Source organism: Serratia sp. PF-27 (assembly GCF_030053255.1).
Classification (GTDB): domain Bacteria; phylum Pseudomonadota; class Gammaproteobacteria; order Enterobacterales; family Enterobacteriaceae; genus Serratia; species Serratia bockelmannii.
This window is the reverse complement of sequence record NZ_JASGBT010000021.1, coordinates 715987-757346: the sequence shown is the minus strand read 5'-3', so window position 1 is coordinate 757346 and position 41360 is coordinate 715987. Positions and strand designations below refer to the sequence as shown.

The 41360-nt window shown below is 54.6% G+C and carries 36 protein-coding genes and 1 tRNA gene (1 of these 37 running past the window's edge); 14 read left to right on the top strand and 23 right to left on the bottom strand.

All coding sequences use genetic code 11. The annotated features are described in order from the left end of the window. Positions 1 to 364: 364 nt before the first annotated feature. On the bottom strand, positions 365 to 529 hold the full coding sequence (locus QMZ29_RS18605) for a hypothetical protein (protein WP_154618035.1): 165 nt from the start codon (positions 527 to 529) through the stop codon (positions 365 to 367). 467 nt (positions 530 to 996) lie between these two features. Here QMZ29_RS18605 and hxsD point away from each other — a divergent pair, with 467 nt between their 5' ends. The 6 genes from hxsD (at position 997) to QMZ29_RS18575 (ending at position 7002) form a co-directional block, all read left to right on the top strand. Continuing rightward, positions 997 to 1269, top strand: coding sequence for a His-Xaa-Ser system protein HxsD (gene hxsD, locus QMZ29_RS18600; protein ID WP_072269841.1), 273 nt, complete (start codon positions 997 to 999; stop codon positions 1267 to 1269). Continuing rightward, a complete protein-coding gene (gene hxsB / locus QMZ29_RS18595; RefSeq protein ID WP_060433661.1) occupies positions 1269 to 2657 on the top strand; it encodes a His-Xaa-Ser system radical SAM maturase HxsB in 1389 nt (462 codons plus the stop codon). The genes hxsD and hxsB overlap by 1 nt, the downstream gene beginning before the upstream one ends. Beyond that, complete coding sequence (gene hxsC, locus QMZ29_RS18590; protein ID WP_072269840.1) at positions 2650 to 3762, top strand: His-Xaa-Ser system radical SAM maturase HxsC; 1113 nt, start codon at positions 2650 to 2652, stop codon at positions 3760 to 3762. The genes hxsB and hxsC overlap by 8 nt, the downstream gene beginning before the upstream one ends. After that, positions 3759 to 4394 (top strand): His-Xaa-Ser repeat protein HxsA, encoded by a 636-nt coding sequence (hxsA, locus tag QMZ29_RS18585; RefSeq protein WP_072269839.1) that lies wholly within the window; start codon positions 3759 to 3761, stop codon positions 4392 to 4394. Before hxsC ends, hxsA begins: the two co-directional genes overlap by 4 nt. Before the next feature lie 54 nt (positions 4395 to 4448). After that, positions 4449 to 4733 carry a hypothetical protein gene (locus tag QMZ29_RS18580; protein WP_283225789.1) on the top strand — a complete coding sequence of 95 codons (285 nt, stop codon included), beginning with the start codon at positions 4449 to 4451 and terminating at the stop codon, positions 4731 to 4733. A gap of 79 nt (positions 4734 to 4812) precedes the next feature. Beyond that, positions 4813 to 7002, top strand: a complete 2190-nt coding sequence (locus QMZ29_RS18575) for an AAA family ATPase (protein ID WP_072269838.1) — start codon at positions 4813 to 4815, stop codon at positions 7000 to 7002. A 281-nt stretch (positions 7003 to 7283) separates the two neighbouring features. Here the strand turns inward: QMZ29_RS18575 and QMZ29_RS18570 are convergent, their stop codons facing one another. From QMZ29_RS18570 to QMZ29_RS18550, 5 genes are all read right to left on the bottom strand, one after another. Beyond that, positions 7284 to 8204: a hypothetical protein gene (locus QMZ29_RS18570; protein WP_282994227.1), complete on the bottom strand. Its 921-nt coding sequence runs from the start codon at positions 8202 to 8204 to the stop codon at positions 7284 to 7286. 245 nt (positions 8205 to 8449) lie between these two features. Continuing rightward, a complete protein-coding gene (locus tag QMZ29_RS18565; protein ID WP_060433653.1) occupies positions 8450 to 9706 on the bottom strand; it encodes an integrase domain-containing protein in 1257 nt (418 codons plus the stop codon). A gap of 206 nt (positions 9707 to 9912) precedes the next feature. After that, positions 9913 to 9989 (bottom strand) — tRNA-Pro (locus QMZ29_RS18560). A gap of 78 nt (positions 9990 to 10067) precedes the next feature. Then, complete coding sequence (gene yejM, locus QMZ29_RS18555) at positions 10068 to 11849, bottom strand: LPS biosynthesis-modulating metalloenzyme YejM (protein WP_060433651.1); 1782 nt, start codon at positions 11847 to 11849, stop codon at positions 10068 to 10070. A 9-nt stretch (positions 11850 to 11858) separates the two neighbouring features. Then, positions 11859 to 12086, bottom strand: coding sequence for a YejL family protein (locus QMZ29_RS18550; RefSeq protein ID WP_004935782.1), 228 nt, complete (start codon positions 12084 to 12086; stop codon positions 11859 to 11861). Positions 12087 to 12296: 210 nt separating this feature from the next. Here QMZ29_RS18550 and yejK point away from each other — a divergent pair, with 210 nt between their 5' ends. Then, positions 12297 to 13304, top strand: coding sequence for a nucleoid-associated protein YejK (yejK, locus tag QMZ29_RS18545; RefSeq protein ID WP_004935779.1), 1008 nt, complete (start codon positions 12297 to 12299; stop codon positions 13302 to 13304). 84 nt (positions 13305 to 13388) lie between these two features. On the opposite strand, the gene rplY is transcribed toward yejK, so the two are convergent. Together rplY and radD are read right to left on the bottom strand one after the other, a co-directional pair. Next, positions 13389 to 13673 carry a 50S ribosomal protein L25 gene (gene rplY / locus QMZ29_RS18540; protein WP_004935776.1) on the bottom strand — a complete coding sequence of 95 codons (285 nt, stop codon included), beginning with the start codon at positions 13671 to 13673 and terminating at the stop codon, positions 13389 to 13391. 162 nt (positions 13674 to 13835) lie between these two features. After that, on the bottom strand, positions 13836 to 15593 hold the full coding sequence (radD, locus tag QMZ29_RS18535; protein ID WP_060433649.1) for a DNA repair helicase RadD: 1758 nt from the start codon (positions 15591 to 15593) through the stop codon (positions 13836 to 13838). A 318-nt stretch (positions 15594 to 15911) separates the two neighbouring features. Between radD and rsuA the strand changes: the two genes are divergently transcribed. From rsuA to QMZ29_RS18520, 3 genes are all read left to right on the top strand, one after another. After that, complete coding sequence (gene rsuA, locus QMZ29_RS18530; RefSeq protein ID WP_025303560.1) at positions 15912 to 16625, top strand: 16S rRNA pseudouridine(516) synthase RsuA; 714 nt, start codon at positions 15912 to 15914, stop codon at positions 16623 to 16625. A gap of 41 nt (positions 16626 to 16666) precedes the next feature. After that, complete coding sequence (locus tag QMZ29_RS18525; RefSeq protein ID WP_025303559.1) at positions 16667 to 17863, top strand: Bcr/CflA family multidrug efflux MFS transporter; 1197 nt, start codon at positions 16667 to 16669, stop codon at positions 17861 to 17863. Positions 17864 to 18457: 594 nt separating this feature from the next. After that, on the top strand, positions 18458 to 18802 hold the full coding sequence (locus QMZ29_RS18520; protein ID WP_004935763.1) for a YejG family protein: 345 nt from the start codon (positions 18458 to 18460) through the stop codon (positions 18800 to 18802). 8 nt (positions 18803 to 18810) lie between these two features. On the opposite strand, the gene yejF is transcribed toward QMZ29_RS18520, so the two are convergent. The 8 genes from yejF to QMZ29_RS18480 all read right to left on the bottom strand — a co-directional run bounded on the left by yejF (position 18811) and on the right by QMZ29_RS18480 (position 29192). Continuing rightward, positions 18811 to 20421, bottom strand: a complete 1611-nt coding sequence (gene yejF, locus QMZ29_RS18515; protein WP_060433647.1) for a microcin C ABC transporter ATP-binding protein YejF — start codon at positions 20419 to 20421, stop codon at positions 18811 to 18813. A gap of 1 nt (position 20422) precedes the next feature. Then, positions 20423 to 21448 carry an ABC transporter permease gene (locus tag QMZ29_RS18510; RefSeq protein ID WP_015378535.1) on the bottom strand — a complete coding sequence of 342 codons (1026 nt, stop codon included), beginning with the start codon at positions 21446 to 21448 and terminating at the stop codon, positions 20423 to 20425. Continuing rightward, positions 21445 to 22536 (bottom strand): microcin C ABC transporter permease YejB, encoded by a 1092-nt coding sequence (locus QMZ29_RS18505; protein WP_025303556.1) that lies wholly within the window; start codon positions 22534 to 22536, stop codon positions 21445 to 21447. The genes QMZ29_RS18510 and QMZ29_RS18505 overlap by 4 nt, the downstream gene beginning before the upstream one ends. Positions 22537 to 22545: 9 nt before the next feature. Then, on the bottom strand, positions 22546 to 24354 hold the full coding sequence (locus tag QMZ29_RS18500; RefSeq protein ID WP_060433646.1) for an extracellular solute-binding protein: 1809 nt from the start codon (positions 24352 to 24354) through the stop codon (positions 22546 to 22548). Between the two features lie 89 nt (positions 24355 to 24443). Continuing rightward, positions 24444 to 26030, bottom strand: a complete 1587-nt coding sequence (gene pdeN / locus QMZ29_RS18495) for a cyclic di-3',5'-guanosine monophosphate phosphodiesterase PdeN (RefSeq protein ID WP_025303554.1) — start codon at positions 26028 to 26030, stop codon at positions 24444 to 24446. A gap of 412 nt (positions 26031 to 26442) precedes the next feature. Then, positions 26443 to 27018 carry a bifunctional murein DD-endopeptidase/murein LD-carboxypeptidase gene (gene mepS / locus QMZ29_RS18490; RefSeq protein ID WP_025303553.1) on the bottom strand — a complete coding sequence of 192 codons (576 nt, stop codon included), beginning with the start codon at positions 27016 to 27018 and terminating at the stop codon, positions 26443 to 26445. 410 nt (positions 27019 to 27428) lie between these two features. Continuing rightward, positions 27429 to 28139: a phosphatase PAP2 family protein gene (locus tag QMZ29_RS18485; RefSeq protein WP_025303552.1), complete on the bottom strand. Its 711-nt coding sequence runs from the start codon at positions 28137 to 28139 to the stop codon at positions 27429 to 27431. Between the two features lie 78 nt (positions 28140 to 28217). Beyond that, positions 28218 to 29192 (bottom strand): CobW family GTP-binding protein, encoded by a 975-nt coding sequence (locus QMZ29_RS18480; protein ID WP_025303551.1) that lies wholly within the window; start codon positions 29190 to 29192, stop codon positions 28218 to 28220. Positions 29193 to 29510: 318 nt separating this feature from the next. On the opposite strand from QMZ29_RS18480, the gene QMZ29_RS18475 reads away from it, so the two are divergent. Continuing rightward, positions 29511 to 29819 carry a YmdA family protein gene (locus QMZ29_RS18475; protein ID WP_004935734.1) on the top strand — a complete coding sequence of 103 codons (309 nt, stop codon included), beginning with the start codon at positions 29511 to 29513 and terminating at the stop codon, positions 29817 to 29819. Between the two features lie 61 nt (positions 29820 to 29880). On the opposite strand, the gene QMZ29_RS18470 is transcribed toward QMZ29_RS18475, so the two are convergent. Continuing rightward, on the bottom strand, positions 29881 to 31353 hold the full coding sequence (locus QMZ29_RS18470) for a mannitol dehydrogenase family protein (RefSeq protein ID WP_049208506.1): 1473 nt from the start codon (positions 31351 to 31353) through the stop codon (positions 29881 to 29883). 293 nt (positions 31354 to 31646) lie between these two features. On the opposite strand from QMZ29_RS18470, the gene uxuA reads away from it, so the two are divergent. Next, a complete protein-coding gene (gene uxuA, locus QMZ29_RS18465) occupies positions 31647 to 32837 on the top strand; it encodes a mannonate dehydratase (RefSeq protein WP_049208508.1) in 1191 nt (396 codons plus the stop codon). A 42-nt stretch (positions 32838 to 32879) separates the two neighbouring features. Here the strand turns inward: uxuA and yeiP are convergent, their stop codons facing one another. Both yeiP and mtr read right to left on the bottom strand, forming a co-directional pair. Further along, entirely contained in the window at positions 32880 to 33452 is a 573-nt protein-coding gene (gene yeiP / locus QMZ29_RS18460; protein ID WP_004935725.1) for an elongation factor P-like protein YeiP, read from the bottom strand. 126 nt (positions 33453 to 33578) lie between these two features. After that, positions 33579 to 34823, bottom strand: coding sequence for a tryptophan permease (mtr, locus tag QMZ29_RS18455; RefSeq protein WP_025303548.1), 1245 nt, complete (start codon positions 34821 to 34823; stop codon positions 33579 to 33581). A gap of 295 nt (positions 34824 to 35118) precedes the next feature. Between mtr and QMZ29_RS18450 the strand changes: the two genes are divergently transcribed. Continuing rightward, positions 35119 to 35373 (top strand): YkgJ family cysteine cluster protein, encoded by a 255-nt coding sequence (locus QMZ29_RS18450; RefSeq protein ID WP_019453627.1) that lies wholly within the window; start codon positions 35119 to 35121, stop codon positions 35371 to 35373. Here the strand turns inward: QMZ29_RS18450 and QMZ29_RS18445 are convergent. The 4 genes from QMZ29_RS18445 to QMZ29_RS18430 form a co-directional block, all read right to left on the bottom strand. Next, positions 35370 to 36545: a sugar efflux transporter gene (locus QMZ29_RS18445; protein WP_060433644.1), complete on the bottom strand. Its 1176-nt coding sequence runs from the start codon at positions 36543 to 36545 to the stop codon at positions 35370 to 35372. The genes QMZ29_RS18450 and QMZ29_RS18445 overlap by 4 nt on opposite strands. A gap of 154 nt (positions 36546 to 36699) precedes the next feature. Further along, on the bottom strand, positions 36700 to 39174 hold the full coding sequence (torA, locus tag QMZ29_RS18440) for a trimethylamine-N-oxide reductase TorA (RefSeq protein ID WP_060433642.1): 2475 nt from the start codon (positions 39172 to 39174) through the stop codon (positions 36700 to 36702). Positions 39175 to 39186: 12 nt separating this feature from the next. Then, a complete protein-coding gene (locus QMZ29_RS18435) occupies positions 39187 to 40347 on the bottom strand; it encodes a NapC/NirT family cytochrome c (protein WP_043136424.1) in 1161 nt (386 codons plus the stop codon). 233 nt (positions 40348 to 40580) lie between these two features. Continuing rightward, positions 40581 to 41003 carry a nucleotide triphosphate diphosphatase NUDT15 gene (locus QMZ29_RS18430; protein WP_033643806.1) on the bottom strand — a complete coding sequence of 141 codons (423 nt, stop codon included), beginning with the start codon at positions 41001 to 41003 and terminating at the stop codon, positions 40581 to 40583. A gap of 247 nt (positions 41004 to 41250) precedes the next feature. Here QMZ29_RS18430 and fruB point away from each other — a divergent pair, with 247 nt between their 5' ends. Beyond that, positions 41251 to 41360: the 5' portion of a fused PTS fructose transporter subunit IIA/HPr protein gene (fruB, locus tag QMZ29_RS18425; RefSeq protein WP_049294865.1), read on the top strand. The gene runs 1024 nt beyond the window's last position; the window shows 110 of its 1134 coding nt (coding positions 1–110); it begins with the start codon at positions 41251 to 41253; its stop codon lies beyond the right edge, outside the window.

Sequence of the window (41360 nt, the reverse complement as noted above, 5' to 3'; positions counted from 1 at the left end):
TTAATATGTTGTCTATCATTTTATGATTTATTTGTTTAGAGAAAAAATGAAGCCGCGCTGTTTTGAATCCCTTATTATTAAACCCTTTAACATAGTAATGATTATAATCTTCCAAATAATCCCGGTCTATGTACGTGGGTTCGAGTAAAACAGACTTACATTTCATATCGTTTAAATATCTGAAGATATAATCAATTTGTGCTTTATTATAAACATGTGGGAAATGAGAGCCAAAACATTCTTTGATTAAATTGCTTAGAGTTTGTTTCTCGAATTTGCATATTAAGTATGGCGTCATTATGTATCATCCTTAAAATTGACAAAAAAAAGCGGCAAAAGCCGCTATTTATAAATGGAATAATATTCAAACGCAGTATGCTTTTGATAAAAACTCTTCACTAACTGCTTTTTTCTTGCTTTCTAACTCAAAATTTTTGTCCGCTTGCTTAAGTTCATTTCTCAACAGAGAAATTTTCTCATCCGTTAAATTCATTTCAGATGCAGCTTTCAAGAGATCATATACACTCATTAAGGCTCTCCTAGTTTCTACTAGCTATCCATATTTACCATAATTTTTTGGGTTTGTCAACCATCAGCCTGTTGCGTTGAGATACCCTTCTTGCAATCCACAAAAGTAATAGGGATTGTAATCATGCGTTTATACGGCTGTAGTTAGCTTATCGGTATGCGTCAGCCTTGCTTAGAGATAACCTGGTAGATAATCTTTTTCTTGAGAATAGCTCGTATACCATGAGCCACAAGCAAACCTTTCGAACTAATTTGTCAAGTTCCAGGTTTGAGGTCTCACAGTTCATCGACCTTGGCGGGTTACGATAACCGGAAAAACATATTTAATTTGATTGGGGATGAGTGTCATAATTTTAGATGCTAACATCCTGTAACATATTAATTAAATGGTGTATCCTAATTTCTATAGGAAAAATCCGCTTTAAAGCGGTTGCTGATTGTGATTATTAGTTTTGTGAGGCAATGGCAATGTGCGAAAGGATGTTTAAAAAAGATGTTTATTCTGAATGGGTTATACGCAATAGCCTTTACTGGATGAGTTCGCTCACCCAGTGGAAGCTTTGTGAAGATATATCCTCTTGGACAATCTCTTTCGAAAACGATAGTCCCGAATGCCTCTATGAATTCGAGAGGCTGCTAAATGATTACGCTTTGCGAGAAAAACTACAGCATAAAACAGGGGCATTGAGAGATTCTATTATCCATAAAGTGCTTCGCAGCGTAGATGAAAGGCTTTCATAATGGAGTTGATGCCATTCAATTTCGACAGATTGCCTAATGGACGGGTTTTTATAAGCAACCTCGCTGGCTTTCATCACTTCATTAATGAGCAAGAGCTGCTTGATCTTTCTGATGAGCAAATCAGTGCGGAACAATCAAACGTACTTGAAAGCAAGCTGTTCATAACCAACGAAAGCTCATCAGCTATTGCTCCCTATGCTTTAAGTTCTGCTTTTGCAAAACGATTGATGAATGAACTGGCGATCAGGCCAATTTTCATGATTGTGCCCACATTACGTTGCGACCATACCTGCAAGTATTGTCAGGTCAGTAGAGCTTCAGTGAATGCCTCTGGTTATGATCTAGATCCCGCTCTCATCCCTGATATCATTTCAACTATCAAAAAACTATCGACACCACCTTATAAGATAGAGATACAGGGTGGAGAGCCACTCTTGCGGTTCGATTTACTTCAGTCTATCTATGAGCAATGTGCTGAAACGCTGGGAAGCACCGATTTTGAGATGGTTGTAGCATCAAGCCTGTCTGTCTTGAATGAGGATATGCTTGAATGGTCGAGAGACAGGAACATAATTTTCTCTGTTTCGCTTGATGGTGAGGAAGTTGTACACAACAGTAATCGAATTCTTGGTCATGGGCTTGCTTACCGTAGAACAGTGTCAGGGGTAGAGGCTATCAAACGGTCTTTAGGCGCTGATCGCGTTGCAACGGTTACTACAGTTACTAAAGATCTTGTCAGGCACCCTGAATCGATTGTCCAGGCTCACTTATCTCTTGGCCTCAAGGACATGTTTATCCGACCTGTTAGTCCCTATGGGTTTGCACAAAAAGCATCGTTCACCTTTTCTATGGACGAATACTTCAGTTTCTATTCCTCTTTGATAGATGAAATTCTTAAGATCAACAAAGAAGGGATAAGGGTTGTTGAACATTCTGCCTCCATTCATCTGAAAAGGATCTTCAATCCCGGTTTTAGTGGTTATGCGGATTTAAAGTCGCCAAGCGGGGTCGTGCTTAACAGTATTCTTTTCAATTATGACGGTCGAGTATATGGTAGCGATGAGAGCCGTATGTTGCAGAAGGTGAATCCTGAAACGGAGTTCAGTGCGGGTGAAGTTAAGACGCTATCATTTTCCAAGAGTCCTTACTATAACGCAGTATTGAGTTCATCGTTCAATTTTGCTCTGCCAGGTTGTGATACATGCGCGTATCAACCATTTTGCGGTGCAGACCCATGCCAGAACATAAGTGTACAAGGTGAGCCTGTCGGTGATAGGAGTCGTTCAACGTTTTGTCAGTATCACAAGGGGATGTTCAGGTATCTGATGAACTCCATCTCAGAAGGTGGTCCGAAGGCTGAGATGCTAAAAGGATGGGCATATGTCTGAGGTTATCAGGAACGATATCTTTCATTTTTCTTCAAAAAAGAATGTGCCCACGGGGTTCTATCGGTTATGCAAACAAAAACCAGTGAACCCTTTATTCTTTTTGCCCAATTTACTGGTAGTTGCTGAAGGCAATGATGATGCCATTCAACCATGCTTTGATTACTCTGTTATTAGCAGTGAATTAATTGAGTCAATTGAAGATGGAGATATTGGGATAATCAACAATGGCAATATGATACGCGTTATTCTGTCCCGCAGAGCCAATCATAATACTGTCTTAGTTACGGAACGCTGCAATAACCTGTGCCTGTTTTGTTCCCAGCCACCAAAGAAAGCAAATGATGACTGGCTACTTACGCAATCAGCTCTTGCTATAGCTTCATTTGGTTTGAATGGAGTTGTTGGGGTCAGCGGTGGTGAACCTTTGCTATATGGGGATGATTTCCTTCACTTCATTGATTTTATCATCGAGAATTCACCAGATACTGCTTTGCATGTTTTAACAAACGGACGCAAATTTGCTGATACCAACTTTACTCAGGAAATGGCAAAGCGAAGCAAAAAGATCAAAATCACCTTTGGTATCCCGCTCTACTCATCAAGACCACTTGTGCATGATCATCTGGTAGGGAGTGATGGCGCATTTAATGAAACGGTTAAGGGGTTAATCAATGCAGGAAACTCAGGGATTAATATCGAACTTAGAGTTATTCCGACACTGGCTAACTATACAGAATTGGATGATATTGTAGAGTTCGTTGGCCGTGTGTTCTCTAACATCAATCAGATTTCCCTTATGGGGCTGGAATCTATCGGTTGGGCGCGAAAGAACTGGTCAACAATCTTCATTGAGCACAGCAGTTATAGTGAGAAAATAACCTCCGCCATAGACGCTGCACACAGATCAGGCATACCTCTAACAATTTTTAATTATCCTTTGTGTCATCTTCCTGAAAGAGCCTGGGAGTTTGCTGCTCAGTCGATCTCTGATTGGAAAAATTACTATCCTAAAGAATGTGATGAATGCACTCAGAAGTCTTCCTGTGCTGGTTATTTCAGTTCCTCAACAGGCCGTTTTCATCAACCACCGAGACCAATTTCATGAAAAAATTTAATTTTGCTGCACTACTTCCGGGATTTTTGGCACTCAATAATTCTGTATGGGCAAGTGATTCATCTACCGGAGCAAGTGATTTGCCTGGTATGACTCTTAATGAACATGATTTAGTGATAGCCCCACTTAACACCGAAGTTCCATTCTATATTGCAGGGCATCGTAGTCATAGCTCCCATCGGAGCCATAGTTCTCACCGATCATCATCAGGTGGCGGGTACTATGGTGGCAGCACTCCATATTATCCAAAAACATACAGCTCACCAAGCTCATCTGGGTCTTCAAGTTCAGGAACAAGTTCCTCATCGTCCTCTTCCTCTGTGCGTTCGCTTCGTTCTAACGACAATAACAACTCTACTACTACGAATTCAGTTGGAACGACAGAAGCTAACCGTGCAAGTAATGGGCTGACTGCTGGTACAGAGAAGCGTAAGCGCTTAATCATGCGGGTTCAATTCGCTTTGCTGGACAAAGGTTATTACAACGGGAATATTGACGGCATAATGGGGCCTTCCACAAGGCAATCAATAAAAAATTATCGCATTGCGAACGGACTACCAACACCGTCAAGAGAAACTCTGGATACGCAGCTATTGAATTCACTTAGTATTTTAGCTCGTTGAAAGAAAGTGATTCATGTTCAAACCAATAACATCATCAATTGCATCTTGGAGATTATGATGGCTCTAATAAATAAATCAGATTTGAAATATAAGTATAGTTGGACTGCTATAGGCGATGACGATCCTAAAAAAACAGGCAAGCCTGACAGCACATTCCTCAACAGGAACGAAGGATATGAAGTTCTTCCATTCATAAATAGATTTGCAGAAAAGCATTCTTTTAAAAATAAAGAATCAGCATTTAAGGCTGAGAAGATGATAAAAGAATATTTGCCTGGTGATGTCAGAAGCCACAAGAATGTAACTTCGTGGCTTGAGAATAACTGGAGTAAATATTGATACTCATCGATAAAATGGCTCATTAATGAGCCATTTTAAATATTATATTTGTGTCTTGTAGGATAAAAGGAAGGTACAAATGGCACAGTTGCTAATTAGAAATGTAAGAAGTTATTCTAAAGAACGAAGCATTAACATCGATTTGAGCAAAAAAGTTAATCTCATATATGGTCAGAATGGAAGTGGAAAATCAACTATATCAGGATATTTTTACAGCCCCTCTAATGTGGCATACAATGATTGCTCTTTTAGCAAAGAAGGTGATTATAATTATGTCGTTTATAATAATCAGTTTGTAGAGGACTCTTTTTATCATAAATCAGAACAACCAGGAGTATTTACTTTAAGCCAAAGTAACAAAGAAGTTTTGGGCGATATAAAGCAGTCAGATAAAAAAATAGCAAATTTGAAAAGTCGGCTGACTCGGTTGGATAATGAAATAAAAGAAAAAGATGAAATGCTTACCAAGCTTGAGAATGGCTGTAAAGAAGCTGTATGGAAAAAGACAGCACATATCAGAACAACTGAACTTACTGAGTTGATGGCAAAGAGTTTAAGAAAAGATAGCCTATATAGTAAAATATGCACACAAGCTGAAAAAGATGAAACAAGCACAGAAGATGTTTTGAATGAATATAAAAAGTTGAAGAATAATAAAACTTCTTCTTTTAATTCAATCAATCACCCATCAATACCTATCTTGAATAAACAAAAGGAAGAATTGCTCCTGACACCATTAATCCCATCATCTAATAGTTACCTTTCAAATGTTATTGAAGAGTTAGGGAATGCAGATTGGGTCAAGTCGGGATTAGGATATGTTAATGACACAAGGTGCCCATTTTGTCAAAGCGATACGATCAATAATGATTTTTTAAAAGCTATAACAGATGTCTTTGACGAAACGTATGAACAAAGATTAAAAGATCTTAAAGGTATTTATAATGATTACTCAAATTCTTGTGATGAATACATAAGTGAATTAGAGCGCTCTTTGTATGATTCGGGCTATGTTTCTGATGACGATAATATCTGGAGTATGATCAAACAGATCGGGCAATCACTTGAACTAAATAAAAACGCTCTGAAAGAAAAGATAGAAAAGCCATCAGTAGCAATATCACTTATTGATTCATCAATAAATTACGATGAAGTAAGCGAAAAAATCAAAGTTTTGAATGTTGAAATAAAGGAAATTAATGACAGATTAAATGCCTATGAAACGAGTGTTTATAATATTACAAGTAAGCTCTGGAAGGTCTTGAGGAATTTATGCAGCGATGTAATTGATACTAATAACACCAATATGGAGGAATTAAAAGGTGAAAGGAGTTTAATAATACAAAGAAAAGATATTATTGAAGGTGAAATGCAACAGGAGAAAGTTAGGCTTTCAAACCTTAGGAAACAAGTTTCTAATATGGATGAAACGGTAGATAAAATAAATACATCACTCAAAAATCTTGGCCTAAATAGTTTAGAGATTAAAAAATCACATGAAAGAAATTTCTTTCAAATTCACAGAGGGAACGACAATGTTGAAATTTATAAATCACTAAGTGAAGGGGAGAAAACAATAATCACCTTCTTGTATTTCTTAGAGTGTTGTGAAGGTCAACTCGAAGAGGGGGAACTTAAAGATAAGTTGATTGTGATTGACGATCCTATATCGAGTTTATCCCATGACTATATTTATGAGATATCATCTTTAATACATTATCGGATTATTGAAGGTACAGCACCAGATGCTAAAATTTTAATTCTTACGCATAACTTATTCTTTTTTCAAGAAGTTTTAAAACTAGCTCCTTCTAAAATAAAAGCTTTTGATAAGCAATATAATTTATTGAGAGTAGTGAAAAATGAATATAGTGATGTTATCGCTATGTCTAAAGGTGATATAAAAAACGAATATGAATCCTATTGGATGGTATTAAAAAATGTGAAGGAGGGCATTGTAAATCCTGTTGTTCTTCCTAATGTAATGCGAAACATTCTTGAATATTATTTTTCATTTTCTTGTAAGCTAGATAGTCTTAAAACAGCATTAGAAAAAATGGCAGAATCTGAGAGTGATATTACATATAAGTCTTTCTGTCGCTATATGCACAGAGGGTCGCATTCAGACTCTTCCAATATAAATAATTTAGGAAGAGGAACAACTGAAAAGTATTTCGAAATTTTTAAGAACGTCTTTGATAAAACGGATGATTTACCACATTATAATCGAATGTTTGGAGTTGAAACTGACAACGACTTTGTAGAATAAGAAAGGTTACCACTGAGGCACCATTAATCATTAACGGTTAGGTAGGGAACGGAGGTGCTGACACACCGTTTCCCACCGTCCAAACCGAAAACGTTGATACTGGCATACCAGCACACATTTGTTATTCATGGTTTTTACTCAATCTTGTCTCAGTCAGCTACTGATAGCCTTTACACCCCATGTGCAAAGCAAGCATACTATGGGATCTGGCAGAAAGAGTGCCTCAGTGGTTAATGTATAATACCAGTAGGAATATATTAATCAATGATTTCTTTAGGTAACTATAAGGATGATAAGGTTTTAGGTTCCCTTTCCATTATCATTTTTTCTATTTTATCAAGTTTCGACATTAGGGTAATATTCCCTTTATCATAGTTTCTTTGAACTCTTATAATGTTTTTTATCAAATCATAGGCTGTGGACAATATAGACTCTAATAGTATCCCTGAAAAAGAATTGGAATGAACATATTCTAATTTATTGACTTTGAATACCTTTATTGCACCAATGTTTGCAATCTCTTCTTGGTTTCTTTCAATTATCTCGTTGAAGTATCTTTGGTGGTTATTTACTGGTTTTTCATGTTCTGATTTAAATATTACTTTGATTATCGAATTTTGCAAAAGAATACTACTTTCATTATGTATGTATAGGAATGGTGCTGATATTAACTCGCCTTTGACTTTAGTTATTGGTGCATAGCCAAAAGGCATTCGGTTGTGTTTTAAATAGTTATTCAAAACATATAACTCGTGGCACTCACCCACTAATAAAAACTCAAATGCATCTTTGAAAGTATTCCTGCATTTTTCATAATATTCTTCATGATTACCATTGGTTTTTTTTAAAACCCCTATTGAATGGGCTTTGAATATTTTTACTATCTCTTCATCGATATCTTTTTCTTTAATAGGTCTGTAAATGGTTTTCACTGCACTCTCCGATGTTCCTATCAAAGACAGGATTATCCAAGCGTAGTAGTATTCGATTAGAGTCGAATGATTATTTATAATGGAGTCTAAATAATATGAACTTTCAATTTCAGAAAGATAATGAGTTCCTCTAGGTTTATCAAGTAGTTCCTCGAGTTTTTTGCAAAAAAACACGGTTTTATTAATTTGATATTCTAAGGCTATATTCGCTTCTGCTTTGAAATGGTAATGCAATGCATCGTTTAATATTTCATTTGGGGGGATGATCATTTGTTATTCCTGTGAGAGTTGTATTTTTTTATGTGATTTTGTTGCTAATTGGTCAATTTACAATAAGCCGAAAGTTAAATTAATAACTTTTATACTCGATTAATATACGAGTTATCAATGAATTGTCAACTGTTGAAATTCAAAACGGAAAGCATACCAATAGTAATCTAATAAACCACACGATGTTCTTTTACGTTGAGAAAAAAACAGCGTTATCATTTTTTTAGAATACTGCTGCATAATTTTCATGTGGTTTCTGAATTAAGCTTTGTCTTGGTAGGAATTGCACCCATACTCGTCCATCCATAAGAAGCTGCCTCCACATGCTTTCCCCACCAGTTCATCATCTCTCTACGCTGTTCCAGATACTGTGATCTGTTATAGGCTCTCCTGACTTCGTTAGTATCAATATGAGCTAAAGCAGCTTCAATCACGTCTGGTGGAAAACCTTTCTCGTTAAGCACTGTTGAGGCAATCGCTCTCATTCCATGAGCCACCAACAGATCTTTGAAGCCCATCCGTTTAAGCGCCATGTTTGCTGTCTGACTATTCATAGGTTCAAGTGGATTCCGGTAGCCGGGGAAAACATAATCTCTGTGCTTACTGATGGGCTTCATCACTTCCAGAATAGCCAAAGCTTGCTCAGAAAGTGGAACGATATGCTCACGTTTCATCTTCATGCGACCAGCAGGGATACGCCATTGTTTTGCGGCAAAGTCGATCTCATCCCAGCGAGTCGTTGACGCTTCGGCAGGTCGTATCATCGTTAGTAATTGCCATTCGATAAGACAGCGAGTTTGTCGTCCGATACTGGCAAATGCCAGAGTTTTCATCAAAAGGGGGAGTTGCTCTGGAGGTAGGGCAGGGCGGTGTTTTACCTTTGGTTTATGGAATGTTCGTCCGATTCGTGCTGCGGGGTTTACAGATACCAGCCCAGAATTGAGGGCGTAATCCATAACTTCATTGATACGCTGGCTTAGACGTTTAACCGTTTCGAGTCTTCCGGCAGCATGTGTTGGCTCTAACGCTCCGATGAACTGCTGAGCCGTGATGTTAGCAATGGGCATAGAGCCAATATGTGGGAATACATATTTACTCATAAAACGCCAGATATCGTTTAACGTATGGGTTGCCAGCCCCGCTGATTCTTTGGTTTTAAACCAGTCTCCTGCAACCTTTTCAAAGGTGCTTTCTGTGGCACTTTTTTGCCGCAACTGCTCGGTTTTTTTATGCTCCTGCGGATCAATATCTTTGCTCAATAGAAGACGGGCATCTTCACGAAGTTGACGAGCCTCAGAGAGAGATACAGCAGGGTAAGCACCAAAGCTAATCATTGCGCGTTTGCGAGTGAAAGGTTTGTAATAGCGGAATCGCCAGAGTTTTGAGCCTCCGGGCTTAAGCAGTAGCTCTAAGCCATCCCCGTCATACAGGATAGTGGCACGTTCAGTCGCTTTAGCATTTTTGACTTCGGTGTTGTTAAGGGGCTTTGTCTGACGCGCCATATTATTCTCCAATCACTGGTTAGGCATATGGCTCAGACGACACGATGGATTGTATGCCTAAAGATATGCCTAAAAATGTTGGATTTCACTGTATCAGCGTGGACTTTACTAGATAACAGAAAAACAGTAGGTCTACGCAACCCACTGTTAATCCTGTTTTTTATAGCCTTGTCTGGACTTCAGTAGACAAAACGTTGGGGATAATTTGGTCGGCATGAGAGGATTCGAACCTCCGACCCCCGACACCCCATGACGGTGCGCTACCAGGCTGCGCTACATGCCGACGCTATGAAAAATCATACTACCGATTCCCGATGTTAATGCAAGCACCTCGCCACTTGATTGCTTTAGTTTTAAGCAGTTAGTTGGCGATAAAGCGTTTTACATCGGTCAGCACCTGCAGCAGCAGAGCAAGCTGCGGTTTCTCGTCTTTTATTTCTTCGCCGTTCTGATCGTAGACGCGATAGTTGCCGCTGTTGTCCAGCATCAGCGTCTGCGTCGGCGTAGTGATCACCAGCTGATTGCCATCGCCGGTGGCGATCCAGTCGTTGCGGCGCTGGGCGGTGAACAGATCTTCGCCCTGCGAATAGTCTTTCGGCGCGGTTTTCACGTGCAGCAACCGTTGCATCAAGGTGCGCATCACGTCGTTATGGCCGGTCAGCTTGCTGATGGTCTGCGCTGGGGTGCCCGGCCAGTGGATCACCAACGGCACCTGCAGTTGCGCCTGGTTGAAGGCAGTGCCGGCGCCCCATTGGCCTTTGCCGCTGTCGTTGAATTCGACGCCGTGTTCGGCGGTGATCACCACCACGGTTTTGTCCAGCAGACTGCGCTGTTTCAGGGTATCCAGCACCTGGGCTATCTGGGCATCCACGTCTTGCGCGCCGGTGCGATAGCGTTGGATAAAATCGGCCGGCGCCGGGGTTTTGTCGTCTTCGGCCGGCTCGGCGCCGCTGAAGTTGATATAGGAGAACCACGGCTCTTTGCCGCCCTGATCCGTCAGCCAGCGCTGCCATTGCTGCGTGGTTTGCGCGTCGCTTTGCGGCGCCGGCGTCGGCAGCGAGAAGTCGGTCAATAGGGCCTGGCGGTACAGGCTGGCGTTGAAACCGTCGGAAGAGAACAGCCCCAGTTGGTAGCCCTGATCGCCGAGCGCGTTGAGCAGCGCCGACGGCTTGCGGCCGGCGAGCACGCTGTCCAGATAGGTCGGAGAAATGCCGTAGAACAGGCCGAACAGCCCGGTGTCGGCATGATTACCCGAGCTGTAGTGATCGCTGAAGCGCACGTTTTCCTGGGCGAAGCGCGTCAGCGCCGGCATGTCCTGCGCCACGTCTTTGGCGCGAATGCCGTCCACCACGATCATCAGCAGGTTATAGCCGCTGCCTTTATCGCCGTAGCTGAGATCGCTGAGCGGATACTCCACCGCCACCGCTTCCGGGTTGCCCTGTTGCATCAGGCGGCGCTCATACTCTTGCTGGTCGAGCAGGCCGTGTTTTTCGAGGAACTTGCGCGCGGTCATCGGGTACGAGAGCGGCAGATTGGCTCGCTGCATGGTGATCGGGCGATAGAAGTTGGCGTCAGCCCAAATGTAAATCAGGTGCGACGCGAAAAAGGCGCTGATAAACAGCGCCGCCAGCGGTTTGCCGAAGCGGCGGCGGTTCAGGCTGCGCAGCTTCTGCCAGCTCCAAGTGCCGAACAACATCTCCACCAGGAAGATCACGGGCACGCAGATAAACATCAGCTGCCAGTCGCGCGACAGCTCACTCTGGTCCGGGTTGACCACCAGATCCCACACCACCGGATTGAGGTGCAGGTGGAAATGGGAGAACACTTCGCTGTCGACCAGCAACAGCGTGAGCCCGATGGTGGCCAGCGCGGCGGAAATAAATCGCAGCAGCCGCTGCGACATCACCACGAAGGTGAGCGGGAAGATCACCAGCAAATAGCCGGCGAACACGATAAAGCTGAAATGCCCCAGCAGGCTGACAAAGGCATAGACCCGGCCCAGCAGGGATGCGGGCCAGTCGGTAACAAACAGGTAGCGGCTGCCCAGCCCAAGGGCGAGCAGGATGTTGAATAAGGCGAACCAGTGCCCCCAGCTGATCATCTGGGAGACTTTTTCACGATAACGCTGACGGTTTGTCACCATAAGTCAATATTAATGTGCTTTGTCTTCACGGACAGAAGCCTGCAGGGCTTCCGCGAACGATCTTGCCAGGGTTTTCCGCTGCGCGGGGGCAACGCTGGTGTTGATCAAATTAGTGACCATGTTGCCCAGCACCATCAGGGAAAGATCGGTGGGGGTATGGTGTTTTTCCAGAACATTGACCAGCTCTGAGAGCAGTTGTTCAACGTGTTCGTCACTGTAACGGGATGATTGTGGCATAAAATTGCGCTTAGTAATCTGCAAAGTGCCCTATCTTACCGTATAGGGCAGTGATTTTCCGCTCTTTTATCACTTCCTGTCATTTGGGGAAGGGGGCGCCCGTGGCGGGGCTGCTCCTCGCAGCGCCTTTCCGGTTTGCCGCGGTTTTTAGTATTGCAGGTCGGGGCCTTCAGTGTTTGAATACGCGCCTAAAGAACAGGAGGATTTACCATGAGTCTGGATATCGACCAGATCGCTCTGCACCAATTGGTGAAACGCGACGAGCAAACGCTGGACGTGGTGTTGCGCGATACCTTGCTTCCCACCAACGCGGCGGTGGAAGAAATGATGACGGAACTGCATCGCGTCTACAGCGCCAAGAGCAAGGCCTTGGGCCTGTTCAACGAAGGCAGCGAGCTGGCGGAAGCGCTGCGCACTTGCCGCAAGGACGATAAGGACTTTCTGGCCTTCAGCCGCGCGGCGACCGGCCGCCTGCGCGACGAACTGGCGAAGTATCCGTTTGCCGAAGGCGGCGTGGTGCTGTTCGGCCAATACCGTTATCTGGCGGTGGAGTACTTGCTGATCGCGGTGCTGAACAGCCGTAATAGCATGCGCGTCAACGAAGAACTGGATATCAACACCACGCACTATCTGGACATCAACAACGCCGATATCGTCGCGCGCATCGATCTGACCGAATGGGAAACCAACCCGGAATCGACCCGCTATCTGACCTTCCTGCGCGGGCGCGTAGGCCGCAAGGTCGCCGACTTCTTCATGGATTTCCTGGCGGCGTCCGAAGGGTTGGACACCAAGGCGCAAAACCGCGGGCTGCTGCAGGCGGTGGACGACTACTGCGCCGATGCGCAGTTGGACAAGAACGAGCGCCAGTCGGTGCGCCAACAGGTGTACAGCTACTGCAACGAACAGCTGCAGGCGGGCGAAGAGATTGAACTGCAGGCCCTGTCGCAGGAGCTGTCGCCGGTCGGCGAGAAAGACTTCATGCAGTTCTCCAGCGAGCAAGGGTATGAGTTGGAGGAAAGCTTCCCGGCGGATCGCGGCACGCTGCGCCAGCTGACCAAATTTGCCGGCAGCGGCGGCGGCATCAGCCTGAATTTCGACGCCATGCTGCTGGGCGAGCGCATTTTCTGGGATGCGGCCACCGACACGCTGACCATCAGAGGCACGCCGCCGAACCTGCGCGATCAGCTGCAACGCCGGACCGGCAGCGGCAAGTAAGCGCGCCGAATCGCAGACAATAAAAAACGCCGCAATTGCGGCGTTCTTTATTTCGGCGTCCCGAAAGGTTCGAAAACGTAGCGATTAAACGCGAACGAAGTCGATGTGAGCCAGTTTTGGCTTGAACGGGTGACGCTGTACAGCCTGAACCTTAACTTTGGTTTCTTTACCGTCGATAACCAGAGTTACTGCTTCGCTGTAGAATTCTGGTTTAGCTTCCATGTTCTTAACAGAATCATGGTCCAATTCGATGGAAACTGCAGCTTCTTTGCCACCGTAAACGATAGCTGGGAATTTGTTTGCTGCACGCAGGCGGCGGCTCGCACCTTTACCCTGGTCTTTACGTACTTCTGCATTGATAGTGAACATTGTTTTTTCTCTTAAAAGAAAATTTACCCTGCTACAGGCGACCCAAGTAGCAAGTTCGGAAATCCGCTTTAACGCCGGGCAGGCCCAGGTAAAGCGCGCGGCATTTTAACGGAAAGCCGCCTGCAGGGCAACGAAAACCTGTCCAGATTGAGGACCGTTCGCTCAGGTCAATTGATTGGCGCGGCGGAAACGGCCTTGATAATCGAACACTTTCTCGCGCACCTGCCAAAACTGCCCGCGTTTGCGCGCCACCACGAAATCCGGATGGCGCAGCGCCTGCTGTTGCGCCAGCACGTCGGCGGCGGTGTGCCAGGCGAACGGCACGCCCGGTGCGCGCTGGTGCGGGCGCAGGAACAGCATCTCGAACGCTTTGCGCTGCGCCGGCGTCTGCAGGCGGAAACGCTCGCTGGTGCTGGTGCCGTCCTCGTCGTAATAGGTGGCCTTCAGCCATTCGCCCTTGTCATCGCGGCCGCTCTGCAGCTCCATGCCGCCGCAGCGCAGCACCAGCGCGTCTTTCAGCTTCAGCGCCGCCTTCAGCATGTCGTCGGGATCGACCAGCACCTCCTGACACTGATGGCAGCGGCGTGCGGCGATGTCGTTCTCCGCGCCGCAGTGCGGGCAGCTCTTGAACCGGAAGCGGTAATCGCACTGTTCGCGGTGGCCGTCGTCGTCTTCCAGCCACCCCTGGCAGCGGCGGCCGTAGTGCTCGATAATGTCGCCGTTCTCGGTGCACTTGCCCCAGAACAGATTGGCGAAGCCGCAGGCCGGGCAGAACACCTGCACCGGCTGGCTGTCGCCGTGCGGCTTGCTGACGCCGACCTCCGGCGTGAACAGATCGTGCGGGTTGCCGGCGTAGTCGAGGATCAGGCAATCCTTTTTGTCGGGCGCCAGCCGCAGCCCGCGCCCGACGATCTGCTGGTACAGGCTGACGGACTCGGTGGGGCGCAGGATCGCGATCAGATCGACGTGCGGCGCGTCGAAACCGGTGGTCAATACCGCGACGTTGACCAGATAGCGCAGCCGCTGCTGTTTGAACGCGTCGATCAGCGCATCGCGCTCGGCGGGCGGCGTTTCGGCGCTGACCAGCGCGGCTTCGCCGTTCGGCAACAGGCCGTGGATCTCGCGGGCGTGTTCGACGGTGGCGGCGAAGATCATCACGCCTTTGCGATCCTCTGCGTACTCCACGATCTGGCTGATGATGTGCGGCGTGACGCGGTTTTGCCGCTTCAGCTCGCGGTTCAGATCCGCTTCGCTGAACAGGCCGTTGCTCCTGGCCTCCAGCCGGCTGAAGTCATATTGCACGATCGGCATATCCAGCCGCTCAGGCGGCACCAGGAAGCCGTTCTTAATCATGTAGCGCAGCGGCAGCTCGTAGATGCAGTCGCGAAACAGACTGGCGCCGTCGCCGCGGGTGAAGCCATGGTAGTGATACTGGTAAATCCAGCCCTTGCCCAGTCGGTAAGGCGTGGCGGTCAGCCCCAGCAGCCGCAGCTGCGGGTTGGTTTTCTGTAAATGCTGGATGATTTGCTGGTACTGGCTGTCGTCGTCGTCGCTGATGCGGTGGCATTCATCGACGATCAGCAGCGAAAAGGCGCCGTCGAACAGCGGCAGGTTGCGCGCGACGGACTGTACGCTGCCGAACACCACCTTGCCGGCGCTCTCTTTCTGCTGCAGGCCGGCGGCGAAGATATCCGCTTCCAGGCCGTAGGCGCAGTATTTGGCGTGGTTTTGCGCCACCAGTTCCTTGACGTGCGCCAGCACCAGCACCCGCCCGCGGGCGCGCTTCGCCAGCTCGGCGATCACCAGGCTTTTGCCGGCACCGGTCGGCAGCACGATCAGCGCCGGTTCGGGGTGCCGCCGGAAATGGTTGATGGTGGCTTCGACCGCTTCCAGTTGGTAGGGGCGTAGGGTAAAGGCCATAAATGAACGCCGTAGGTTGGAATGGGCCGCCGGGAACCGGTTTTGTCACCTCTGTTCCCACAGAAACCGTGACATTTTACGTGCCGGGCGGCCGAAAAATTTCTATTATTATGCCTTCTGCGCGCGCGCGGTGCGAGAAGCGTGAAAATTACCCCTGTCGGGCAACGCGTTGTACCGCTATACTCGTGTGACAGCAATCGCTGTTCCCCCACGCGATTTCCCCCCTGAACCTGCCATTTGCACCCGGTGCAACGGCGGGCGTCATATTTTGGCAATACGATCAATGCGATCATAACAACGACAGGCAAAGCAGATCCCATGCGATTGGACAAGTTTTTATCTCAGCAGTTAGGCATTAGCCGTGCGCTGGTTGCGCGCGAACTTCGGGCTAAACGCGTCACCGTGGACGGTGAGGTGGTGAAGAGCGGGGCTGTCAAACTGACCCCGGAGCAAGAAGTGGCGTTCGACGGCAATCCGCTGCAGCAGCAGAACGGCCCGCGCTATTTCATGCTCAACAAACCGCAGGGTTACGTCTGTTCCACCGACGATCCCGATCATCCGACGGTGCTGTACTTCCTCGATGAGCCGGTCGCGTACAAGCTGCACGCCGCAGGACGGTTGGATATCGACACCACCGGGCTGGTGCTGATGACCGACGACGGCCAGTGGTCGCACCGCGTCACGTCGCCACGCCACCACTGTGAGAAAACCTATTTGGTGACGCTGGAGCACCCGCTGGCGGAAGACACCGCGCAGCGTTTCGCCGAAGGGGTGCAACTGCACAACGAGAAAGATCTGACGCGGCCGGCGACGCTGGAGCAGGTCGACGAGCACGTGGTGCGCCTGACCCTCAGCGAAGGGCGCTACCACCAGGTGAAGCGGATGTTCGCTGCCGTCGGCAATCGGGTGATCGAGTTGCACCGCGAGCGCATCGGCGCCATCGTGCTGGATGACGATCTGGCGCCGGGTGAATACCGCCCACTGACCGAAGAAGAGATCGCCAGCGTGGGCGCGCCGCACCTGCAGGACTGATAACCGATCATCGATTGCGGCCGATTAAGGAGTCGTGGAACGTGCAACAGAACCGAACCTCTCATCTCGGTTTGATTTTCATTCTGGGCCTGTTGTCCATGTTGATGCCGTTGGCCATCGACATGTACCTGCCCAGTATGCCGGTGATCGCCGCCCAGTTTGGCGTCGAGTCCGGCAGCGTGCAGATGACGCTCAGCGCCTATATGCTCGGCTTTGCCTTCGGGCAGCTGTTCTATGGACCGATGTCGGACAGCATCGGCCGCAAGCCGGTGATCCTGTGGGGTACGCTGATCTTCGCCATCGCCGGCTGCGCCTGCGCCATGGCGCAATCGATCGATCAGCTGATCGGGCTGCGTTTCCTGCACGGTTTGGCCGCCGCCGCCGCCAGCGTAGTGATCAACGCCTTGATGCGCGACATGTTCACCAAGGACGAGTTCTCGCGCATGATGTCGTTCGTCATTCTGGTGATGACCATCGCGCCGCTGCTGGCGCCGATGATCGGCGGGGCGCTGCTGCTGTGGTTCAGTTGGCACGCCATCTTCTGGACCATGGGCGCCGCGGCGTTGATCGGTTCACTGCTGGTGGCCCTGTTCATCAAGGAGACGCTGCCGAAAGAACGGCGACAGCGGTTCCACCTGCGCACCACGCTGGGCAATTTCGGTTCGCTGTTCCGCCACAAACGGGTGCTGAGCTACATGCTGGCCAGCGCCTTCTCGTTCGCCGGCATGTTCTCGTTCCTCAGCGCCGGGCCGTTCGTCTACATCGAACTGAACCACGTTTCGCCGCAACACTTCGGCTACTATTTTGCGCTGAACATCGTGTTCCTGTTCCTGACGACGCTGATTAACAGCCGCAACGTGCGGCGGTTCGGCGCGGTCAAGATGTTCAAGCTGGGGCTGCTGGTACAGCTGGCGATGGGGCTGTGGCTGCTGGCGGTGAGCGCTGTCGGTCTGGGTTTCTGGGCGCTGGTGATCGGCGTTGCGGTCTATCTGGGGTGCATCGCGATGATCTCCTCCAACGCCATGGCGGTGATCCTGGATGATTTCCCGCATATGGCGGGCACGGCTTCTTCCCTGGCCGGTACGTTGCGCTTCAGCATCGGTGCGCTGGTGGGAGCGGTGCTGTCGATGGCGCCGGGCAAAAGCGCCTGGCCCATGGTCACCTCGATGGCGCTGTGCAGCATCGTGGCGGTGCTGTTCTATGTTTACGCCAGCCGGCCGCGCGATCGCGCGGCCTGACGTTCTCCCGACTCGGGGCGTTTTGCCCCGCATCGCCTTAGGGTTGCGCCTTGCCATTTCAGGGTGCAACTGGCAATGAAAAATTTGTTGCTAAATATACGCAAGCTAATTAATTGGCCGTTTTCCCCTCTGTGTGCTTTTTGTTAAAAAATTCCGCCATCGTGCCGCCCAATATTCCCCGGGAGGCGCGGCGCTCTGTCGGCTGAACAGCGTGAGCTGTTTGTATTAGGATTGATATAAATCAAGCTATTAGAAGAGACAGTTGCGCTAACGTGGCGGGCTAAATGTTTCTTCATTGTAAAAATATGGCGTCTGAAAAGTAGTCGCATTGCAAGAAAAAAGAGTTGAGATCGCTGCGGGAAAGGGTTACATATAACGCAAAAATGCGAGCTGAGTCGCAAAATGCCGTGAAATAACACCGCACGGCGCGCCAAAAAATGGCACGGCATCGGCAAGCACGGGGTCAGGTTAATGGCTAGCGGCAAAATTTACATTTAAATAACATTTGTGCGCGGCAGAGTCGGGAGTCAGCGGCTATAACTTAGTAACCCTGTCAGGTAAAAGTGTTTCACCTTTTCAATCTAGGGATTTCATGTGGAGAGTATCCAACTTTCGGTAGTGCATCGCTTGCCGCAAAGTTATCGTTGGCTATCCGGTTTCACCGGCGTGAAGGTCGAACCGATTCCGTTTAACGGAATAGACGAAGATAACAACCTGATTGGTCTGAAGTTACTCAGCCATGAAGGGGCCGAGGCCTGGCAGGTCATGCAACAGCTCAATCTGTCGCTGCAGGAGATTCAGGTCGACTGCGCGATTGTTGAATGGGAAGGGGAACCTTGCCTGTTCGTGCAGCGCAGCGACGAGAGCGCCACCATGTGCCGCCTGAAAAACGTCGGCGCCGCGATCGCCGAACCGCTCAGCGCGCAATACCCTTTCTAAATTCGCCGCTAGTCCGCCAACTGCAGCAGTTGACGGGTATAGTCGGCGGCGGGCGCCGCGAAAATCGCCCGGCAGTCTCCCTGTTCAACCACTTCTCCCTGTCGCAACACGATGACCTGGTGGCATAGCGAACGCACCACCTGCAGGTCATGGCTGATGAACAGATAAGCCAGCCGGTGGCGTTGCTGCAGCGATTTCAGCAGCGTCAGGATCTGCGCCTGCACCGATTTATCCAGCGAAGAGGTCGGCTCGTCGAGGATCAGCAACTGTGGCTGCAGGATCAGTGCACGCGCGATGGCGATACGCTGGCGCTGGCCACCGGAAAACTCGGTGGGATAGCGGTGGCGCAACTGCGGGTCCAGCCCGACCTCCTGCAACACCGCGATCACGCGCTGTTCCCGTTGCTCGGCGGTAAGCCGCTGGTGCACTTCCAGCCCTTCGGCGATGATCTGCTGTACGTTCAGGCGCGGGTTCAGGGCGGAATAGGGATCCTGGAAGACGATTTGCATTCGGCTGCGGTAGGGCAGCATCTGCTTCATCGTGAGCGGGTGCAGCGGTTCGCCGTCGAACCAGATGGCGCCCTGAGAGGCCAGCAGGCGCAGCAGCGCCAGCCCGGTGGTGCTTTTGCCCGAGCCGGACTCTCCCACCAGCCCCACGCTTTCCCCGGCGCGCAGCTCGAAACTCAATGATTTCAATGCATAGTGATAATCCACCGTGCGGCGCAGCAGGCCGCGGCGAATGGGGAAGCGCACCTGCAGATTTTCCACCTTGAGCAGCGGCCGCTCGTCGCCGGGGCGCCTGTTGGCTGCGGCAGGCAGCGGCAGCGGTTCACCGACGTCCTCGGCGGCCAGCAGCTGCTGCGTGTAAGGATGTTGCGGGCGGCTGAACAGCTGCGCGCGGGCGTTTTGCTCCACGCAGCGCCCCTGACGCATTACCGCCACGTTATCCGCCAGGCGGCGCACGATATTCAGATTATGGGTGATAAACAGCAACCCCATGCCCATCTCCTGCTTCAGTTCTTGCAGCAGCGTCAGGATCTGCGCCTGGATAGTAACGTCGAGCGCGGTGGTGGGTTCGTCGGCGATCAGCAGTTTTGGGCGGGTCAACACCGCCATGGCGATCATCACCCGCTGGCGTTCGCCGCCGGACAGCTGATGCGGGTAATCCTGCAGCCGGCTCTTGGCCTGACGGATGCCGACGCGTTCCAGGCACTCGACGATCTCTGCGCGCGCGGCTTCGCGCCGCAGGCCGCGGTGCAGCATCAACACTTCCGCCAGCTGTTTTTCGATGGTGTGCAGTGGGTTAAGCGACACCATCGGCTCCTGAAAGATCATCGCGATCTGATTGCCGCGCACCTTGCGCAGCGCCGCTTCCGGCGCATGCAGCAACGAGTCGCCGTTGAACAGGATATCGCCGGCAGGGTAAACCACCGGCGGCGCGGGCAGCAGGCGCAGTATCGACAGGGCGGTGACGCTTTTGCCGGAGCCGGACTCCCCTACCAGCGCCAGCGTTTCCGCCGGCGCGATTTGCAGCGAGAGTTCGTTGACCACCGGCGTGACGGTGTCGCCCTGGCGGAAGGCGATGCTGAGATCTTGAATTGCGAGCAAAGGAGTGGCCATATCAATGCGCCTTGCTGGGGTCAAAGGCGTCGCGCACCGCTTCGCCGATAAAGATTAATAACGACAGCAGCACAGCCAATACCAGGAAGGCGGTGATGCCGAGCCACGGCGCCTGCAGATTGTTTTTGCCTTGCAGCAGCAATTCGCCGAGCGACGGCGAGCCTATCGGCAGCCCGAAGCCGAGGAAATCGAGCGACGTCAGGGTGGTGATCGAGCCGCAAAGGATAAACGGCAGGAAGGTCAGCGTCGCCACCATGGCGTTGGGCAGCATATGGCGGGACATGATCACCCGATCCGGCACGCCCATGGCGCGCGCGGCGCGGATGTAGTCAAAGTTGCGGGTGCGCAGGAATTCGGCGCGCACTACGCCCACCAGGCTCATCCAGCCGAACAGGATGGTGATGCCGAGCAGCCACCAGAAATTGGGCTGGACGATGCTCGACAGCAGAATGATCAGAAACAGCGTCGGCATGCCCGACCACACTTCGATAAAGCGCTGCCCCCACAGGTCGAAACGCCCGCCGTAATACCCCTGGGTCGCGCCGACGCACACGCCGATCAGGCTGGAAAACAGCGTCAATGCCAGGCCGAACAGCATTGAAATGCGAAAACCATACAGCACCCGAGCCAGCACATCGCCGCCGTTGCTGTCGGTGCCCAGCAGGTTATGGCGCGAAGGCGGCGAGGGGAAGGGCACCTCGGTGGCGAAGTTGATGGTGTCGTAGCTGAAACGGATCGGCGCCCAAACCGCCCAGCCGTGCCGTTCGATCTGCCGCTGGACAAACGGATCCTGATAGTCGGCCTCGGTGTTCAGCTCGCCGCCGAAGGCGGTTTCGCTGTAGCTAATCATAAACGGTAGGTACAAGCGGCCTTCATAACGCACCAACAGCGGTTTGTCGTTGGCGATCAGATCGGCGGCCAGGCTCAGGGTGAACAGCACCAGAAAGATCCACAGCGACCAGTAGCCGCGGCGATTGCGGCGAAAACGCGCCCAGCGCGCCTGGTTGATCGGGCTAAGGCGGCTCATTGGCGGGCCTCGAAGTCAATGCGCGGATCGACCAGGGTGTAGGTGACATCGCTGAGGATGTTCAACAGCAGGCCGATCAGGGTGAAGATATACAGCGTGCCGAACATCACCGGGTAGTCGCGCTGCAGCGTGGCGTCGTAGCCCAGCAGCCCCAGGCCGTTGAGCGAGAACATCACCTCAATCAGCAGCGATCCGGTAAAGAACATGCTGATAAAGGTGGCCGGAAAACCGGCGATCACCAGCAGCATGGCGTTGCGGAACACGTGGCGGTACAGGATCTTTTTTTCGTCCAGCCCTTTGGCGCGGGCGGTGGTGACGTACTGCTTGCGGATCTCATCAAGGAACGCGTTTTTGGTCAGCATGGTCAGGGTGGCGAAGCCGCCGATCACCGTCGCCAGCACCGGCAATGTGATGTGCCACAGGTAGTCGGCGATCTTCGCCGGCCACGAGAGGGTGTCGAAGTTGCTGGACACCAGGCCGCGCAGCGGGAACCAGTCGAGGTAGCTGCCGCCGGCGAACAGCACGATCATCAGGATAGCGAACAGGAAAGCCGGAATGGCGTAGCCGATGATGATCAGCGTGCTGCTCCAGGTATCGAATGCGCTGCCGTTGTGGACGGCCTTGCGGATGCCGAGCGGGATCGACACCAGATAAATGATCAGCGTGCTCCAAAGGCCCAGCGTGATGGAGACCGGCAGGCTCTGGCTAATCAGTTGCATCACCGAAGCGCCGCGAAACAGGCTGTCGCCGAAGTCGAAGCGCATATAGTTCCACAGCATGGTGAAGTAACGCTCATGCAGCGGTTTGTCGAAGCCGTACCGTTGGGTGATCTCGGCGATCACCTCCGGATCCAGGCCGCGCGAACCGCGATATTGGCCGTCGCCTGCCGCGATGCCCGTCCGGGCATGGCCCAGGCCTTCGCCGACACCGCCGCTGCCAAAACCGCTGCCGTGCCCCAGCTCGATGGCGGCGATGGCCTGATCCACCGGGCCACCGGGCGCGATTTGCACGATAAAAAAGTTGATGGTGATGATCGCCCACAGCGTGGGGATCACCAATAACAGTCTGCGTATCAGATAGGCCGCCATTCCGACTCCTTATTGCCGCTGAGCCGGTAAGCGCGCCGCCTTGTTGACGTCGTACCACCAGTTGTCGAAGCCGATCGCATAGGCCGGGCGGATCGACGGCGTGGAGAATTTGTCCCAATAGGCATAGCGATCGTGGTTGGAGTACCACATCGGCAGCATGTAGTTGTTCCAGGTCAGCACCCGGTCCAGCGCGCGGCCGAGCGGCAGCAGGGCTTTTTCGTCGCCTTGATGGGCGGCGATTTGTCTCACCAGGCTGTCGACCGCCGGGTCTTTGACGCCGGCCGTGTTGTAACTGGAATCGATGTACTGCGAATCCCACAGGATTTGCAGATCGGCGCTGGGGAACGGCATCGCCATGTACACCGTCGACATCATGTCGAAATCGCGCTCGCGCATGCGGCGCGTATATTGCGAGGCGTCGACCTCGCGGATTTGCATCTCGATGCCCAACCGCTGCAGGTTGTGGCGGAACGGCAACACGTACTGGAAGTTGCTGCCGCTCAGCAGCATCAATTCAAAGGTGAACGGCTGGCCGGTTTTCGCGTTGACTAACTTTTGATTTTTGACCACCCAACCGGCTTCTTTCAGCAGTTGGGTCGCCTTCAGCAGGTTTTGCCGATCGTTGCCGCTGCCGTCGGAGGAGGGCGGTTGGTAGATGCTGGTAAACACCTCTGGCGGTATCTGGCCTTTGAGCGGCGCCAGCAAGGCCAGTTCAGCGGCGTCCGGGTAGCCGCGGGCGGCGTAGGCGGTGTTTTGGAAATAGCTGTCGGCGCGCTGATAGGCGTTGTAATACAGCGCTTTGTTCATCCAGTTGAAGTCGAAAGCCAGGCCGATCGCTTCCCGTACCCGACGATCGGCGAACAGCGGTTTTTGCAGGTTAAACGCCAGCCAGCGGGTATTCTGTGCCGCCTGGTTGGTTTCGTCCTGTTTGATGATGTAGTTGCGCGCGAAATTACCGCCCTGATACTGGGTGGCCCAGCTCTTGGGCGACGGCTCGATGCGGAAATCATAAGCGCCGGCCTTGAAGGCTTCCAGCGCCACTTTATCGTCCAGGTAATAATCGTAGCGAATGCTGTCGAAGTTATAGCGGCCGCGATTCACCGGTAGGTTGGCGGCCCAGTAGTCGCGCACCCGCTGATAGGTGATGTACTGGCCGAGGCGGTAATCGCCGATTTTGTACGGGCCGCTGGCGAGCGGCGGGGTGCTGAGCGGTTCGTTGAGCTTATGGTTTTTCCAGAAGCTTTCCGGCAATACGCGCAGGCTGAGCAGGCTGAGGATTTGATCGCGATTTGCCTTAGGCAGCTCGATGCGCACCGTCAGCCGGGAAATGGCCTTGACCGTAACGCCTTTGTAAAAGGAGCGAAACTGCGGTACGCCTTCGGTCATGAATTTATTGAAAGTAAAGGCCACGTCGGCGGCGGTGATCGGGCTGCCGTCCTGGAAGCGGGCGCGGGCGTTGATATCCAATTCCATCCAGCGCATGTCGGCCGGGAAACGGGCCGATTCGGCAATCAACGGGTAATAGCTGCCGGGTTCGTCGTCGGAGTTGGTGAACAGCGTATCGTACAGCTCCATCGTGCGCTCGCCGGGTACGCCGCGGGTAGCGAAACGGTTGAAGTTGTCGTAGGTGCCGATGGCCGCCAGCCGTACGTCGCCGCCTTTGGGCGCCGCCGGGTTGACGTAGTCGAAATGGCTGAAGTCGGTGGCGTATTTCGGTTCACCGAGCAGGGCGAAAGCGTAGCTTTCGTTGAGGGCTTCGGCCTGCAGACCGAAACTCAGTGCCGAGAGCACCAGAGCAGCGAAAATGCGCACGGACATCGGACGGTAAGCTCCTGCTGTGGAATAAGGTACAACCTGCGCCCAGCATAACATTCTTCGGGTGGGCGTAGGGTAAAGTTGCCTAAAGATTAACTATTTTTTTCCTGATAATCAAAGACCTGATTAGCATTGCAGTAAGCGACGAAATCATCGATGCTCAGCGGCTTGCTGAAGTAGTAGCCCTGCATGAAGTTGACGCCGTGTTCTTGCAGGAACTGCATCTGCTCGGCGGTTTCCACGCCCTCGGCCACCGTCAGCATTTTCAGCTTTTTCGCCAGCGAGATCACCGCATCCAGCACCGGCGCGGTGACCGTATCCTGGCCGATGGTGTTGACGAAGCCGCGATCGATCTTCAGGTAATCCATGGTGAAGCGCTCAAGATAGATCAACGCGCTGTGCCCGGTGCCGAAATCGTCCACCGCGATCTCGATACCCTGTTTGTGCAGCCAGTCGAACTCCGCCAGCGCGCTCTCTTCTTCCACCATGCCGCGTTCGGTGATTTCAAACACCAGCGTAAAGTAATCGCCCGGCAGCTGCGTCAGTAGTTCATACACGTCCTGATGGAACGACGGCGCGCTAAGGTGGGCAGGGGAAATATTGAGACCGACTTTGCCTCCCCGTGGCAGCGCTTTGGCGAGCTGCGGCGCATCTTCGGCGATCAGCCTGAACAGATGGCGGGTAAGCGGCACGATCAGCCCGTTGCTTTCGGCGTAGGGGATAAAGACATCGGGCGGGATGCGGCCCTCGAGCGGATGCTGCCAGCGGATCAGCGCTTCCAGCCCACCAATGCTGTTGCTGTCGGTATGGAACACCGGCTGGTATTCGATAAAGAACTCGTTGCGCTTGATGCCGCGCAGCAGCGCACGCTCCGGGCTTTGCCGCAACAGCAGCATATAGTAGCAGAGCACGCCAATCATCAGCGACAGCACCAGGCTGCCCAGCAGCGTCAGGCGAATGTCATTGGGCGTCAGTTTCTCGTTGTAGAACAGGATGGTCAGCGGCAGATTGGGCATCGTCAGGGTATCCGCCTTGCCTTTCGGCAGTTGATCGACCGGCATCAGGTTTGGGCTGAAGGTGGTCAGGGCGCGGTTGCCCATCACGATGGCGATGCCCGGCGCCTGTTCGTCATGCGAGGTGAACAGTAAGTAGGGCATCAGATCGATGTCCAACGTAGCGAGGATGCCGGTGGCCTTTTCGCCGGGATGCCGCAGCCAAACCGCAACCGCCGGTTTGTTCGGTACGATCGGCGTGCCCTGCTGCAGCTTCAGATCCAAAGGCAGATCCCAGTCGATTTCCTGGTAGAGATTTTTCATCGGCAACATCATGTCACCGGTGGCGGAAGAGCAATAGGCGTAGCCGCCTTTTACCAACAGGAAGGTGCGCACGCCGCTGGTAAAGGCCGCTTGGTAGGTAATATCCGACTGGCTGGAGAGGCAAGGCTTGTCCAGCAGCGGCATCATTTGCTGCATCACTGCCGTCAGGTGCGAGATATAACCCAGCGTGAATTTTTGCGTACGCGCTTCGACCTTGTGTTGATATTGCGTGCGCTGGTGGTTGATCAAAGAAAGCGTGACCGCAGTGAAGAGCGTAAAAAATACCAGGGCAGCGACACCGCTTTTAGCCAGGCTGCGCTGTCGGTGAGACACGCTGCGGGCAAAAGCTCTTTTCAAGCCCATAACCGAGTCCTCTGCAACCGGGCGTCAGGGGTGTCGCACAGCCAGTTAATGGATTGTGCAAACGGCTTTTTTTTCATTTTTGACTTTTTATCCCGAACCAACCGGCGGCGCCGTTTAAATACGCGACGTCGCCGACAGAAATATAATGCGCCTATTTTAAGCGGAAACGTTTTAAATAACGCCGGGGCGCCGTTGCCGTCATCTGACGATAATAGGCGAGTTTTTCCTCGATGGCGCGATTTCCTGCCAACAGTTTATCAAAATAACGACGTGCGGCAGTGTTAAGTGGGGAACGGTGACGATAAGGCAGGGATCAATCTTGATGATACCCATTTGACAGCCAAAAAAAACGCCGCCCGTAGGCGGCGCTTATCGCTCGTTTGGTATTCAGGATCTTCAGGGCGTTGCGCCGTCAGCCGTTGGTCAACACTCGGCGTGCTTCTCGATAACGTTTATTCCAATAGTTATCGGTCAGCTTGGAAATCATGACGCCACTGCTGGTAGAAGCGTGAACGAACTGATCGTTACCTAAATAGATGCCGACATGGCGCCCGGTAGAACCGGCGCGGAACAGCACTAAATCGCCGGCGCGCAGCTTGGTGCGCTGGATTTTCTTGCCGAGATCTTCCTGTTCATAGGTAGAACGCGGTAAATCCATACCGAACTGTTCGCGGAAGGTGCGCTGTACAAACGCCGAGCAATCGATGCCGCGCTTGGTGTCACCGCCTAAGCGGTAGCGAACGCCTTTCCAGTCCGCGTACTGATCCATAATCTTTGACTTGACGTCAACGTTGCGGACCATCGCTTCGAATTCATCCTGAGAGGCTTGCAGTAAAAGACCGTCTTTGTCATTAACTGCACGCATCTCAGTTTGTGCGTTATTCAAGTTCGAAGTGTGAGTCGAGCTGCACGCTGACAGCATAACCGCAGCGGCAATTGCAGGGACTACCCGCAAAAAATATCTCAGAAACGGTTGAGATTTGACCATTGTTGTTGTTTTCCCTTGAAGTCCTTAACGACGAAAGTCGCTACCTGAAAAATGCCAAACGGAACGAGCCTAGTCCGCACCTGTTGCATCGACAACCAGTTACCGTTGAAAACGTGCGAGAACGCACATTTTTATCGGATTCCATACTGATTCGACTTAAACCAGGCACAAACGCATCTGAGATTACCGGAACAAATAGGGGATTGCGAGCCTTTTTCCCGTCTTTTTTATATGAATTTGTGATGTAACATAATGTAAATCTTCATATAAAAAACGCCAATTGTCCGATGTATGAATCTGGCGTGAAATCAGGTTGCAAAAGCGTTAACGACTGGTGGCGACATTTTGCGCTCGGCGAAGGGGGAAAGGCCGGGAGGCGGGCACCTCCCGGTATGAGTCATAAATGCATATTATGGTTGGCTGGGACGGTGCTTGCCGGGCAACAGGCGGTTCAACCGATCGACGATCCAGTCGCTGCAAGGCGTCATCAGCACCCAGCTGGCACCAACCAGCACCACGGACAGCGAGCCGACGGCGATATCGGTAAACCAGTGGGCGCCAATCATCACGCGTGGCAATGAGAAGACCAGCGTAATCAGCAGGGCGATGGCAAAGGCGCCGCGGCCGAAATAGCGCAGCATAAAGCAGGAAAAAATAATCAGCATCATGCCGTGGTCGCCGGGGAAGCTGTCGCCGGAAGCGTCCTTAGTGGGGATGCCGGTCAGTTCGCTGACGCGATTGATATTGTCAAAGGTCAGGGTGGGGCTCGGATGCTTCACCGGCAGCAGATGGCCAAGCTGGTTCAGCACCACGGCGGTCAGCAGCATCACCACGCCGGTGATCACCAGACGGCGGCGGCCGGCGGCGTCCTGCTTCAGATAAAAGTACAGATACAGCAGCCCCATGGCGAGCAGCGAGATCGCGTCGAACGCGCGGTTGTTGGTGATGGCGACCAGGTGCAAAAACGCCGGGTCGGTGGCCAGATGGCGGTTAAAGAAGAAGAAGATCGCCGAATCCAGGGTAAACCAGCCGCCGTGATTGGCCGGCAGGAACCAGGACAGAAACAGCGCAACGCCCAGTAAATTGAAGAAGAGAATGAAGGGTAAATTGCGGCGTGTCATGACATAAACCTGTTGGAAAAATGAAAACGAAACAAAACCTGGTTGCCCTGCGACAACCGGGGAGCAACGGTACGGGGTTTAACTTAAACGAATCTTAAACAAGGCGGATTGCAGGGCGTTCCAATCGGCATTTTCGCTGTGGATCAGTTCAATTCGGCTGTCGAGCGGTGCGAGCGGGCGGGTTTCGATGTTGAGATCCTGCCCCTGGCGATTGATCAGCAATGTGCCTTCGGGGATGCGCACCACGCCTTTGATTCGTTCGACCGGCGCCAGCCGCACCCATTCCATGAAACCGACGGTATCGAACCGGGTGTCGCCGTCAAAAATCCAGCCGCAGCTGGTGAAGCCTTGCCCTTCGTTCAGCGCTCGCCGCCAACGGGCGTGTTCCGGCAGCCGCAGCGCCGCCAGTCCCTGCTTTTTCGCCTGACCATGATGATGCTGCGCGTCCGGCAATTCTGTACGATTTGTGCGAGGAAGTGACAACAGCGCGACATCTGCTTCGCCTTGCGCGATGGCGTAGCAGGGCCGCTGCAGCGAATCTTGCGCCCTCCAGGCTTCCAGCGCCAGTCTGTCTTGTGGTTGATAGGTGTCGTTTTTGCTGGCCAGAATAACGTCGGCCGCGGCCAGCTGATCGCGGAAATTTTCGTTGTCGCGGTAGCGGGGTTGGCTAAGCTGGCGGGCATCCAGCAGGCACAGCGTGGCCTGCAGATCGATCCAGCCGGCATAGCTCTCCTGGGTCAGCAGCGACAGGATTTGCTTCGGGTGTCCTAGCCCGGTCGGCTCGATCAGCAGCCGGTCCGGTTTGGCCTGTTGCAACAGCATATTCAAGCCCACCTGCATCGGCAGGCCGTTGACGCAGCACATGCAACCGCCGGGGATCTCTTTGAGCACCGCGCCGCTGTCCGCCAGCAGCGCGCCGTCGATGCCGATCTCGCCGAATTCATTGACCAATACCGCCCAGCGTTCATGTTCGGGTTTATGAGCCAGCAAATGGCGGATAGTGGTGGTTTTACCGCTGCCGAGGAAACCGGTAATCAAATTGGTTTTGGTCATTAATCATTCCTGGCGCAAAAATTAACCTGCTTAATAAATGAGTTACGCAGCCGTATCGGTGAAACGACCGCGATTTAATTTGTGCTCTATCTCGCAAATTTTGCACGTCACCCTGCGCTTTTCAACCGATAAAATCCACCTTTCTTTGCAAGAAAATTCTTAGATAAAACCCTGTATTAGATACGGTTAACTTTTGTTAGTAGCTTGTTTTTACATTGTTAATGACGCGATTAACGATCAAATCCTGTCCCTTTCCTTGCGATTATTCCTAACAAGATCCTCTATGGTTAAATTGGCTTAACTAAAAATGAGGTTGCCATGAATACCTTTCGGTTATTTTTGATCGTAGGAATGTTGTTTTCATGGACGGCAGTGAGTCAGGCAGGAGTGGCCGGCGGGGTAATTCGCTTCGTCGGCTCTATCGTTGAAAGTCCTTGCACGGTCAAGATTGCAGATTCTAAGGCGAATACGCAATGTTACCGCAACGGCCAGCATTATCAGGCCCAGCAAGCGTTGTCAGGTTTTGATACTACACGCAAAGAACTTCCGCTGAATCTTGGCACAACCGAAATGAAGTGGGTAGACCAACAGAAGAAACTTGCTGTTATGACGGTCGTTTATCGTTAAGTCGTTCCGCCATGCCGGCGTAACGTTACGTCGGCATGGTTATTCTCAGCCTGCAGGCACTTCACCGCTTCACCCACTCCTTCACCGTTTCACGCGCACCGCGATCGCGCAGTGACAAATAGGCTTGCGTCACTGCGTCGGTAAACCCCCCATGCGTCGCCAGCGCTTCGCCGAACACCGGTTTGAGCGCCAGCAGCGCCGTTACGCGCCGCCGATCGTCCGGCGTGGCGGCGACAGTCTGTTGCAGCACATCTGCCAGCGGATCGCGAATGTCGATCGGCTGTCCGGCGTCATCGACGCCGCCGATGTAACGCATCCAGCCCGCCACGCCCAGCGCCAGCCCGCTATAGTCGCCGCCGTGCCGCAGATGCCAGCGCACGGCGTCCAGCAGACGCTGCGGTAGCTTCTGCGAACCGTCCATGGCGATCTGCCAGGTGAGGTGTTGCAGCGCCGGATTGCTGAAGCGCGCGATAAGCTGTGCGGCGTAGTCGGCCAGACTGATGCCGGTGACGCTCAGCGTCGGGGCCTGTTCGTCCAGCATCAATCGCAGGGCGGCGCGACGGTAGTGCTCATCCGCCATGCACTCGTTGATATAGCGGTAGCCGCCCAGGTAGCCGAGATAAGCCAGGAACGAGTGGCTGCCGTTCAGCATGCGCAGCTTCATGTGTTCAAACGGCAGTACATCGCTGACCAACTGGGCGCTGGCCAGCTCCCACGCCGGGCGTCCGGCGACGAAGTGGTCTTCCACCACCCATTGAATGAAGGGCTCGCAGGCGATAGCGCATTCGTCGCGCACGCCGCCCAGCGCGGCGGCGATCTCATCCAGCGTAGTCGGCGTGGCGGCCGGCACGATGCGGTCCACCATGGTGCAGGGGAAGGTGGCGGCGGCGGCGATCCAATCGGCGAGCGACGGATCCCGCGCCTGCGCCAGATCGAGCACCGCCCGGCGCAGCACGTGGCCGTTCTCCGGAATATTGTCGCAGGAGAGCAGGGAAAAGGCGGGCAGGCCGCGTTCGCGCCGCAGCCGCAGCGCCTCTACCACAATGCCGGGCACGGTCTGCGGCTGATGCGGCGCCGCCAGATCGGCGACGATCCCCGGATGCTGCCAATCCAGTTGCCCGTTGCCGGGCTCGATGCAGTAGCCTTTTTCGGTGATGGTCATCGAGACGATTGCCACCTGCGGCTCTGCCAGCTTCTCCAGCACTGCGGCGATGCCCTCCAGCTTGCGGTGCAGGCTTTCATGCACCGCGCCGATCACAATGGCCTGATGGCCGTCCGCGCCTTTCTCCAGCACGCTGTACAGATGATCCTGCTGCCGCAGCGCCTCAAACAGCGGCACGCCGCCAGACAGGCTGATTTCGCAAATGCCCCAGTCGCCGCCCTGGGCGTTCAATACCCGATCCGTCAGCAGCGCTTGATGTGCGCGGTGGAAAGCGCCGAAACCCAGGTGCACGATACGGCTGCGCAGGGCACGGCGATCATAGTTCGGTTGCCGGACGGTGCCCGGTAGCGGGGTGTTGGCGATCGTTTTCATCTCATCTCCAAAGCGTGTAGGACAGCTGGCGGGCCACTTGCATCAAGTTAGCGGACCAGTTTGCCGCCGTATGGGCAGGGTGGCGCCGGCGATAAAAAACTGCGACCAGTGTAGGTCTGTCGACAAGTTAAAGGAATTGGTCAGTCCAAAATAAGCCAAAATCGTGAAGTGGATCAACCAATGCGCGGTTCACTTTTGACAGCGCGTTGCGAAAGAGTACCTTAAAGGTAACTGACATCTACGTTAAACTGGTATAACAACATCGCGATGCGAGACAGGCATAAGGACAAAACATGGAACAAACATGGCGTTGGTATGGCCCGAACGATCCGGTCTCTTTGGATGATGTGCGTCAGGCCGGGGCGACCGGAGTCGTGACGGCGCTGCATCATATCGCGAACGGCGAAGTCTGGCCGATTGATGAGATCCGCGCGCGCCAGACGTTACTGGCGGAAAAAGGACTGGTGTGGTCGGTGGTGGAGAGCGTGCCGGTGCATGAGGAAATCAAAACTCACAGCGGTGACTGGCAGCGGCATATCGCCCATTACCAGCAGACGCTGCGCAACCTGGCGGTCTGTGGCATCGATACCGTCTGCTATAACTTCATGCCGATCCTCGACTGGACGCGCACCGATCTGGCCTATTCGCTGCCGGACGGCGCCAAAGCGCTGCGTTTCGATCAGATCGCCTTCGCCGCGTTCGAGCTGCATATCCTGCAGCGCGCCGGCGCCGAGGTGGACTATACGCCGCAAGAGCGCAGTCAGGCGGCAGCCTATTTCGCCGCCATGAGCGAGGAGGAGAAAGCCACGCTGACCGGCAATATCATCGCCGGCCTGCCGGGAGCGGAAGAAGGCTATACGCTGGATCAGTTCCGCCGCCGCCTGGCGGAATACGACGGCATCGACAAGGCGCAATTGCGCGAAAACATGGCGATCTTTCTGCGCGCCATCGTGCCGGTGGCGGAAGAGGCCGGCATCCGGCTGGCGGTGCATCCCGACGATCCGCCGCGGCCGATCCTCGGCCTGCCGCGCATCGTCTCCACGATTGAAGACATGCAGTGGCTGAAGCAGACCGTCGACAGCATTCATAACGGTTTCACCCTGTGCACCGGTTCCTACGGCGTGCGCGCCGACAACGATCTGGTGCGGATGATTGAAACCTTCGGCGATCGCATTCACTTCACCCACCTGCGCGCCACCTGCCGCGAGGAGAACCCGAAAAGCTTCCACGAGGGGGCGCACCTGCAGGGCGATGTGGACATGGTGGCGGTGATCGAAGCGATCCTGACCGAAGAGCTGCGTCGGCAACGGGCCGGCGATCGGCGGCCGATCCCGATGCGCCCCGATCATGGGCATCAGATGCTGGACGATTTGAAAAAGAAAACCAATCCGGGCTATTCGGCCATCGGGCGGTTGAAAGGGCTGGCGGAGCTGCGCGGCGTCGAGCTGGCGCTCAAGCGGCGCTTTTTCCCGGAATTGCCGTAGCGGAAAATGAAACGGGGCCGAGACTCGGCCCCGCTGGCGCGACTAGTCAGCGCGGCTCATGTAGCGGCGTTCGGCGATATGAATGCGAATTTTGTCGCCGGCGCTGAGGTATTCCGGCACGTGGATCACCAGACCGGTCGCCATGGTGGCCGGTTTGTTGCGGGCGCTGGCGGAAGCGCCTTTGATGCCCGGCGCGGTCTCGACGATTTCCATATCTACGGTCTGCGGCAGCTCCAGCGCCAGCACCTGGCCATCCAGCGTCAGCACCTGCATGCCCGGCAGGCCGCCTTCCGGAATGAACAGCAGCTCGTCTTCGATCTGGTCTTTCTTGAAGATGTACGGCGTGTAATCTTCGTCATCCATAAACACGTATTCTTCGCCGTCGATATAGGAGAAGTTCACCTTGCGGCGCGACAGGGAAATGGTGTCCAGGATATCGTCGCCCTTGAAGCGTTCTTCCACTTTCAGGCCGGTGCGCACGTCGGAGAAGCGCATTTTGTACAGGGTGCTGGCGCCGCGGGCGCTCGGGCTCTGCACGTCGATATCTTTTACCAGCAGCAGCTTGCCGTTGTAGCTGATCGCCATGCCGCGTTTAATTTCGTTAGCTCTTGCCATTTCAATTCATCCGCAATGAAGAGTATTAGAGAAGTTGCGACAAGGTACTCGCGCCACCGATTTCAGGCAATAGCCCGGCGCAAAAACAGTGCGGGAAAGGGAGGGCGGCCGCCCTCCCGTCGGGGATTAGTGGAAGACCGGCAGCAGGCCGAAAAGCGACAGAATATGCGCGGCGGCGTTGATCAAGCCGAACAGGATGACGAACAGGATCACGCCGTTACCGCCCGGTGCGCGGTAACCCGCCTGCGGATAGCGGCGGCGGCTGGCGCGCGCCATCAGCGCCGGCACGATCACCGCCCAGATGGTGGCCGCCAGCCCGGCAAAGCCGATGGCGTACAGAAAACCGTTCGGGAACAGCAGCGCGGCCAGGGTCGGCGGCACAAAGGTCACCAGCGCGGTCTTGCTGCGCCCGACGGCGTCATCCTTGAACTTGCAGAAGTCCGCCAGGTAGTCGAACAGGCCCAGCGACACGCCGAGGAACGAGCTGGCCAGCGCCATATAGGAGAAGGCGTTCAGCAGTTGGCTGACGGTCTGGCTGCTGGAGACGTTGCCCATTTGCTTGAGCAGGCTGCCGATATTGCCGCCTTCGGCGATCACCTGCTTAAAGGCATCGCGCGCGATATTGCCCTGAATCACATACTGCCACAGGATGTAGATAGCCAATGCCAGCAGGGTGCCGTACACCAGGCTGCGCACCACGGAGCTGCTGTCCTTGTGGTAGTACTTCACCAGCCCGGGAATGTTGCCGTGGTAGCCGAACGAGGTCAGCAGGTAAGGCAGCGCCGCCAGGGCGTAAGGCAGATAGCTGGCCTGGTCATCGCCGGTGTTGAACAGCACCGCGGGCTGCACGTGGGTGAACATGTCGCCCACGGACATCACGAAGGTGATCACCATGCCGCCGATCAGAATGGTGCTCAGGCGGTCGACCGCGCGGGTGGAGAGCCAGACGATAAACGCCACGACCAGTGCGAAGACCAGGCCGGCGGTGGTCTGGCCGACGCCGACGATGCCCTCCAGCGTATGCGCGATAATCGAGCCGCCGGCGGAGATATAGGCGTAGGTCAGGATGTAGAGTACGAACGCCACCGACAGGCCGTTCACGGCGTTCCAGCCCTTACCCAGCAGATCCTTGACCATGGTGTTGAAGCTGGCGCCGCTCGGGTAGTGCAGCGTGGCTTCGAGGATCATCAGGCCGGAAAGCAACATGCAGGCCCAGGTATACACCAGCAGCGCGACGGAGCCGCTGAACCAGACACCGGAAGTGACGATCGGAATGGAAAACATGCCGGCGCCAACGGCGGTTCCGGCAATGATCATCGCGCCGCCGAGGACGGAAGGGCGGGCTAGCTTCTGGATGGTGTCCGTAGACATGCGTGCTCCTGATGGAAGAAGTTCTTTTGTACTAGCTCAATGGTACATGGGTGCATGGCGCATGTAAAGCGGGGGGATTGCACGTTTCACGCGTTTTTGTCTTTAAATTGCGGCTTTTTGGGCGTTTACTCGCCAGGCGGCGAATCAGGCGGCGAATCAGGCGGCGAATCAGGCGGGGTAAGACGGTTGCGGGACGAGTGTAAAGATCGCAGGGGCGCAGGGATTCTGCTGGCGGCCACCGCGCGCGGCTGCTATTGTCGCGCTTCTTTTCCCCAGCCCACCAGGAGTAGCGCTGATGGACTGTCGCAGCGACTGCGGCGCCTGCTGTATCGCGCCGTCAATATCCAGCCCGATCCCCGGCATGCCGAACGGCAAGCCCGCCAATACCCGCTGCATTCATCTGGATGAACAGCTGCGCTGCGGCCTGTTTCATTCGCCGCTGCGGCCGAAAGTGTGCGGCAGCCTGCAGCCGAGCCGCGATATGTGCCACGATCACCGCGATCAGGCGCTGATCTACCTCGCCAGGCTGGAAGCGGACACCGCGCCCTAAACTTCCCTCAGCTTCCACAGACACAGCGTCGCACCTGCCGCCATCGCCAGCGCGGCGTAAAATACCGCATGGTAGTTCCAGATTTCCGCCACCGCACCGGCGATGGCGCCGGCAATGACCCAGCCGACCCGAATGGTGTTGGTGAACAGCGTGGTGGCCGTGCCGGCCTGGCCGGGCATCAAATCCTGGAAGTAGAGCATGCCGATCCCCGCCAGCACGCCGATAAACGCCGCATTCAGCAGCTGCAGGGCGATGAGTTGCCAACTGCCGGTGATAAACAGCAGGCTGCAATAGAACAATACGCCGGCGACGGCGGCACCTAGCATCAAACAACGCTTGCCGCAGCGTTTCGCCACCAGACCGGCGATCAGCATGATCGGGATTTCCAGCCCGGCGGCGGTGCCCATCAGCACGCCGACCAGCCGCTCCGGCAGCCGCAGTTCGTGCACCATATACAGCGGCATGTTGATCAGGTACATGCTGTTGGCGGTCCACATCAAAGTGCTGGCGCCAAACAGCAGTAGCGCATCGCGGCGATGCTGGCGCGGTGCGGCCAGGGGCGCACTCGCCGCGGCAGTTTTCGGCATGGAAGGCAGCCGTTTCCACACCAGCAGGCCGCACAGCACAAAGGCCGCCGCGCCCGCCAGATACATGGCCTTGAAGCCGAAGCCCAGCGCCAGCGCGAAGGCGATCGGCGGGCCAATGACCCAGGCGAGCGAGACCTGGGCGCGCATGATGGAGGTGAACATGACCGCCTCGCGGCCGGTGCGATCGGCGTGTTCGCGCGCCAGAGCGAACATTTGCGGGTTAGCGGTGGAACCGAAGCTGGTGAGCAGTACGCCGACGAGCAGCAGCAGGTAATAGTTGCGGCTCCAGGCGAACAGCGTGAACCCCAGCGCACCCAGCATGCAACAGAGAAAAATCAGTGATTTGCGGTCGCCTTTTTTATCCGAGCGGCCGGCGAGAAACTGGCTGACCAGAATGCCGATCACCGCGCTGCCGGTAAAGAACAGCCCGACCAGCGCCGGCCGCACCTTGACCTCGGTTTCCAGAAACAGGCTCAGCGTCGGGGTTTGCAGGGCGCCGGCGATGCCGGTAAGAAACGCCACCGCCAAAAAGGCCAGCGAAGTGAGATCGGGCGCGCGTCGCGTTACTGCGGATGAAGTCGGCATGGTGGTTGAGAATTCGTCGAAAAAGGAAGGTCGCGCGCATCATACGCCCGTTGAAATGAAACGCAAACCGCTCCTTTGCGGCGAAGGGTAAACGGATATGTCGCGCGGCGACGAGAAAAAAGGGGCGCGTTGCGCCCCCTTGCTTGCCGGTAAATCAGGCGCCTTGCGGCACCGCGTGCGCGGTATTTTTCAGCGCCGGCCCCTGATATTTCTCGATCTGCAGCTGCGCCATCTGCCCGCAGTTGCCCTGCGCCAGGCTGGAAGAGCCGATGTCGAAGGTCAGGCAGTTGACGTTACCGTTCTTGCACAGCGAGCCGGGCTGCGCCGGATCGGCCGGATCGAACCAGGCGCCTTCGCTGATGCGCACCACGCCGGGCCGCACGTCTTCGCTGACCACCGCGCCCACCAGGATCTGGCCGCGATCGTTGTACGCCCGTACCAGATCGCCGCCACTGATGCCGCGCGGCTGCGCGTCCTGCGGGTGGATCAGGATCGCTTCACGATCCGCTACCGCGTATTTCTCGCGCAGCGGCGTGTTGTCGAGCTGAGAGTGCAGCCGGTTGGTCGGGTGCGCGGTATTGAGCGACAGCGGATACTTGGCCGCTTCCGGCCCGCGATACCACTCGTGCGGCGGCATCCAGGTCGGGATGCCGGGGCAATCCGCATAATGCATTTTGGCGATCGCGTCGGAGTAGATCTCGATCTTGCCCGACGGCGTGCCCAGCGGGTTCAGCAGCGGGTTGTCACGATAATCGGCGAAGCGCACCCACTGCTTATTGGCCTCGGGCACCGGGAAACGCACGTAGTTATTGGATTGCCAGAACATGTCGAACGGCGGCAGCGCCACCCGCGCGGCGCGCGCCTGGTTTTTCATGTCGTCATACATGCCTTTCAGCCACTGGGTTTCATCCTTGCCCTCGGTAAAGGCCTCCTGCACGCCCAGCCTGGCCGCCATCGCCGAGAAGATGTCGAAGTCACTGCGCGATTCGTGCTGCGGCGGCACGCATTGATGCATCGGGAACACGTAGAGCTGTGAATAGTCGCCCCCCATCTCCAGATCGTTGCGCTCGTAGCTGGTGGTGGCCGGCAGCACGATATCGGCATGCTTGGCGGTGGCGGTCCAATAAGGCTCGTTGACCACGATGGTGTCCGGCCGCTGCCAGGCTTTGACCAGGTTGTTGGTGTCCTGATGCTGGTGGAAGGTGTTGCCGCCCGCCACATACACCATTTTCACCTCGGGGTAGGTGACCTTGGCGCCGTTGAAGTCGATGGTTTTGCCTGGGTTGCTCAGGCATTCGGCGATGCGCGCCACCGGGATCGGCGCCGGCGAGTTCTTCGGCGCATTGCCGGCGGAGATGCCGGCGATGATGCCACCCTTGGCGGTCGGGCTGCCGCCGGACGAATAGTGGTAGCTGAAGCCGAAGCCGCCGCCCGGCAGGCCGATCTGGCCGAGCATCGCCGCCACCGTCACCAGCAGCCAGTGCTGCTGTTCGCCGTGGTGCTGGCGCTGAATGCCCCAGCCGCCCATGATCATGGTGCGATGCTTCGCCATTTCGCGCGCCAGACCGCGTAGCGTGTCGGCATCGACGCCGCTGATGTCGGCCGCCCATTCGGCGGTTTTCGCCACGCCGTCGCTCTCGCCCAGCAGGTAGGCCTGGAACTTGTCGAAGCCGACGGTATAGGTTTTCAGGAAGTCCGGATTATGCAGCTTCTCGGTCAGCAGCGTGTGGGCGATGCCGATCAGCATGGCGCCGTCGGTGTAAGGGCGCGGAGCGATCCACTGCGCATTGACGAACTTGGCGCTGTCGTTGTGCACCGGATCGATGCTGATCACCCGGGTGCCTTTTTTCTTCAGCGCCTCGAAGCCGGTCTGGCCGACGTGATCCGGCACGTTCCAGCTGTTTTTCAGCGTGACCATCGGGTTGCAGCCCCACAGGATCACCAGCTCGCTGTTTTCGATCACGTTCGGCCAGGCGGTCTGCTGTTCGTAGACCTCCATCGAGCCGACCACGTGCGACATGATCACCTGCGCCGCGCCGGTGGAGTAGTCGCCGGCGTAGCCGAGGAAGCCGCCGGTCAGGTTCATCAGGCGCTGCAGCAGCGTGCGGCTGTTGTGCAGCATGCCGACGCTTTTCCAGCCGTAGGAACCGGCGTAGATCGACTGCGGGCCGTGATCTTTCTGCAGGCGGGTGATCTCATTGCACACCAGCTCGGTCGCTTTGTCCCAGCTGACGCGCACCCACTCGTCGCGGCCGCGCAGCTCGGTGCGGCTGCCGGGGCCGCCTTCCAGCCAGCTTTTGCGCACCATCGGGTATTTGATGCGGTTCTCGGCGTGCACCTGATAAGGCGCCATGGTGATCAGCTCATTGGGATACGGGTCGTCCTGCACCGGCTGCACGCCGACCATCTTGCCGTCCTGCACGATGGCCTCAAACGCGCCCCAGTGGGCGCCGGTCAGGATGCCTTTTTGCGCCTGACGCAAGACGATGAACTGCGGCAGCGCTTCGCTGATGGCCTGCGCCAGCGCCGCTTTGGGCCATAAGCCCGCCAGCAGCGGGGCAGCGGTCAGCGCGGCGGCGCCGGTCAGAAAGCGGCGGCGGCTCATGGTTAACGGTTTTTGGTTGCTCATTGCGCTTCTCCCTTAAAGCTTGGCCGGTGCGGCAGGTGGCATGTCGCTGGCGTGTTTTTGTACGTATTGTGTCAGCACGCGCAGCTGTTCCTGCGTCAGCGAGGTGCGCGGCGCCATGCCTTTGATGACGCCGATCCATTGGTTGGCGTTGAAGCGATCGAGCGCGGTCAGCCCGTGGCAGCCGGTGCAGTTGGCCGACATCATGTCCGCGGCGTAGCGCCAGATTTTTTGCTGATCGTCGATCAGCTGCTTGCGCGGCAGCCACACCTGCAGAGAGACCTGATGCCAGACCAGGCCGGTTTCCGCATCGGTCTGGGTGGACGCGGTCTTCAGCTGTTTGCGCGCGTCTTCACCCAGCAGCACGCTGAGGATGCGCTTGCCCTGCGCGGCGTAGAACACTTCGCTGACCCCGTCTTGCTGCCAGCCGCTCACGGTGGCCAGCACCTTGTCGCCCTCCTGTTTCACCACCTGCACTTCGGTGGACGGCATCAGGTTGCCGGCATTATGGCTGTCGTCTGCGCTGAGGAAGAACGGTTCGGTGGCGATGGTGTAGAGGGTGGTGGCGCCCGGTGCGGTCAGCGCTGCGGCCTTGGCCAGCTCGGCGGCGCCAGCCTGGGTTTCGCCGCTCATGTCCGGCAGGATGTGGGCCACGCCCTTATGGCAGTCGATGCAGGTCTCGCCCTGTTTGATCGCCACCGGGTGCTGCAGGCGCGCCTCAGGGCGCTGGGCGGTGATGTCCATGGCGTCGTAGCTGTGGCAGGAGCGGCAGGTGGCCGAGTCGTTCTCTTTCAGCGTCTTCCAGACCGACTGCGCCATCGCCAGCTTGTGCGCTTCGTATTTTTCCGGTGTGTCGATGGTGCCGACCATTTCGCCGTAAATGTCTTTCACCGCGCGGATTTTGGTCCACAGGTAATCGATCGGCTGATGGGGGACGTGGCAGTCGGCGCACTCGGCGCGGATGCCTTTGGTGTTCTGGAAGTGGACGCTGCCCTGATATTCGGCCAGCGGTTGTTGCATGGTGTGGCAGGAAACGCAGAAGGCGGTATCGCTGGTTTTATGGAATACGGTGGCGGTCCCGGCCAACAGCGCCGCGCCGAGGATAATCCCCAGCAGCAAAAGCCATAGCCATCCCCACCGGCGCTTTTTTTCAAAGCCAGTCAGTTTTTTGCTCATGGTAAACCCGCTTATAATTATGAACTTAAAATAAAATCTTGCCAAAAGGCCACCGACCGAAGGTCAGAATGCCACGTCGATTGCAGGGGTAATAATAGAAGAGGGTTAACCCCATAGGGTTATCCGTAGTCAAAAAAATGGCGTATATCGCAAAAAATAGCGTTATATTCTAAATTATATAGCGGTGGGGCGGTGCAGCAGGGAAAGCGAGCGCAGCACGCGCTCGCGATGGGTCAGGCCGTGGGCAGATAGGCCTGGCCGCTCAACCACAGGCGGATGGCGGTGAGGCTGGCTTCGAAATGCGGTTCCGGCAGGGCGTCCGGCGCGCACCAGCGCCACTCGGCGCATTTTTCGGGTTCTTTCAGCTCGGCGTTGCCACCGGGGTGATCCACCTGCAGGCAGATGGACACCGTGTGTTTGCCTTCGGCGCGCCAGGTTTGCAGATTGTTGCTGACGCCAACGAAGCGCGGCGGAGCGATGAGCAACCCGGTTTCTTCGGCGATTTCGCGCTGGGCGCACTGCTCGAAGGTTTCGCCGGCATCCAGATGCCCGCCGGGGATAGACCAAAAGGGCGCATGGGAGCCGCAGCGTTTGCCCAACAAAATCTCACCTTGTGGGTTGACGATGATCACCCCGACGCCCGTCACTACGTTCATGCTTTTCTCCGTCAGCAAAGTTTCAGCACAGTATGTCATTTTGCCCTGGCGCTGACCAATGCGCCGGCAAAAGTGTGCGTAAGCTCAAAAATCTGCAATGGCGAAAGGGAGAAAACTTGCTTTCACATTGCGCTGCTTACACACTCCTTGAAACGTTTCAGCGTTATCCGACCGCTTGTGGGCAGCGGGTAGCGCTCCTTTTTCTCAATAAAGCTGAAACGATTCAATTCAGCAAGAGAGGAGAATCATGTTCCAGTTGTCACCGCAAGACATTCATCTGGGCGCCGCTGCCGCCGATAAGCAGGGGGCCATCCGTCAGGTGGCCGCCGCGCTGACCGAAGCCGGCTGCGTCAGCGC

Coding starts and splice junctions, on each gene's coding strand:
- rsuA (WP_025303560.1), top strand. CDS start 15,912: ATGCGATTGGACAAGTTTTTATCTCAGCAGTTAGGCATTAGCCGTGCG.
- hxsB (WP_060433661.1), top strand. CDS start 1,269: ATGGAGTTGATGCCATTCAATTTCGACAGATTGCCTAATGGACGGGTT.
- yejF (WP_060433647.1), bottom strand. CDS start 20,421: ATGGCCACTCCTTTGCTCGCAATTCAAGATCTCAGCATCGCCTTCCGC.
- yejK (WP_004935779.1), top strand. CDS start 12,297: ATGAGTCTGGATATCGACCAGATCGCTCTGCACCAATTGGTGAAACGC.
- yeiP (WP_004935725.1), bottom strand. CDS start 33,452: ATGGCAAGAGCTAACGAAATTAAACGCGGCATGGCGATCAGCTACAAC.
- mepS (WP_025303553.1), bottom strand. CDS start 27,018: ATGGTCAAATCTCAACCGTTTCTGAGATATTTTTTGCGGGTAGTCCCT.
- QMZ29_RS18450 (WP_019453627.1), top strand. CDS start 35,119: ATGGACTGTCGCAGCGACTGCGGCGCCTGCTGTATCGCGCCGTCAATA.
- QMZ29_RS18575 (WP_072269838.1), top strand. CDS start 4,813: ATGGCACAGTTGCTAATTAGAAATGTAAGAAGTTATTCTAAAGAACGA.
- QMZ29_RS18445 (WP_060433644.1), bottom strand. CDS start 36,545: ATGCCGACTTCATCCGCAGTAACGCGACGCGCGCCCGATCTCACTTCG.
- QMZ29_RS18470 (WP_049208506.1), bottom strand. CDS start 31,353: ATGAAAACGATCGCCAACACCCCGCTACCGGGCACCGTCCGGCAACCG.
- QMZ29_RS18500 (WP_060433646.1), bottom strand. CDS start 24,354: ATGTCCGTGCGCATTTTCGCTGCTCTGGTGCTCTCGGCACTGAGTTTC.
- QMZ29_RS18480 (WP_025303551.1), bottom strand. CDS start 29,192: ATGACCAAAACCAATTTGATTACCGGTTTCCTCGGCAGCGGTAAAACC.
- radD (WP_060433649.1), bottom strand. CDS start 15,593: ATGGCCTTTACCCTACGCCCCTACCAACTGGAAGCGGTCGAAGCCACC.
- hxsC (WP_072269840.1), top strand. CDS start 2,650: ATGTCTGAGGTTATCAGGAACGATATCTTTCATTTTTCTTCAAAAAAG.
- pdeN (WP_025303554.1), bottom strand. CDS start 26,030: ATGGGCTTGAAAAGAGCTTTTGCCCGCAGCGTGTCTCACCGACAGCGC.
- mtr (WP_025303548.1), bottom strand. CDS start 34,823: ATGTCTACGGACACCATCCAGAAGCTAGCCCGCCCTTCCGTCCTCGGC.
- QMZ29_RS18550 (WP_004935782.1), bottom strand. CDS start 12,086: ATGCCACAATCATCCCGTTACAGTGACGAACACGTTGAACAACTGCTC.
- QMZ29_RS18565 (WP_060433653.1), bottom strand. CDS start 9,706: ATGGCGCGTCAGACAAAGCCCCTTAACAACACCGAAGTCAAAAATGCT.
- QMZ29_RS18510 (WP_015378535.1), bottom strand. CDS start 21,448: ATGAGCCGCCTTAGCCCGATCAACCAGGCGCGCTGGGCGCGTTTTCGC.
- QMZ29_RS18475 (WP_004935734.1), top strand. CDS start 29,511: ATGAATACCTTTCGGTTATTTTTGATCGTAGGAATGTTGTTTTCATGG.
- QMZ29_RS18505 (WP_025303556.1), bottom strand. CDS start 22,536: ATGGCGGCCTATCTGATACGCAGACTGTTATTGGTGATCCCCACGCTG.
- QMZ29_RS18485 (WP_025303552.1), bottom strand. CDS start 28,139: ATGACACGCCGCAATTTACCCTTCATTCTCTTCTTCAATTTACTGGGC.
- uxuA (WP_049208508.1), top strand. CDS start 31,647: ATGGAACAAACATGGCGTTGGTATGGCCCGAACGATCCGGTCTCTTTG.
- QMZ29_RS18430 (WP_033643806.1), bottom strand. CDS start 41,003: ATGAACGTAGTGACGGGCGTCGGGGTGATCATCGTCAACCCACAAGGT.
- torA (WP_060433642.1), bottom strand. CDS start 39,174: ATGAGCAACCAAAAACCGTTAACCATGAGCCGCCGCCGCTTTCTGACC.
- hxsA (WP_072269839.1), top strand. CDS start 3,759: ATGAAAAAATTTAATTTTGCTGCACTACTTCCGGGATTTTTGGCACTC.
- QMZ29_RS18570 (WP_282994227.1), bottom strand. CDS start 8,204: ATGATCATCCCCCCAAATGAAATATTAAACGATGCATTGCATTACCAT.
- hxsD (WP_072269841.1), top strand. CDS start 997: ATGTGCGAAAGGATGTTTAAAAAAGATGTTTATTCTGAATGGGTTATA.
- QMZ29_RS18580 (WP_283225789.1), top strand. CDS start 4,449: ATGATGGCTCTAATAAATAAATCAGATTTGAAATATAAGTATAGTTGG.
- QMZ29_RS18435 (WP_043136424.1), bottom strand. CDS start 40,347: ATGAGCAAAAAACTGACTGGCTTTGAAAAAAAGCGCCGGTGGGGATGG.
- rplY (WP_004935776.1), bottom strand. CDS start 13,673: ATGTTCACTATCAATGCAGAAGTACGTAAAGACCAGGGTAAAGGTGCG.
- yejM (WP_060433651.1), bottom strand. CDS start 11,849: ATGGTGACAAACCGTCAGCGTTATCGTGAAAAAGTCTCCCAGATGATC.
- QMZ29_RS18605 (WP_154618035.1), bottom strand. CDS start 529: ATGAGTGTATATGATCTCTTGAAAGCTGCATCTGAAATGAATTTAACG.